We start from the raw sequence: 57,671 nt of genomic DNA on the forward strand, positions 1-57,671 counted from the left end.
CCAACGCTCCGAACCCCTCCACGAACTCCGCCTGGATGCGCAGCACCCGCCACGGATCCGTATGCAGCCAGTCCGAGTCGTCCGTGTTCGCCAGCAGTCGCTGGTCGGTGGTCGAGTTCTCATAGAACCGGTCACCCTGCAGCCGCACAGGCCCGCGGTAGCGACGCGCGCTGCGGGGCGACGATGACTGGCCGGCGCTGGGAGTGGTCATTCCGGGGAGCCTACTTCCCGCCGGCGGCACGTCGGCGCCCGGTTCACACCGACAGGTACCGCACCCCGGGCGGGTCACCGAGCCGCGCCGCCGCCGACCTGCCCGACCTCCACCGCGACCCGTTCGACCGGATCTTGATCGGGCAGGCGAAGGTCGAACGATTGACCCTGGTCACCCGTGACGCCGCAATCCACCGGTACGACGTGGACACCCTCGAGGTCTGACGGCGCCCCGCTGGCCGGACCTCAGCGTGTGAGGAGACTGCGCAGCGACCTCCGTGTCCGACCGATGGGGACGATGCATCACACCTGCTCGGAGTCCCGGACCGTCCGGGCACCGCGGCCCCATGCGAACCAGAGCACGGGGCCGAGGACGGGAAGCACGAGCACCACGATCACCCAGACCAACTTCTCCACCGGCTCGGCGAAGCGAGCTGCCAACACGGAGACGAGCGCGGCGACGAACACCCCGATTGCAGCGATGAACAACAAAGTGGTTGCGATCAGTAGAATCGACATCATATTGCTCCTCCTCGGTATTCAGACGCCGGAGAACAGGTTCACTGGGCCGCCGCGGGTGTTGAGCGCGATGTTCGCGGAGTCCGTCGACCCCACGAACGTCGCGAACGACCGTGCCTTCACCGCTCCACCGCACTGGTCCACGACCACCTCGACCGAGTCGTACTGGATCACCGCGCTCGCCGACCTCTCGGCATTGAGGAGTCGCTGACTGAAGACAAGCTTGGTCACCTGCCCTGCCTTGAGGACGAACTTGAACGAGGACGTGATCCCGGCGTTCACGTCGGGTGAGACGGATCCGTCCACTCTCCCGGTGCCCGTGACGCCGCCCCTCGCATTCGCCGACGGAGTCTGGCCGCTGACCCCGCCGCTGCCCTCGATCGATGGCGTGACCGACAACCCGGCTCCCAGATTGCCGGCGACACCACCGTCCACACTCGGGTTCAACGTGACGTCCAGTCCGCTCGACAGATCGGCCTGGCAGCCGACGAGCAGACCTGCCTGAAGGATCCCGTCGGGCGGCCCATACGCACCCTTGGGGACTGCGACCGTCACCGTCGAGATTCCACTGAAGTACCCCATGTGCGACAACTGGTTCGGCGCGACGGAGACGATCCTGTTGACCACCTGGCGCGTCGTCTTCAGGGTGACCGTGACCTTCTCGGGTGTCACATACCTCCGGGTGTTGTCGGGCACCTTCTGCCAGGTGTCGGCCTGCGCGGTGGGAGCCCACCCAACAATCACCGCCGCCCCAGCGACCATGATCACCCAGAGCCTCCTGCCACGGCCCGTCATAGGCATTGCTCTCTTCATCGAAGTGTTCCTCGTCCCTTTCCGCTCACTCGCCACGCGCGGTGCGCGGCGGTCGTATCGCCCTATCGGGCCTGTCCTGCGATGGTCGGTCGGCCCCCCTCGGGCGCCGACGGTGGCGACGAGGTCGGCTGCGTCCTCGTCGCCGTCGTGCTGGCAGGCGTAGTGGTCGGCGGCTGCTGTGACGTAGTCACCTGGAGTGGCGTAGTCGTGGTGGTCGCTGGACTACGTGCGCTCCGAGTCGCCCATGGCGGCAAGACTGATTCCGTGTCGCTTCGCGGCGGCGCACCACGCGCCGGGGGCGCAACGGTCACCACGTCGGTGGTGGACGTACCTCGGACCGTCGCCGTCTCGGTGCGCACCACGGTCTCGCCGGGCTCCCGCATCGGTGCGGCCCCGCTATCGCCCTGTACCTCGGGGATCCACGTGGCTACGCGACCCGTCTCCTCTACGACTTTTCCGACGTCGAACGCCTGGCAGGCACTGAGCAGGCAGCTGCCTGCCACAAGTGCGAGACAACCGCTTCGAAAGTCGATTCCCTTTCTTGTCATATCATTCCGCCCTTCTCCCCATCTCGAATACCTTGGATGGACTCCCGATGAGCACATGAGTCACGATCAACGACAGGGCGAGCAGGCCACCCGCCACCAGCGCCAGGTCCACGACCCCGACCCGTGCGTCACGCATGTCCATGCGCGCGCCGACCATGGTCGCGGTCAACGCGCTGGGCACGGCGATGGCACACAGCACGTACAACTCGCAGAGAAAGATGCTGGAGACGCCGACCCGTGAAGCGCCGGAGACGAAATACGCTGTAACAGTGCCCTTCCGAAGCGCGAGGAAGAGCGTGAGCACAACGCAGAACGCCGCACAACACAAGCCGGCGAGAGGGAGGCCCGACCTGGTCGCGAGGACGTCGGCGGCTCGGTAACCCGAATAGTCCGAGAATTTGCTGACCTGCCAGTCACGAGGGCCGGCGAGCGCCTGCACCACCTCGTCCACATAGTCGACGTCCTTCTGCCCGGCTTCTAGGATGCACTTTCCGCGAATCGTCTGCGGCAGCGCCGGGACGAGCACGGTACGGGCGAAATAGTCTGTGCGACCGGCGATATCCGGCAGCATGGCGACCCGACTCCGGTAACCGTCGACCGTCATCGTGTCTCCACGGCGAAGCCCCAGCTCCCGCGACGCGACGGTGCCCACTGCCGAGTACCCCTCGGTCGCACCCGTGGACAGCATCTCGAATATGCCCGGCGTAGCGGCGAGGGCTTCGATCCCACCGTCGGGATGCGCTCCTATGCGCGCGTTCTCCAGCGCAGCGATCGTGCCCGCGTGCGTGAACGCCGCCAACTGCGCGAGCTGTTCGCACTCGGCCCCGAGGATGCCGAGCCGACCGCCCCCGGGCGCCGCATCGCGTGACTCCACAATGTAGATGTAGGCGCCGTGCCGAACTGCGGACTCCTCGTTCCGCCAGGCGTTGGAACTGAATCGGGCGGCCACGTAGCCCGGGGCCGACAGGCAGGCCACGATCGTGACGAGCAACAGAAGGGCGCGAATCGGCGTCGCCCGCAGATTACTCAGCGCCTCGACCACCACAGATCGGAACGTCACGGCACCCCTCCCGAGCGGTCGATCCGGCCGTCCTCGAGCCAAACTGTCCGGGTGCACCGGGCGGCGACGCGTGGGTCATGAGTCGCGACCACAAGCGTCCGGATGCCGCGCGCCGACACCAGAGCATCGATCACCTGCTCCGTGCTGGCCGAGTCGAGTGACGCAGTCGGCTCGTCCGCCAGCAGTACCCGTCTGGACGCAATCAGCGCGCGGGCGATGGACAGCCGCTGCTGCTCGCCTCCCGACAGGACAGAAGCGCTCGATCGAAGAGAACGCCCCAACCCGAGACCGACCAGGACGTCGCGGCATTCCGATAGTGGGGCACCGGGTGCCCTCCGAGCGCCGTCGACCCGCAGTGGCACCGCGACATTGTCGAGAACCGACCGGCCGGGCAGGAACGACGGCGTCTGTCCCACCCATCCGAAGCCGAGCTGCCTCCGTGCGCGATTGCGATGCCGCGACGCCTTCGCCACCTCGACGCCGCCGATCCGTACCGAGCCCGACGACCACGCGGTGAACATCCCGAGAATCGCCATCAGAGTGGACTTTCCGCTCCCCGATGGCCCCATCAGCGCCAACGCCTCGCCCTGGTGCACCTGCAGGGACACGTCCGACAGGATCGTCGTCCTGCCCGCGACCTTGCCGACCGCGTCCAGCGCGATCACCGGCGGCGCGCCCTCCGACGGCTCAGCAGGCCGGCTCATTGCCGCTGTCCGATGGATTGGCCACCACGATTGTCCCCGGGCTCAGACCGTCGACCGTCGCCTGCCCCGACGCGGCGTTACTCGCGACGACGGTGACCGATCGACCGAGATATCGCTGCCCGCTCTTCACCGCGACGCATTGATCCGCGCGCGGGCTGTCGTAGACCGCCGTCACGGGTACCGAGACGCTGGTGGCGCTCACGTGCGACTTGATCGTGCCGTCGACTGCCACGGGCCTCTTGGGGTCGGGCTCCACCGCTAGTGCCGCGTCGATAAGTGCGTCGGCGTTGCTCGCGTCGACCTGCACTCGATCGCCTGTGATGGGCACGCTCATGCCGTTCAGCTCGAAGGTGCGTCGGACCGGCACGTCCGGCTTCGACGCCGAGCCGTCCGCATCCAGCGTCACCCGTCCGAGCGAACGGGCCGAGACGAACATGGGTGTGCCCACTGCCGGTAGACCTATCCCGACACGCACATTCGAGCGCGCGATCGAGACCGAGGGCCACGGCAGCCACACCGTCCACTGGGGATCGAAAACAGGTCCCACCGACTTGACGGCGCCCGCTTCCGTCGGCGCCGCGGTCGTTGTCGTAGCGCCGGTGGTCGTGGCGGCAGCCGTCTGCGTTGTCGACGGCGAACCGTTGTTCTGGATCGGTGTCGCTGTCGGGCCCAGTATTCCGGTGGTCACCGGTGCGGCCGCCAGGCCCAGCGTCCTGGTCCACTTCGTCACGGCGGCGGCGACCATGTAGTCGAAGGTGTTCCTGCGTACCGAGACGGGTCCCATTCCGGCGTCGTTCAACAACCTGCGCAACTGGACCACGTCGTCACCCGAATCCCCTTCTTTGAGAACGCGATAGAAGGGCCGAGCGTCGTGGTAGGCGTATCTGTCGATACCGTCGATCGCGAACAGCCGAGCTCCGCTGGACACGGTCGCTCCTCGCGAGACGTACAGGGCAGTCACCGTTCCCGCGTATCCGGGCGATGGGGTGACGACCCCAGGCAACACCTGGATATTGATCTTGCCCTTGACGTCCGACGGCGCCGACGGCCGCCCTACCGTGACTTCGATCACCTCCACCCGGCCGGCCGCACCTGCCGCGTGTGGGCGTTCCGACCGCCAGAACCAGAACAGGGCCGCGATCTGCACCGCGATAACCACGATCAGCGCGGTACCACCGATCCACGTACCGCGTGGCGCGGGCAGCCCCTCAACACGATTCGACTCTCTCGCCATCCGCTACTTCAACGCCTTCAACGCATCAGCCAAACCCTCCATCGCGGACGGCCCCATCGTGTCTACATAGTTTGTGGCGCAGCCGCTTCCTGAGTCACTCCCCGATTCCCCGCCGGCCTTCTTCTCGTGGGAGTCGCGATAGACCCGCTCCACCTCATCCTGTCCGGCACCAGCCGGAACGGCGATGCCCACGCGGCGAAGGCACGCGGCGAAGGTGTCGACCGCACGACGACGCTCGTCCGCCGTCGGGGCATTCTGCATCGTCCACACTGCGTCCACCGCATCCACATCGGTCCGACACGTCTGGACCTTCTTCTCCGACGCGTCATATGTACTCATGTCCGACCCGTAGTCGACCTGCAGACGATCGAGCGAGAGCTGACGACCGCCCGAATCGACCACAGCCAGTCCAGCGGCCTCGACGCACTGGGTGAACTTCTGCAGAGCCTTCTGCATCTCGGCGCGACTCACCTTCTTGTCTGCCAGCGCATCCCGCTCGTAGGCAGACAACGTCGCCAGCAACCTGGATCCGGCCGACTCCTTCTGCTCTGCGGGTGGACCTCCACATCCAGCGAGCACGCCCAGACAGAACGCCACTCCCACGACGACGACGGCCATGGCGCGCACGCACCGGCCAAGTCCGGGCGGTGCTGTATCGACAGGCATCATCTCTACTCCTTCGGTGACAACAGCAGGCCAACAGCTTTGGTGGAACTCGTCATGAGCGTTGACGCCAGTGCGACCAGCCCGCATACGAGCGGGATGAGCAACAGGCCCAGGACCGACGGCAGCACGGTCGGCAAGATCAAATCGCCGGCCTCGAGGAAGGAACCCGAAACGAATCCGCGAACGACCGCATACGCGACCGCGATGGAACCGAGCACGCCGAGAGCGAAACCCACGAGTGCCGCCACCGCGCATTCGAGGCCGATCATCAGCCCAACCCGTGGGACCGACCAGCCCGCGGCACAACGGATGCCGATCTCGTAGCCACGCGCGCGCAGCATCTGCCGGACGAAGAGCCACAGCACCAATAGGCCCACGGCGATCATCACGGTGCGGAACACCGCCGCAAGCGCTACGAACGACTGCAGCGATTCAGGAACCTCCGCGCTCATCTGAATCTGCAGGTTGGCACGGTATCCCGCGGCCTGGAGCTCGCGCAGCGTCCGGTCCGCCTCCTGCTGCGTGGCGAACACGGCGGAGATCGAAGCGTAGCCGTCCGGCAGTCCGTCCGGCGAACCGCTGCCCGCGACATCTCGCAGCCACTCGCGCGCGGTGGCGCCCGCGATATACGACGCGTTGGTGGAATCGACCTGCCACCGCTCGTCGTAGAGCGCAGCCACCGTCACGACGTGTCGCACCGATTCGGTGTGTCCCGGGGACAGCGATCTGTTCGTCAACACCACCACTCGGGTTCCGAGGTACGGTCGCATGTCCCGGCCGTGCAGCCGCGCGGGCACCACGATCGCTCCACCGAGATCCTGTGGAAGCGCGCCGGCGACGATAGGGGGCGGCATCTCCGTGCGGAACGAGTACAGCGCAGTCGTCTCGGTCGACGCGAGACGCGCCAGCTGGAGTTCGCCGCTGAGGAAGACATTCCCCGTAGCGTCGGCACTGTGCCCTCTCACAGCTGCTACGTCGGCATCGGTCAGCTTCGGATGAGCAGCGGACGCATCAACGATCACGGTCCTACTCGCGACGGCGGCATCCAGGCGATTGAGGTAGATGCCCTCCGAGCGATCGGCGACGGTGATACCCGCGAGGGCGACGGCGACACATACTGCCACCAGCAACACCAGGCCTATATATCGGGAACGCAGGCCGGCGAGGTTGGCCACCACATTCCGAAGCAGTCGTCCCGCCCGCCTCATCGATCGCTCCCCAATTCGATCACGCGGTCCGCTATCTCCCGCGCGTGCCGGTCGTGGGTGGCCAACAACACCGCGGCCCCGCTGTCAGCGACTTTGCGCAGCATCCGCGTGATGGTGTGGGCGCTATCCGCATCCACGCTCGCCGTCGGCTCGTCCGCAAATACGACCCGGGGATGCTTGCCGAGGGCGCGAGCGACACCCACCCGTTGGCGTTGTCCACGAGAAAGCCGGCCGGGCAGCTTGTCCCGCTGCGACGCCACACCGAGCTCGTCGAGCATGAGTTCCACCGTCTCCGGGTCCACCGAATCGTCGACCAGTGTCAAGTTGCCCCCAACCGACAGATGGTTCACCAGATTCACCTCTTGGAAGATCATGCCCACCGATCGCGCGATGAGTCTCCGTCGTTCCCCGGCTGTGCTGCCACTCCAACCAGTACCCAGGAGATCCACCTCACCGCTCGTAGGCGGCACCAGCAGGCTGGCCAAGGCGATAGCCGTCGACTTCCCGCTGCCGGACGCACCGCACAGTGCGACGATCTCGCCTGACGCGACCTCGAAACTCGACTCCGCAAGGGCCGTATAGCGCCCGTAGACCTTGGTCACCGCATCGAGCCGGATGCTCGCATTCCGTTGGTGATCGGTCACTGCCTTCCCCCCTTCACTCTGCTGCGGTCCGCGGCGAGAGGACGGATACGTCGCGATGCACAATGGACCGGGCGATGGTGGCCGTAAGGGTCGCGCGGAGGTCGCACGTTCCGTCCGCGGAACTGGACCGCACCATCCACCGCGGATACCCACAGATCCCCAAGGTGCGATCCAATAGGCGCAGTAGCCGAAGGAGCTCGCTCTGCTCCACATCGGCCGCCGTCGCGAGGGCACCCAATGCCAGATATCGATCGTCCGCGAATGCCATCACGTTCTCCACCAGATCGGTCAGGGCGGCGATCCGCCCCGCGTCGAGATCCGTCCCCGGCGAACCCCGGCTCAGCATCCAGCGCACGACCCTCTCCCGAGCGAACTCGCGCCCGGGCGGCGCGGCATTCGGAGACTCGGGCGGGAGGCGCATCTCGCTTCCTGCCTGCACCGCCGCCAGCGCCATGAGCACAGCGTCGCGACTCGCAATCAACTCACCCGGCGGAATGGCCACTAGCGGGGCGGAACCCGGTCGGATCCGGCGTCCGGACACATACGACGAGGTGAGTTCCTTGATGGTCGGGCCGAACCGATCGGGGGCCAGCGTCTCCTCGGATCTCACTGCGGTAGCGATGGTCTCGTCTCGGACGGGCATCCCGGCAATGCTCGCGGACGCTGCAGCGACATAGGTCGCCACGAGGCTGCCACGGATCTCGGTCGCGTCGTAGATCCACCCGTCAGAGGACGTGCCACCCCGGGCGAATGCCTCCACGGCGCGACGAAGGGCGATACGCGAGTGATCGGTCCTCGCGGTCGGCTGAGCGTCGATCATCACAGCCGACATCAGCAGGTCCATCGGGTCGATGTCAGTGCGATCGAACCGGGCCATGTAGTCGAGTGCAGATGCGGCCCAGTCGCTCTCGTCCACACCACCGAGCGCACGGTAATAGGCGTCGCCGACGTTCTGAGGACGGCCGACCCGCCCGCGGGGTGAGCTGTTCGCAATATCGAGGACTCGGATCAATGCCACGCCGATCGGGTCGCCCTGGGGCATGCGCACGTATAGCTCGCTTCCGAGCTTGCGCAGTGATTCGACGGCACCGGGCGCGACGTCCGCCGCCAGTCTCGCGAGGTCGATGACCTCGGCCGCTATCCTGCCGGCACCGCGTGCATCTATCGCCGGATCGCCGGCACGCTTTCGAATATCGTCCTGTCGGGTCTGGACGAACCGTTCCGCCTCCCCCGCACGCGCACGAAATCCCATCCTATGTAGAGCCTCCCAGGCGATCGTCTGATCCCACGCACTTCGCGTCGGCTGATCCAATAGCGCTCTTCCCGCGGTCTGAGGATCGACCAGATCGGCGTCAGGACGCCAGGAATCGCCGACGACGGCCGAGGCGTATAAGACGACGGAAGTGTTCAGCGGCGATATCACTGGAATCAGACTGGCGGGCGTGGCTACCAAATGGTTGCTACCCAGCATTCCCGCAAGCACCGAGACTTCTTCTGCGCGGTCCGGACCATTCGGATCTCGTCGGAGGACCAAGACAACCAGTATGACTCCGATAAGAACAGCAGCGAGCGCTGTCGTGAACCGCCGACGCCCCTTCCACATCGACTACTGGACCTTTCAACCGCGTCTATACGGCCCCGACCTCGACGCACTTCTCCGATACAGGTCCCTGCTCACCCGGACCGTCTCCCGAGCCACAGCTGCGGACATTCACATTGATATCGGTCTTGATGTCCTTGAACTGGCCGAAATTGGCGACATTGTTCGACACCCGCTTGGTCCACTCCACCTTGCCCTGGTCGATGCTCGGGAAGACCAAAGTAGCCTCGGGGTTCTTCTCGATATGGACCTCTTTCAGAGTGAAGCCCCTAGTGGACAATATGGCGACATTAGTTACTTCGTCCATCATCGACGTGCCGTCCGTCGGTTCCACGATGGTTTCGGAGCGCCAATCGCACGCGGTCACGTACAACGTGCAATGCCACGCCTTGACACTCATTAGGCCGTAGTGCAGGTTCACGTCGGTCTGACTACCTGTCGCGTTGGCGGGCGCTGCGCCGCCGGCCACCATCGCGGCGGCCATGAGCGCGAATCCGACTCTTCGTGGCATGACTCCCCCATCTGACCGACCCGACACAGGTGTGACGAAAAACGTGAAACGCACTATATGTTGTGCGTACAACACTGTCAACAGTTCGCGATCGACACATAAGGGATCCGCGACGACGATGTAGCTCTACGCGGGGTGAACAGCCGGCTTCACGACGGCTTCCCGAGCGGACCCGGCCGACACATACTCGGGACGACGCCCCGACACACCCGATGCCCCGCTCACCCTGGTGAGCGCGAGAAGCGTTGGGCTGCTGGCCTACTCACATCATCGTGAACCCGCCCCAGCGCCAGAGCCCAAGCGAGTACCTTGCCCGTCACGGCGCCCCTGTCCACCACCTGACCGGCCACGCCTGTCGCCATGGAAGGGTCGACAGCGCCGGTTCCACCTGGCGGACCGTCAGTGTGAGAGGAACCTGCGCAACGTTTCAGTCACCTCGGTGATCTGGCCGACGGGGACATGTTCGTCGCGCTTATGCGCGAGGTTCGGGTCGCCGGGGCCGTAGTTGACAGCCGGGATGCCGAGCGCCGCGAAGCGGGAGACGTCGGTCCAGCCGTACTTGGCACGGAACCGTCCGCCCGCGGCGTCGACGAGGCCGGCCGCGGCAGGCGCGGACAAGCCCGGCAGGGCTCCCGCGGCCGAGTCGGTGAGTTCGATGGCGAGGAGGGGGTCGCCATCGGTGGCGGGCGCGAGCACGTCGCGCACGTGCGCGAGCGCCTGCTCCGGGCTGCGGTCGGGCGCGAAGCGGAAGTTGATGTCGACGGAGGCCTCGTCGGGCACGACGTTGCCGGCCACACCGCCGTCGACGCGGACCGCGGACAGCCCCTCCCGGTACTCGCAGCCGTCGATGTCGACGGTGCGGGCATCATACTGCGCGAGGATACCGAGCACCTTACCGAGTCGGTGGATCGCGTTGTCCCCCAGCCACGATCGCGCGCTGTGCGAGCGAGTCCCCCCCGCGGTGACGCGGACGCGCAACGTTCCCTGGCAGCCCGCCTCGATGAGACCCCCAGACGGCTCGCCGAGGATCGCGACGTCCGCTACGAGCCACTCGGGCAGCTCGCGCTCGATGGTGCCGAGCCCGTTGTAGCGGGCCTCGATCTCCTCGCAGTCGTAGAACACGAGCGTGAGGTCGTAGGCCGGGTCCGCAAGGGTGGCGGCGAGGTGCAGGAAGACCGCGTCACCGGACTTCATGTCGACGGTCCCGCACCCGTGCAGTACCTCGCCCTTCCGCCGCGACGGCACATTGTCCGCGATCGGGACGGTATCGAGGTGCCCGGCCAGCAGGACCCGCTGGGGCAGGCCGCGATCCGTTCTCGCAAGCACGCAGTTCCCGCGCCGGAGGACTTCGAAAGCCTTTGCCTGCGAGCGTAATGCCGCCTCCACAGCGTCGGCGATGGCTGCCTCGTCGCGACTCACACTGGGGATGTCGACGAGTGCGGCGGTCAGGGCGATCGGGTCTGCGGCGAGGTCGAGCGGTGCGTACGCGGTCACCCGCCCAGGCTATCCGGCATCGAACATGCTCGGTGAGCACCACCATCGAGCATGTCACCACCATCGAGCATGTTCAGTTGCGCGCCGCCGCATCCACCAGCATCCGCGCCGCCGCCTTGGCGTCACGCCCGGCCGCACCGTCGGGTTCGATGGTGGCCACAACACTCGCGCCCTCGATGAGGAGCAGCAGGCGCCGCGCCAACGCGTCCGCGTCGACCCCGGGACCGAGGGTGTCGAGCGACTCCGTGAGCAAGCCCCGGTAGCGGGCGAGGTGGCGGCGCGCCACAGCTGCCACGGCTGGGTCCGCGCGCGTGTCGGTCACGGTGTTGACGACGGCGCAACCTCGGTAGCCGGGCTGTGCGAACCACTCGATAAGCGCATCGAACAGCGCCTCGACGCGGTCCGGCGGCGATCCCTGTCCCGCCCTTCGCCGAAGCCATCCGTGGATCCGGTCACTGTGTTCGGCCAACATCTGCTCGACCAGGTTCGCCTTGGACGGAAAGTAGCGGTACAGACTCAGCTTGGAGGCGTGCGCCCGAGCGGCGATCTCGTTGACACCGACCGCATGGACGCCGCGTTCGTAGAACAGCTCCACCGCGGTGTCCAGGATCTTCGCGCGGGTCTCGCGCTGCGACGCGGTGAGGGCTTGTTCCACGTAGTCAGAAGGTACGCGACGTGGCCACTCAGTACCAGTCTGTACTCATGCAGTACAGACTGGTATCGTCCCGGCCCGTGGCATCCACGAGCACCGTCATCGCACGCCTGTGGCTCGCCGTGTTCTGCGGCTACACCACTCTCGGCGCCACGATCCAGTTGCTGCCCGGCTATCTGACCTCGCGCTTTCACGCGGGGCCGCTGGCCGTCGGGATCTGCGTCGGGGTCGCGTTCGCGGCGAGCGCGGTGTTCCGACCGATCGCGGGGCGCCGGGGGGACTTGGGCCTGTCACAGCGGACCGCGACCGCGGGCGCGGTGCTGACGGCGGTGGGCGCGCTCGGCCACCTGGTGGCTCCCGGCCTGTGGGCGATCGTCGTCGCCCGGCTCGCGATGGGCGTCGGCGAGGCGGCCTTGTTCTCGGGCACCCTGCCGTGGGTGCTGCGGCTGTCGACCGGAAGCGGAGCCGCGCGCCAAGCCGGGTGGTTCGGCTTGTCGATGTGGTCCGGACTCTCGTGCGGCCCACTGCTGGCGACCGTACTGTCATCGACAGGCGGCTCGGACCGCGCAGCCTGGCTGACCGTGGCGGCACTGCCCGTGGCATCGATCGTGCTCGTCACCGGGCTGCGCGACACGACCGAGGCGACCGCGCCCGAGCGGTCGTCGATCCTGCCCAGCGGATGGCACACACCGGGCGCCATCCTGGGCCTCGCCGCATACGGCTACGGAACCATCGCGTCGATCCTGGTCCTGTACCTTGCGGGCCGGCGCAGCAATGTCGAGGGCCTCGCGCTCGCGGTGTTCTCGCTGGCATTCCTTGTGATCCGTGCCGCGGGCAGCCCAGCGGTCGATCGGATCGGCGGTGCCCGCGTGGCGGTGGCGACGATGCTGGTCTCCGCGCTCGGTCTGGCCGTGCTGCCGTTGCTGGGCGACCCGACGGTGCTGGCCGCGATCGCACTCGCCGGCGCGGGCGTTGCACTGATCTACCCGGCGACCTCGCGGATGACGCTCCGCTCCGCCGCCCAGCACAACGCGGGCGCTGCGATGGGCGCGATGACGTCACTGTGGGATCTCGGAATCCTGGTGGCGGGACCGGTCAGTGGGACGCTGGTGAGCCACGCCGGCTACACGGTCGCATTCGAAGTCGCGGCAGCCGCGGCGGCGGTCGGCGCAGGCATCGCCGCCGCCTCGGCTGGTCCGGGACGCCGGTTCACGGCCGGCGCGCGGCTCTCTCGTGCCACGCGGCGATCCCGACGGTGAGCAATAGGACGACTGCAACCGCGCCGGCCAGAACCTGGACCGCGAGCCCCGCGGCGGCCGCGACCGCGCCGAGCGCCACGAAGAGCGCGACGGTCCATGCAGCGACGACCGTCTCGATCCGGTCGAGCCCCGCGGTCGACGCGACGAACAGCGATATGCCCACGAAGAACAGCGCGGGCCCGCCCGCGACCACGAGGGCCTGTGCAGGCCCCGTGTGCTCGTCCGGGTGACCGAGCAACACCTCCGCGCCCACGGCGGTGACGATGATGCCGGCGACGAGCACCGCGTGTGCATAGGCGTACCCGCCACGTGCCAGCGACGTCGGATCCTCGGCCTCCTCGAGGCCGCGCTCCGCGTGATCGGCGTGCCGCGCGAAGTACAACCACCAGAACGACACAGTCGTCGCGAAGGCGATCACCAGCAACAGGATCGACGCGGCGGACGTGTCCATGTGCATGAACTCGCGGCCGATCGAGAGCACCGATTCGCCCAGCGCGATGATCACGATCAGCCGATTGCGCTCCACCAGGTGCCCGGGCGACAGTCGCCACTGCGTCATCGGGATTCCGCCGAGTCCGGGGACGTAGGTGTTCACCAGCGGTGCGGCGACGTCGATCGTGAGGGCTGCGATCCAGACGTAGAGCCGCACATGTGGTTCGCAGAACGCACCCGCGATCCAGACCGCGGCCGCAACCGCCGACCACAGCCCGAGCTGGAGGTAGTTGCGCGCGATCTGGTGTCCCCACATGGTCACGATCACGAACAGCGGCCGCACGACCTGCATCAGGGCCAGGGCGATCGCGAACTGCGGCCCGCGCTCGCCGAACGACTCGGCTATGCCGTCCGCCATGACCAGGGACAGCAGCATCAACGTGACCATCAACAGCCGTACCGGCAGGCGGTCGGGGTCGATGAAGTTGGTCGCCCACGTCGTGTAGTTCCACACCCACCAGACGCCGCCGAACAGCACGAGCGCCTCGATCGAACCGCGACCTGTGAGGTGCTCGTACAGGAAGCCGGCCAACTGGCTGACCGCGAAGACGTAGACCAGGTCGAAGAACAGCTCCATCGTCCTCACCTCGACGACTGCGCCCTTCGAACGACCGACCACGTTGGCGCCCATGCACATCCCCTTCCCGGTAGACCCCTTGCGGTGGATAAGGATGGGCCCGACCCTATCGGCCGACGCGGCGGCCGGGCCGACGGCTTTAGTAGCCTCTATACGTGACGAACCACGGAGCGCATGCATTCGGACTGGCCACCATCGCCGAGGACGGGTCGGTCCTCGACACCTGGTACCCGGCCCCCGAGCTGACCGACGGCGCCGGCGAGACGGGCAGCATCGTCGTCGACGGGACCACCGGCGCCGGCAGCGGATCGCCCGTCGCCGCGCTCGCCGCGCTGGCCGGCAACGACGAGGCGCGCAGAGTCGAGACGGTGCTCGTCGAGACCACGATCGCGGATCTCGCGGCTGCGCCCGTCGACGCGCACGACGTCTACCTGCGGCTGCACCTGCTGTCGCACCGCCTGGTACAGCCGCACGGCCTGAGCCTCGAGGGACAGTTCGGGCTGCTCGCCAACGTGGTGTGGACCAATCACGGACCGTGCGCAGTGACCGGTTTCGAGTCCGTGCGCGCCGCACTGCGTGCCCGGGGCCCCGTCACCGTCTACTCGGTCGACAAGTTCCCGCGCATGGTCGACTACGTCCTGCCGTCCGGCGTACGGATCGGCGACGCCGACCGGGTACGCCTCGGTGCGCATCTCGCCGACGGCACCACGGTGATGCACGAGGGGTTCGTCAACTTCAACGCCGGTTCCCTCGGTAACGCGATGATCGAGGGGCGCGTCTCCGCGGGCGTCGTCATCGGCGACCACTCCGACGTGGGCGGTGGCGCATCCACGATGGGCACACTGTCAGGCGGCGGCAAGGAGGTCATCTCGCTCGGCGAGCGCTGCCTCCTAGGCGCCAACTCGGGCCTCGGAATCCCGCTCGGCGACGACTGCGTTCTAGAGGCCGGCCTCTACTTGACTGCCGGCACCAAGGTCACCGGCCCCGACGGAACACAGGTGAAGGCGCGTGAGCTGGCCGGGCGGTCGAACCTGCTGTTCCGCCGAAACTCCGTGACCGGAGCCGTCGAGGTCGTGCCCTGGAAGAGCGAGGGCGTCGAGCTCAACGCGGCGCTGCACAAGAACTAGCCGCCGGCTCCGCTGGGGAGCAGCGCCGCGAGGGAATCGGCGACGAGTGCGTCGCCTGACCCGACGTCACCGCACCAGTGCCCACACGACGCCGATCATGTCGTCGGCGAAGCTCTCGTCGATAGGCCCACTCGCCGCGAGCAGGCGGTACCAGAGCGTCCCGAATACGACCTCCGACACGAGCGCGACGTCGACATCGCCGCGGATCTCGCCGCGGTCCCGCGCGGCAGCGAGCATGGCTGCCAACATGTTCCGGCGGTGCGCCAGGAACCCCTCGCGCAGAGTAGATGCGAAGACGGGGTCGCGCTGCGCCTCCGCCATCACCGCGGCGAGCAGCCGCGCCACCTTGCCCCGCACCCCGAGCACAGTCCGGCGTACGAATGCGGGCATGTCGTGCTCGAGATCGCCCGATTCCTCCGGGGGCGCTATCACCGCCGCGCCGTCGACAAGCGCCTCGAGCACGATCGCGCCGGGCGACGGCCACCAGCGGTAGACCGTCTGCTTGCTCGCACCGGCTCGACGCGCGATCGCCTGCATCGTCGCGGCGCCGTAGCCGCCCTCGATCACCAGAGCGGTGGCGGCGGCCAGGATGGTCCGGCGGACCTCGTCGCTGCGCGGCCTGCCCGGTGAGCGTTGCGGCATGCCCACAATTTAACGTACGCTTCGTCTCGTAATAATTACGAGACGGACCGACCATTAATTGGAGTCGCCATGCCCGAGCCGGCCACCCTCTCCTCCGCGCTCATCGACCTGCTCGACGGCGACCAGGTGATCGCACTGGCCCAGGTGACGCCGCTCCGGGGCGTAGTCGTGACTCCCGTCAACAACTTCGGCTGGGACGCGTCCACGCAGACTGCGACGTTCACGAGCGCACTAGCGGCGTTCACGAAACTGCGCCGCCTGGAACGCAATCCGTCGGTGGCCCTGTACTTTCATGCGCGCGAGCACGGCACGGGCGGGAGCCGCACGCGCATCCTCGTTCAGGGCGATGCGCGGTTCGACTGGGCACCGGATCGCGCCGTGCTGACACGCCTCCTGGCCCGGCCGGGGGTACGGCTCGGGCCGGGCGACCTCGGTGGTGGGCCGTGGAATCGCGTTCTGGCACCGTTCTGGTGGAACCGAGTGATCGTGCGGGTGGACGCGCGCCGGGTCACGGTGTCCGACGGGGACACGCCGCCGACGGTCGTGGCGGGCACACCCGAGCCCGGCGATCAGCCGCCTTCGCAGCAACCCCCGGCGAACGGCACCGATCCCCGCGTCGACGCCGGACGCGCGGCCCGCCGCCTCGGCCGTCGGCCGCACAGGTTGCTGGGATGGGTCGGGACGGACGGCTATCCGGTCGTCTCGACGGCGGACATCGTCTCGGCGGACCGGGACGGGATCACCCTGCGCACCGCGATTCCTGCCCCTCCCGGCTCTCGCCGCGCCGGGCTGACGGGCCACTGGTTCTCCGATGGCGCCCTCGGACAGCGGCTGCTCGCCCTCACCGGCTGGCTCACCACCGGCGACGGCGGCACGGTGCGGTACGCGCCGCACACGCGGCTCGCCTACGCGCTCCCACCCTCGCGACTGTTGTTCCGGGTCGTCCTGGGCGCGGTCACGAGGGTGGGCGACGAACGCGCCCGCCGCGCCGGCGTGCCGGTTCCCGGCCGCGGCGCCTCCGACGCGTGGAGGCGAGCGGTGTGGGGGTTCCAGCGCCACGTGGCGAACCCTGTCGCCCGGCGACTGGCTCCGCACGTCCCCGGCGAGGCGGTTCTCGAGACCATCGGCAGGACGAGCGGGCTGCCGCGTCAGACGCCGGTCGGAGGGCGCCTCGACGGCGAGACGTTCTGGCTCGTCAGCGAATTCGGTCGCCGCTCGCAGTACGTCCGCAACCTGGAGGCAGACCCGCGGGTGCGCGTGCGGATCGGCTCACGGTGGCACGAGGGCATCGCGACGCCCGTCGACGACGACGATCCACGGGCCCGCCTGCGCACCCTGCCCTTCCTCAACAGCCTGGCCGTCAGGCTCGTCGGCACGGACCTGCTCACGGTCCGAGTCGACCTCCGCTAGAGCTCCGCGAGTTTCGGGACCACCGGCGCGACGCCGTCGATCCACGCGGACGGCGAACCGCCCACCGGCGTCACGATGGCCTGCGAGACACCCAGCGCCGCATACGGTTCCATCGAAGAGGCGAACTCATCCACGGTCTCCGGTGTGAGACCGTGAGCCAGTACGGTGACACGGATATCGGCAAAGTCACGCCCCACCGCGTCGCAGTGCCCGCGCAGCACATCGAGCTTGTGCGCGACGTCGTCGGGGGTCGTGGCGAACAGGTTGCAGCGGTCCGCGTACTGCGCGACCAGCCGCAGCGTCTTCTTCTCCCCTCCCCCGCCGATGAGCACCGGGATCGGGTGCAGCGGGGCCGGATGGCACAGAGTCTCGGCGAGCTGGAAATGCTTGCTGGTGAACTCGCCGTCGTTGGACTGGTCCCACATCTGCCTGCAGATCTGCAGTGTCTCTTCGAGCAGTTCGAAACGCTCGGCGACGGGCGGATAGGCGATGCCCAGCCCGCGATGCTCCCGCTCGAACCACGCCGCGCCGATGCCCAGCACCGCCCGACCACCCGAAAGCACGTCGAGAGTGGTCACGATCTTCGCAAGCAGCCCCGGGTGCCGGTAGGTGACGCCGGTGACGAGCAGTCCCAGTTCGATCGACTTAGTCTGCGCTGCAAGGAATCCAAGCGCGGTATAACCCTCCAACATGTTGGCCTCCGCAGGGAGGCCGGTGGGTTCGATCTGGAAGTAGTGGTCCATGAACGACAGCCAGGTGGCGCCTGCCGATTCCGCGGCCGCACCGACGCGGACGAGTTCAGGGGCGATGGCGGCGTCTCCACCGTCGATGTCGAATACTGGTACGTGGATTCCGAGTTCCATGCCTACCAGCCTGCCCCTGCACGGCCCGTCCGTCCACCCGCACCAGGCGCCGGCGAGTCCGCCCCGCCCCCGCGGATCTCAGCGGACGGTCCAGCGATCCAGTCGGCTCAACTGCCGAAGGGCCCGCGGAAATCCCTATCGGGCCCACCATTGCCCCGGCGTCCGCTGCCGAACCATCGGCTTCCGCTCTCGCTCGACATCCGCGAGGCGACGTACACGGGTACACCGATCACCGCCGCGATCACCAGAATTCCTATCAGCAGTTCGATCATCCAGTCCTCGCTCTCTTCTGATCTCTTCTGACCGTCAGCTGCCGCCGCAGCCGCCTCCACCGCAGCCGGAACCGCCACCGCAGGACGAACCGCCGCAGGAGTGGCCTCCACCGCACGAATGATGTCCTCCGCCATGGTGGCCGCCGGTCTCTCCCCAACTGGAGCCACCGTCGCCCAGGAACCAGGCACCGCCTCCGGTGGAACCGCCGGCGATCCCTCGACGCACCCGCCGTTTGCGGGCGACGCTCCGGTAGTCGGGGCGGTGCTCGGGCGCGGACTCGCTGCCCAGCCGCCACAGCCCCACCACCAGCACAACGAAGATCGCGAGGACGATCAGACCGATGACCACGTCCACCACCTCCTGCCCGAACGGATTCCTACCCTCTGCTCCTCCGCGCGAATCCATCGGCGCTGGTCTCGGGCGGCATGGCAGCGCAGCCATGCGATGAACTCCCGCGCGTCCTCAGCGGAACAGCCGCGCTTCGGTCCCTCACCCGCATAGGCGAAGAAGACCTCGGGCCAGCCGGGCAGCCGGCGCAGCGGCGGAAATGCACGGGCCGCGGAAGACGCCCGCTTCCCGTGCAGGATGCGGATGCTGCGATGCACACCCCGCGGATCGAAACCATCGGGGACGCGGCCCGCGAGCATCGCGTCCAACACCTCGGTCTGACGAGCCGCGAGGCGGCATCGAGACTGGAGATCGGTTGTCGCAGTGGGCATATCACCCTCCTCTCAGGCCGGCCGAGCAATCGCCTTCGTGACCCTCAGCATGTCCGACGCCACGTACTCGTGGGTAACGTTCTCGTCTCGTTCCAACAACACTCCGGGCAGATGAGGCCCCGTGCGCCGCATCTGCACCATCCGCCACTCGCGCAGGAGGTCCAGAACCTCATCGACCACGGGATCCGAATGCGAGTCGAGATAGAGTCCGTCGGCAGCGAACCGCCCGCCACCGACGTGCACATACGCAATCCGCTCGAGCGGGTACCGCTCGATCTCCGCGACCGGGTCGATACCCCGTGCGAGCGCCGCGGCGTACAGGTTCGCGACATCGAAGACCAGCGATACGGGTGTCCGGGAGCACAGCTCCGTGAGATAGGCGGGCTCGTCGAATTCGTCCTCGGGCCACGTGAACAAGGCTGCGATGTTCTCGACGGCGAGTGGAACCGGCAAGGCGTCCAACGCATATCGAACGTTATCGACGAGCACGTCCAGGGACTCCCGAGTCCGCGGCGCGGGCATCAGATGCCCGGCCTCGAGGACCCTCGCGTGCGGGGAGTCACCGCCCGGCGCGCCTGCCCGCACGAAGGCGAGGTGTTCCGAGACCAGCGACGCCCCGAATCCCTCGGCCAGGGCGGCGAGCCGGGCGAGCCGCGCACCGTCGGGCTCGGATGCGCCGGCCAGCGATAACGTGACACCGTGCGGGATGACCTCCACGCCCGCCGTGACGAGTGCAGACAACTCCGCCGGGACCCTGTCGGGATCGATGTTCTCCGCGACCACCTCGGTGAAACAGGGCTGCAGCTCGGCGAGCAGGCCCGCGATCTCGGGACGCCACGCCGTCGAGACCCCGGTGAGCATCAGGCCGCCGGTCGGCCCGCGGCGGTAGTCGCGAGCGTCGCTCCGCGGCGATTCACGAGAGCCGCTCCGCAGCGGCCGAGATGCGCTCGTCGGTCGCCGTCATCGCGATCCGCACGTGCCGCGCACCGGCGGGGCCGTAGAACTCGCCCGGCGCGACGAGGATCCCCCGCTCGGCCAGCCAGGCCACGGTATCGCGGCACGGCTCGTCTCGGGTGGACCACAGGTACAGGCCGGCCTCCGAATGGTCGACGCGGAAGCCCGCGCCCTCCACCGCCTTCTTCAGGTCGCCGCGGCGCCGGGCGTAGCGCTCGCGCTGCTCCGCCTCGTGCTCGTCGACCGACAGCGCATACGTCATGGCCGCCTGCACGGGGAACGGGACGATGAGCCCGGCGTGCTTCCGCACCGCGGCGAGCTCACCGATCAGGGCCGAGTCGCCCGCCAGGAACCCCGCCCGATACGACGCCAGGTTGGATGTCTTGGACAGCGAGTGAATGGCGATGAGACCGGTGACGTCACCGTCGTTGACCCGGGGGTCCAGAACCGAGACGGGCTCGGCGTCCCACGCGAGGCCGAGGTAGCACTCGTCGGAGGCGACGATGACGCCGCGCTCCCGCGCCCAGGCCACCACCTTCCGCAGGTGTGAGGTCGGCAGGACCTTGCCGGTCGGGTTCGACGGTGAGTTCAGGAACAGCAGCTTCGGACGCGCGGGGCCGAGCTGAGCAGTGCCGTCGGCACGTACCGGAGTCGCCCCCGCGAGCAGGGCGCCCACCTCGTACGTCGGGTACGCCACCTCCGGGATGACGACGGTGTCCCCCGCCCCCAGCCCCAGAGTGGACGGCAGCCAGGCGATGGCCTCCTTGGTCCCGATCACCGGCAGGATCCCGCTCTCGGGCAGCTCGACAGCTGCGTATCGCCTGTTCAGCGCCGCCGCAGCAGCCTCACGCAGCGCGCCGGTCCCGATGGTCGCCGGGTAGCCGGGAAACTCCGAACCCTCGTACAGGGCCCTCCGGATCGGCTCGGCCACCGGATCGACGGGCGTGCCCACCGAGAGGTCGACGATGCCCCCGGGGTGCGCGGCCGCGGTCGCCTTGGCATCCGCCAGTGTGTCCCACGGAAAGTCGGGAAGGCGCGACGCAGGACTCACACGCACGAGTGACTACTCCTGGTTCATCGGGGGCAAGTTCTTGATGAACTCGTGATCGTGGTCGATCTTACCGACCTTCGCCGCACCGCCCGGCGACCCGATGTCGTTGAAGAAATCGATGTTGGCATTGATGTAGTCGGTCCACTCGTCGGGCACGTCGTCCTCGTAGAAGATCGCCTCGACGGGGCACACCGGCTCGCAGGCTCCGCAGTCCACGCATTCGTCCGGGTGGATGTAGAGGGACCGGTTACCCTCATAGATACAGTCGACGGGGCACTCCTCGATGCAGGCCTTGTCCATGACATCCACGCAGGGTTCTGCGATGGTGTACGTCACCTCATCACTCCTTCGGTGCTCCGAAAACGTCTCGCCCAGTATCGCGCGGCCCCCGGAAGGCCAACAAAGAAGTGTGCCCTAACCCGCGGCCGCCGCCCAGGTTTGCGCTCACGCTTTCGCGTGTTGTCCGGCGCCGAGCGCAGACCGACGCTCTAATTACCCTGTGCACATACTCATCGGGATCGTGGGCCTCGTCGTCTTCCTGGCGCTCGCATTCGCTCCGGCGCGCGACGTACGACTGCTGCGAAAGAAAGCCCCATACATCGTAGGGATGCTGGTCATACAGGTCCTCCTCGGTCTGCTGATGCTCAAGACCGGCGTCGGCAAGGCCGTGATCGACGCCTTCGCCAATCTCTTCGAGCACCTCCTCGGCTATGCCGGGGAGGGCGCGCACTTCGTGTTCGGTGGCCTCGTCGACGTCAAGAAGGACGGCTCCGGGCCGTTCATGCTCACGGTACTGATCCCGATCATCTTCATCGCATCCCTGATCGGCATCCTGCAGTACATCCGGGTGTTGCCGCTGGTCATCAAGTACCTGGGTCTCGCGCTGTCGTACGTGACGGGCATGGGGCGGCTGGAGTCGTTCAATGCGGTCTCGTCGGCCATCATCGGCCAGTCCGAGAACTTCATCGCGATCAAGAGGATCCTTCCCGAGCTGCCATCGCACCGGGTCTACACCCTGTCGGCGTCGGCGATGTCCACGGTGTCGATGTCCATCGTCGGCTCCTACATGGTGATGATCGAGCCGCGGTACGTCGTGGCGGCGATCGTGCTGAACCTGTTCGGCGGCTTCATCGTGGTGTCGCTGATCAACCCGTACGAGCTCACCGAGGAGGAGAACCGGCTCGTCGCCGTGGAACGCAAGAAGCAGTCGTTCTTCGAGATGCTCGGCGAGTACATCCTGGACGGCGCGAAGGTAGCGCTCACCGTGGCCGCGATGCTGGTCGGCTTCGTGGCACTGATCGCGCTGATCAACGGCATCTTCGCAGCCGTCTTGGGCGGCACGACGTTCCAGGACGTCCTGGGTCACGCATTCGCCCCACTGGCCTTCCTCACCGGTGTGCCCTGGCACGAGAGCGTCACCGCCGGTGAGATCATGGCGACGAAGCTCGTGTCCAACGAGTTCGTCGCGATGCTGTCGTTCACCCCCAGCGCACCCGGCGGCCAGGTGCACCTGTCGGAGCGCTCGACCGCCATCGTGCAGACGTTCCTGGTCTCCTTCGCGAATTTCAGCTCCATCGGCATCATCGCAGGCGCCGCGAAGTCGCTCGCCCCCGAACAGGGCGATCAGATCGCGCGATTCGGTCTCAAGCTGCTCTACGGAGCGACGCTGGTCTCCTTCATCAGCGCCACCATCGTGGGCCTGATCTCGTAATCCCCCGATCACGCGAACCGACCGTTCCTACCGCTCCCCCGGGGCACGCCCGAGCAGCACCAGTACCGCCCGGGTAGCAGGTTCGGCGATCGCTTCGATGTCGCGGGCGTCCGCCTGCGCCAGCGCGATTCGGGAGAGATGTGTCACAGCGCCGACGGCCGCGTGCGCCCACGGCACAGGGATCGGCGGACCTGGTACACCCTCTGCCAGGCGGACCAGTTGCTCCGCCCACGCGTCCAGCGCCGCCATCCTGCGGAGCCGTGCCGCGGGGCATGCATCCGCTTCGAACAGGACCGCCTGAGCGAGCACCCTGTTCGTCTCCAGCACGGTGCAGTACGCCTCGATCCCCCTCGCCAGCCGCACTTCGAACGAGCCCTCACCCGACACGGCCTCGCCGATCGCGGTCGCCATCACATCGGCAGCCGCGTCATACGCCGCCTCGAAGCACGCTTCGCGACCGTCGAAGAACTGGTAGAAGGTCGCGCGCGACACGCTCGCACGCTCGGTCACATCTGACACGGTGACGTCGCCGTATCCCTTGGCGGCCACTGCACTCAGCATCGCCACCAGAAGCCGACCTCGTTGACTGTCCATCACCTCGTCACGGCTCAGATCCCTGCGCCCCCGAGGGAGCGGCACACCACCGGCCTCCGAGAAGTGAAGTACGCCCACGTACATCATCGTATACGGTTGCCCCGTGGACGTGAGCATGAGGTTCCTGGCCGCGCCGCTGCTCGAGCAACGCCGGATGTTGACGGAGCGCGATCTCTCGTCGGTTACCGCCACGCGCGCAGCCCTCGATCGGATCCACGAGGTGAATCCACGTCTCCGCGCATTCGTCGAGACGTTCGATGCAGAGGCGGTCGCTACCGCAGAGGCCGCCGATCGCGAGCGTGCCGACGGGATCGAACGCCCGCTGCTCGGGGTGCCGATCGCAGTGAAGGACGACATCGCCGTCCGCGGCCACGCCACCGGCCGTGGGCTCCGGGCCGGGCGAACGGCCTGTGCAGACGACCCGCCGGTCTCGGCGCTCCGCCGAGCAGGTGCGGTCATCGTTGGAAAGACAGCCCTGTCCGAAGGGGCACTGTGGGCGACCACTGCGTCCCGGGCCCACGGGACCACTCGGAACCCGCTCTACCCCGGGCTCACCGCAGGCGGATCGTCGGGAGGATCCGCGGCGGCGGTCGCGGGCCGCCTCGTCTCGGTTGCACTCGGTTCGGACATGGGCGGCTCGATCCGCATTCCGGCGGCGTGCTGCGGCGTCGTGGGCTACAAGCCGGCCCGCCCCGAAGAGGCCGCAGCGGAGGGCGATTGGGCCGGCTTGCGCTCGGTCGGGCCGATCGCTCGCACGGTGGGCGATTGCGAGACGGTAGCGGCTGTCATCGCCGAGGCCCGGCCACCGGTACACATCAGACCGACCCCTAGAGTCGCGATCGCACAGTGCCGAATCGCTCTGCCGCCATCCGAATTCGCTGCGCGCGCCACGGCGGGCGCAGCGCAGCAGTTGAGCGCGGCAGACTTCGATGTCTGCGAGATCGGTCCCCCACCAAGCACGTTCGCCGCCGCCGCACCTCAGCGCTTCGTGGTAGGCGCACGGTCTACGCTGCGTTCGATCGATCCGTCGACGGTGCAACGCCGCACCCGACAGCTCGCGCAGCTGATCCGCCTTCTCCCCGATCGTCTGCCGGGAGCCGCTGCGGCGGAGCGGAATGCACTCGAGGGCCTCGAAGCGTTCTTCGACGAGTTCGATGCGCTGATCACGCCCACCATCACCCATGCGCCGCCCACGGCCGATGCGTGGAACGAACTGTCCGCCCTCAGCGCGCTGATCCGGCAGATTCGCTGGGCTGGGCCGTCGCCGATCTGGAACGGCGCTGGATACGCGGCAATCAGCGTTCCGATCACCGCTGCGCACAACGGCTTTCGGCCGAGCGTCCAAGTGGTGGTCCCGCCCGGCCGAGAGGCCCTAATGTTCGAGATCGCCCAGGCCATCGAATCGGGCGCGCTCCCGTAGGCGCTAGCGGCACCTCATCAGGTACCGGACCGCCGCGCCGGCGTCAGTCACCCTCGCCCGCAGGCGATCCCGCGAACACCGCCTCCAGACCCAGGATGCGTGCACCGTCGGCAGCGCGGTCGCGGACCGGCCGCAGCGTGGCGCTCTCGCCCAGGTACCCGGCGACCGCGCCGACCACGGGGACGCGACCGAGGAGATCGAATACGGGTGCCGGCTGCGGCCGCGTGCCCAGCGCCCGCTGGGCGGCACGGACCCCACCGAGCACGCTGCGCGCGGCGCCGACAACACCGAAGAGTCCGGAACGCGCCTGCGCCACGACATCACCCACCGGGATAAGCGCTGAGACCGAGACCTCGGGAAGGAGCTCCGCGGCGTCGATCTGCCGCCGGGCGAGCACACGCGCGACCAGTTCGACCTGCTGGTGGTAGTCGGTGACCCCGTACTCTCCCGCCACGCCGACAGCGATCACCGTCTGGTTGGCGAAACCGAGGACCGTGCCGACGGGCAGCAGCCGCGCCAACGGCCCCAGTGCGGAGGGCCAGGCCACCAGCACCGTCGTCGCCGTCCCGACCGGCAGGATCCACCAGTCTGCGCGGCCGGCCGCGTCACGTCGGGGATAGGCGTTGACCACGGGGACCGGGGTCAGGCCGGCTAACAGCGAGGCGAGGCGCAGGCCGGCGACGGCGGGCCGCGCCACTGCCACGACGCAGCCGACCGTGCGGGCCAACTCACGGTCGGAAACGGCGGTGGCGGGCGCGGTACTCTCGCGCGGACTCAAGGCGTTCACCCCGCCCACCCTAGCGACCGCAGCCGAGCGCCCTACAGATCCAGCCGCTCGGCGAGCCGCAGGTACCAGGCCAGGACCGGGAACCCGACCCCGCAACCCAGCAGCACGGCGATCTTCCAATCGTTGTAGACGACGCTCTCGGACGGCCCGCCCATCAGGAACACGGCGACCGTCAACAGGAAAGCCAGCACGGGCAGCGCACCCGAGGAACCGCCCCCGAGCCGTTGCGAGAAGACCGAGTTCGCGGCGACGCCCAGGCCGGCCACCACAGCGGCGACCGGGATCGGCACCACGCCCAGGTAGAACGGCAGATAGAGGGTTCCCACGACCGCCCACACCGCGCCGGACAGGGCCAACACGGCGAGCTGCGCGGACCTCAACCGAGCCCCGCGAACAGGTCGCGCTCGTACCCGTCGTAACGCTCGCCGGGCTCGCCGCGTACCAGGACGTACGCCTCGGCGTCGAGGACGGGCTGCGCAACCCGGTTGGTGAGCGCGAACTCCGTGCCGGACGGTGCGACGTGCAGCTGCGTGGCGTGGGCGCGCAATGCCGCGATCTTGCGGTCGAGCACACCCGACACGTCGACGAGCGTGGTGAGCTCGTCGTCCGGGTGGGTGGGTAGTGTGCCGAGCCCGGGAGCGTGCCAACCGTCCGGCAGCTCGTACTCGTCCTCTTGCAGGCGAAGTACGCCGTCGGTCAGCTGGCCCTCGCCCGACACGGTCCAGTACGCCTTGGGAACGTCCCACGCCGCACCGCCCGGGTACGCGGGGTCGGCCGCCGCGGTCAGCGCCGCGAAGGTCGCACGGTGCGCAGCGATGTGGTCGGGATGCCCATAGCCGCCGACGGTGTCGTAGGTGATTACCACGTGCGGCCTCTGCTCGCGGATCAGAGCGGCGAGTTGCGCGACGGGCGTGCCCGGCTCAGACCCCTTCGGCGCGTTGACGAATGCACGCGGATGCGCGGCCGTCGGCATGTCGGCCATGCCCGAGTCGCGCCAGCGGCCGATGCCGCCCAGGAACAGCGGAGAGAGAGGGGCGCCGGCGGGGCTCAGGGCCGCCAGTGCCGCGCGCAGTTCACCCGCGCGCCACCCGCCCAACTGGTCGGCCTCGGTATAGGTGAGCAGCGCGTGCTCGTCGTCCATGGTCTCACCGACCTCACCCAATGTGCAGGTGACGACGGTGACCTCGGCACCCTCCGCGAGATATCTCGCGATCGTCCCGCCCGTGGTGATCGACTCGTCGTCGGGGTGCGCGTGCACCAGCATCAGCCGCCGGGCCGCGGCGGGATCGGCATCAGGCATGAGGTGGATCCTACTTCCGCCGTTCCCACTGTTCCGGGACGGTGAACACACCCGTGCTCAGCGGGCCGGCGAGGGTCACACCCAGTACAGTCGGCGCGACCGCGGCAACGGTGACGTCCTGGAAGATCGGCAACTCGACGGCGTCCTGCCAGAGCATCCGGTCGGCGGCCGCAAGGCTGTTCTCCGCGTCACGGCCCTCGAGCGCCTGATCGGCGACCTGCTGCAGGTCCGCATCGCACAGCCCAGAGATGTTGCCGCCGACGAGCTTGGCCGCCTCGTCCTCCGACAGGGTGGCGTCGCTCGCGCTGGTGCTCGAGCTCGACGCCGGCACCTCCGACGACGGCGCCGGCGTCGACGTCGCGGTGACCGGCCCCGGACCGGGTGTCGCGGAGGCCTCGGGCGAGGCGGACGCCGATGGCGCGACCGTCGTGCCCGCGGCGGGCGGCAGGCACGAGACACGCGACGCGAGCCGCACGGCCGGGTCACTCGTGACCGAATTCCATCCGACGACGGCGTCCACCGTTCCGTCGAGCAGCGCGGTGCTGGTGAGACTGTCCGGGTCCAACGTCACGACCGATGCGAAGACGCCCATCGACCGCAACTGATCGGTCGCGTTACTAGCGACGGAGAACGCCTGCTGGTTGCCGGCCACCACTCCGATCCGCAGGAACATCGGCACGCCGTCGCGCACGTACTGCGGCACGCTCTCCCCCGGAGAAGGAGACGGCGGCACGCTCAGCGCCGACTCGGACGCACCGGACGGCTCCGACGCCGACGGGGGCACGGTCACCGTCGCCTGCCCGCGCACCGACGCGGTGGTGGGCGGGGCGCTCTGCGTCGGAGGGATGGCCGCGGTCTGCAGCGTGTAACCGGCGGTCGCGAGCGCGTCGGCCAGCTGTTGCTTGGCCTCGGCCGGGTTCGCGGGGCGCGCGGGCGCCGTCGGCATGTAGCCCGCGTTCGACGGTGCCAGGACCTGCGCCCGTGCGGGACGCACCGTGTTGCCGCCCGAACCGACGGTGGTCAGCAGGTTCACGTCCAGCGAAGCGAGCAGTGCACGCCGCACCGCGACATCGGACAGGAACTTCGACCGGGTGTTGAGCGTGAGGCTCATCAGCCGGGGCGCCGCCGTCTCGGTGGCCTTGACCTCGTAGATCGAACCGAGCTGCGCGAGCAGGGACGCGCCGCCGCGCATCGCGACGACCTGCACGTCGCCGGTGCGTACCGAGTTGGCGACCTGGGTGTCGGTGCCGCCCCGCCGGATCACGATGCGATCGACCTTGGACGGGCTCATCCAGTAGCGATCGTTACGCTCGAGGGTGACCTCGTCGCGCTGCAGGTCGACCTTCTTCACCAGGAAGCCGGCGCCCGACGCTGGGATCTTGTCGCGCATAGCGCCCGTGAAACCTCCCGGCGCACCCTTCACGAGGTGGCTCGGGACGAGATCGGTGAACAACTGCCGCCATCCCGGCAGCGGCGCCTTGAGATGGACCGTGACGCGCTTGCCCCCTGCACCGGAGTCGATCGAAGCGATCTGCCGGTAGGGCGCGGAGCCGGCCGTGTCCGGCGCGGTGATCATCGACTGCCACAGATAGACGAAATCCTCGGCGCTGATCGGCGCGCCGTCGGACCACTGCGCGTCCTGCCGGATCGTGTACGTCACGGTCAGCGGGGTCGGCTGGGTCACGACCGGCACGAGGTCCGTGTCCTGCCGGTACTCGGTACGTCCGCCCTGCACCACAACGGGGCGGAACGGGCTGGGCAGCGTCATCGCCGCGAGGGCCTGCGTGGCGGGCGACGCATCCGACTGGAGGTGCGGGTTGAAGCCGAGTCCCAGGTCGTCGACGGCGACTACGACCTCCGTGCCCGTGGCGCCCGGCATCGGGGTGGGCGTAGACGTGTCGGACCCGTGCACGGCCGGCGGAGGGTCGGCGGCGCAGGCACCCAGCATCACCGGGATCAGGGCGAGGGCGACGAGGACGGCGGGGAGACTGCGCCTGCGCACCCGTCCGATCACCCGAGGCCCTCCTGCTCGTCTTCTCGCCCCACCCTCGTCAGGCGTCCCATCCTGCCAGCCGCGTGTGATCTACGAGACGGCCTGGTCCCGGGACTTGGCGCGCGAGCGCTCACGGGCACGCTCGGAGGCACCGAGATGCAGTTTGCGGACGCGGACGACCTCGGGGGTGACCTCGACGCACTCGTCGGCGGCGCAGAACTCCATGGCCGCCTCGAGCTCCAGTTTGATCGGCTTGGCGAGGGTCTCCATGACGTCGGCGGAGGACTGACGCATGTTGGTCAGCTTCTTCTCCTTTGTGACGTTGATGTCGAGGTCCTCGGCGCGCGGGTTGATGCCGACGACCATGCCCTCGTACGTGTCGGCGCCGGGCTCCACGAAGAACGTTCCGCGGTCGGCGAGCTGGATCATCGCGAACGGCGTGACGCTGCCCTGCCGGTCCGACACGAGCGAACCGGTGTGCCGGGCGCGGATCTCACCCGCCCACGGGGCGTATTCGTGGAAGACCGCGTTGGCGATGCCGGTACCGCGGGTCTCCGTGAGGAAGTCGGTCCGGAAGCCGATGAGGCCGCGCGACGGCACGATGAACTCCATGCGGACCCAGCCGGTGCCCTGGTTGGCCATGGAGTCCATGCGGCCCTTGCGATTGGCGAGCAGCTGCGTCACCGAGCCCAGGTACTCCTCGGGCACGTCCACGGTGAGGTGCTCGAACGGCTCGTGTACCTTGCCGTCGACCTTGCGGGTGACGACCTGGGGCTTGCCGACGGTGAGTTCGAAACCCTCACGCCGCATCTGCTCGACGAGGATCGCGAGGGCCAACTCTCCGCGGCCCTGCACCTCCCACTGGTCGGGCTTGCCGATGTCGAGGACCTTGAGCGATACGTTGCCGATCAGCTCCGCGTCGAGCCGCGACTTGACCATCCGTGCCGTGAGCTTGTGACCCGAGACCTTGCCCACGAGCGGGGACGTGTTGGTGCCGATGGTGATCGAGATGGCCGGCTGGTCGACGGTGATCCGCGGCAGCGCGACCGGATTCTCCAGGTCGGCGAGGGTGTCGCCGATCATGATGTCGGGGAACCCCGCGACGGCGACGATGTCGCCCGCGACGGCCGCCTCAGCGGGCTTACGCTCGACCCCCTCGGTGGCGAGCAACTCGGTGACCTTGGCATTGGTGACGACCGGCTCACCGTCGACCTCGCGCATCCACGCCACCGTCTGGCCCTTGCGCAGGGTGCCGTTGTGGACGCGGACCAGCGCGATGCGGCCGAGGAACGACGACGCGTCGAGGTTGGTGACGTGCGCCTGCAACGGGGCGTCCCGATCGCCCTTGGGCGCGGGGATGTGGTCGTGCAGGATCTGGAACAGCTCGTCGAGATTGTCCGCGGCCGGGACCTCGCCGTTGGCGGGGGCGGTGGTCGAGGCCTTGCCCTCGCGACCCGACGCGTAGACGACGGGGAGTTCGAGCGCGAGTTCCGCGGCCTGCGCGGCCTCGTCGGACAGATCCGATGCGAGGTCCAGGAGCAGGTCCTGCGACTCGGATACGACCTCGTCGATCCGGGCGTCGGGGCGGTCGGTCTTGTTCACCACGAGGATGACGGGCAGCGACGCGGCCAACGCCTTGCGCATGACGAACCGGGTCTGCGGCAGCGGGCCCTCTGACGCGTCGACCAGCAACACGACGCCGTCGACCATGGACAGACCGCGCTCGACCTCGCCGCCGAAGTCGGCGTGGCCGGGCGTGTCGATCACGTTGATGACGGTGACGGAGCCGTCCTCGTTCACACGGTGCACGGCCGTGTTCTTCGCGAGGATGGTGATGCCCTTCTCCTTCTCCAGGTCACCGGAGTCCATAACGCGGTCCACCAGCTCGGCACGCTCTCCGAACGCGCCGGACTGCCGCAGCATGGCGTCGACGAGGGTCGTCTTCCCGTGGTCGACGTGCGCGACGATGGCGACGTTGCGGAAACTGGGCTGGGTGGTCACTCACTGCTCCTGACGTGGGTGTCGCGCGGGCCGATGAAGCGCACGACGGAGGTGGCGGTTCGCGCACGCGCGCCGCCGGGTCGGGGTCAAGGCTACTGCCCGGTGGCCGAATTCCTCGATTCGCTGCGCGTTTGCGCAGGTAGAGCAGGGACGCGCTACCCTTTTTCAGTGGGTAAGACGAAGGCGCACAAGCTCGTGGGCAGCAAGCCCAAGAAGAAGTGCTGCCGCAAACGGGTCCGCTGCGAGAGGTGCCCCGTCGTGATCCACAAACTCGATCGGATGGCCGCACACGGCGCCTCCAAGAAGCAGCTCCAGAGCTCGCTCGAGCACATCCGCTCCAACCCCGGCCGTGTGGGCGCGAAGAACTGATCCGTCGCCGGCGAGCCAGCACGGCCGGATCAGCAGCTGAGCGGGTCGTCCGTCGTGTCTCCGCAGCCGCGACGGTCGCCGTCGCCTGCGGCCGAGGCGATCGCGTCGAACGGGAGGCAGGGACACCAGCCGCCCCTGGTGACGGGCGGGCGCAGCCCACGCCCGGCGATGCTGCCGTGCAACGTCCCGTCGGGGCCCCAGTGCAGGACGTCGTGAGTCCACGGCTCGAGCAGGATGTCCCGCCGTTCGATGAGTTCGAGCTGCGTGCGACGGAACTCGCCGAACCTGCGCAGCGCCCGCGTGACGAGGCGCGGGACGATACGGGAGTGGGAGCGTTCGTGCTGCATGGCGGGTTCACCTCGATCTGGCGTCGGTTGGTCGCCTTCGAGTCAACTCGCGCAAGGTGACCGACACCAGCGAATATTTCTACCGCCCCGTGTAGCGCAGCTTAACGATCGCGTCAGCCCCGGTAGCCGAACATCTCCTTGCCGTACCAGTCGCCGATCTTCTTCAGGCCGGGCGGAACGGCGAAGAGAGAGCTCGAGATCGGGGTGATGTACTCGTTCAGCCCGTCCTCGGCGAGGCTGTTCTGGATCCGCGCGAACTGCTTGTGCGCGTCCTTCTGATACGCGATGAAGAACAATCCGGCCGCGAGAGTGCCTGTGCGCGTGTCCATCCCGTCGGTGTAGTTGTATCCACGCCGGAGGATCTGCGCGCCACCGTTGTTGTCCGGATGCGCGAGTTTCACATGCGACCGGCGGTTGATGAGAGTCGCACCGTCGGAGCCCTTCTTCGCGAAGTCCAGAGCCGTGAACTCACTACCACCGGACAGCGGGGCACCCGAATCCTTGACCCGTCCGAAGATGCGCTCCTGATCCGTGATGTCGTCGGAGTCCCATGCCTCGACGTGCATTCGGATCTTCCGCGCCACCAGATAGCTGCCGCCCTTCATCCAGGGCTGGTCGGTCTCGTCGCCCACCCACACCTGAGAATCGGCGACGCCGGGGTCCTCCGCCTTGATGTTCGCGGTTCCGTCCTTGAAACCCAGAAGATTCCGCGGAGTGACCTGCGAGGTGGACGTCGCTGAGGCACGGCCGAAACCCTCCTGCAGCCAACGGATGGTGACCACGCCACGGCCGATCCTGGCCATGTTGCGCACGGCGTGGAAGGCGACCTGCGGGTCCTCCGCACATGCCTGTACGCACAGATCCCCGCCGCTGATCGCAGGGTCGATCGAGGTGTCGACGGCCAACTGTCCCAGCGGCTTCAGTGCCGCGGGCATCTTGTCCGCGAGGCCGAATCTGGAGTCGAACAGCGTCGTCCCGAATCCGACGGTGATCGTGAGCCTGTGGGCCCCGAGGTCGTATGCCTCCCCCGTGTCCGCGGGTGGCGAACCCGCCCGCGTCTCCACGGGTCCGACGGTCTTGCCCTCGGTCATCAGGCTCGCCGCCGCAGCCCACCGCGCGAGGGTGGCCTGGAGCCGGGTGACGTCCACGCCGTCGTTCACATCGAAGGCCGCGAAGACCAACGAGTTCTGTTGCGGTGTGACCACTCCCGCCTGGTGGTCGCCGTAGAAGGGCACTGTCTCGGTGCCGGGGTCCGAGCGATCTGTCGACACGGCGTACGCGACGCCTCCGCCGGCGACCGCGCCGGCCACGACACCGGCGCCGGTCAGGCCGGCCGCGGACAGGAATCCGCGGCGCCCGAACCGGCGCCCCGCCGGGGCCGGCGCGTCCGGAGCACCCGAGCCGTCATCAGCCGGGCTGTCCGGAGGAGTATCGCTGCGACTCAACTCAGCTCGCCGCCGCGATCTTGCCGCCCGCGGTCGCCAGCGGGTCCTTGACCGCGATGACGGCCGCGGCCATGTTCTTCTTGTCGGCGTCGGACACCTGCGTGAACAACTTGAAGCCGCCGACCTGCGCGCCGTCACGGAAGGTGTCGATGTACGAGTCGACCTTCGCGAACGCATCGGTGATCGTCTGCGTCAGCTGGGGGTCGATCGTCTTCAGTGCCGGCTTGACCATCGCGAACGCCTGCTCGGAGCCCTCGATGTTCGCCTGCATGTCCAGGATGTCGATGTGCGAGTACGCCTCCTCCTCGCCGGTCAGCTTGGTCGTGGAGACCTCGTCGAGCAGGTCGCCTGCGCCGTTGACGATGTCGGCGGGCGCGAAACCGAACTTGGGCTCGTTCACGACCTTCTGCAGCAGTTGCACGTTCTTGAGCAGGTCGTCGGCGACCGGCTTCATCCCGTCCAGGTTGTCGGCCTGGAAGATCTGCTTCTCCAGCACGTGGAAGCCCGTCCACTTGTCGGTCGGCCCGACTGCGGCCGGCCGTGCGTCTACCGCGAAGTCCAGGCTCACCGAGTTCTTGTCGGAGCAGTCCGTGGAACCGTCGGTGCAGAACGCACCGGCCACGGGCTCGATGCGCTCGTAGAACGGGCGAGCCTTGGGGTACGCGGCCTTCGCCCCGGCGAGGTCACCGTTGTCGACCGCCGTCGTCAGGGCCTTCGTCGAGTCGACCAGCGACCCGACCTGCGTCGCCACGTACGTCTTGTAGTCCGCCGCAGCCTGCTTGAGCTGGTCGGCTACGGTGCCGGTGGCCTGCGCGGCCTTGCCGGTCACGGTGAACTTCGTCTTCTCGTTGGTGGCGCCCGGGCAGTACAGCTCGTAAGTCCCACCATCGAGCTTGTGCGAGAAGGACACCGCCGCCAGGCCGGGAGCGATGTTCTCGCGCTCGCCGAGGATCCGGTTGTCGAGGATGAGCTCGACCTCGGTGACCGCGGCCGCGTTCGTGTTGGTGATCTCGAAGGTCACGGGGCCGGCGGAGACGCTGTCCGGCGTCGCCTTGCACCCGTCCGCCGTCATCTCCACCTTGACCGTCTTCGGCTTGCCGGCGTCGCCGCCGCCCTTGTCGTCACCGCCGCTGCTCGAACAGCCCGCGAGCACCCCACCGCCCAGTACGGCGACGGACAGCACAGCGGTGCCCGCCGTCAGGAATCGAGAACCCCTCATCGGCGAATCTCCTTCTTCTCTTGCGTCTCTCCGCTCCCGGCCGGATGCCGGTCGTCCGGAGAGGTTCCTTGCCGGCGGCGCAGCGCCCCGGCGAGCTCGGGCCGCAGCAACAGCGCTGCGGAGATGAGTGCGATCAGGCCCACGACCGCGAGTGAGGCGGGCACGGGCCCCGTCCGCGAATCGTGCGCGGCCCGGCGGTCCGAGTCGGCCGCGAGTGCGCCCGCCTCCGCAGGCGAGAGAGCATGCGCCGCAGCGAATGTCGCAACCTTACCGAGGACGGTCGCCGCCCCGCGGGCAGGCGTCGCCGTTGCGGTCACCGCGTACGACACCGTGGCCGCGACCGGCCGGTGGTGCACGGAGTCGAGCGTGATCACCACGTCGGCGGATGCCGTGTAGACGACGGGTGCGGAGTCACCGAACGTCGACGTGTTGAGCCCTACGGGCGTGCGCCCACCGTTCGCCGCGATGATCTGCGCGAGTGTCACGGTCCTGGGCGCGTCCGCCACCAGCGATTCCACGTCCAGGTCCGGGCTGACGACCTGCTGATAGCGCGTGCCGCCCGGCGCATCGTCTACCTCGGTGAGCGAGGTCAGGGGGGTCGCGACCGTTCCCGTGCGCAGCGTCTGCGCGGTCACCGACACCTCGCGGGGCGCCGTGACCGCATGCCCGGCCAGGATCCCCGTCGCCGCCCCTGGACCGTCGGGCTCGAGCGCGAGCGACGCCGCGGGCCCTGCCGGCACCGACGGCGCGGTGGCCGCGACGACACCCGCGGCCACCAGCAGCGCCACCGCGGCGGCGCCGACCACGGCGCCTGCGGCGCGCCGCGGCAGCGCCCGCTCGGCGGGCCACAGCACGATGCCGCCGATCACGACCACGTAGACGATCCATCCGAGCACCTCGATGAGCACCGGCCTGGGCTGGAGTCCGAGCACGCCCGTCAGCAGTGAGGACTGCAGCGACCCCGGCCGCACCAGCCATGTGAGGTCGACGACCTGCTGCTGTCCGGCGTCGAGCCAGCCCGCCTCGTGCGCGGTGTGGAACGCGGTCATCACCAGGCCCGCGGCCACCAGGACCAGCATCAGTCCGGTGGCCTTGAAGAAGCGGGCGAGATTGATACGGACGCCGCCGCGGTAGATGCCGTAGCCCAGCACGACCGCGATCGCGATACCCAGCACCGCACCAAGGCCGGCCGGCACCGCATTGCTGCTCGCATTGAAGGCGGCGACCAGGAACACCGATGTCTCTAGACCCTCACGCAGGACCGCGAGCCCGGCCATCGACGCGAACGCGATCGCCGAGCCGTTCGCGACGGCGCCGGATGCGGCCGCCTCGATCTCCTTCTTGAGGTTCCGAGCGTGGCCCCGCATCCACACGATCATGTACGTGACCATCACGATGGCCACCACACCGATCACCGTCTCGAGCTGCTCCTGCTGCCGCTGCGGCAGGTCGGCGGCGAGCACCTCGAGCCCCACGGCGACGGCCACGCACACCGCGGCCGCCGCGGCGACGCCGATCCACATCCACGCGAGTACCCGCTTCTGGCCCTGCTGCTTGAGGAACGCAGCGATGATCCCGACGATCAGCGCGGCCTCGAGCCCTTCGCGCAGGCCGATTACGAGCGTCGCGAACATCGCACTCCCCACTGGAGATCGAACAGGTACCGGACCTGCGGTGACGCTCCGCCGGGCCCGATGATGAGTGAAGGCTACGCTGACCCGCTCCAGGGTGCGCGCGTGAAGTCGCGCGAACGTCCGATGTGTACGGTTCCCAGGCCCGGCGGATCAGCCGATCAGAGCGACCCGCCGCGGGTCGAGCGCCACACGCACCGTCGACCCGTCGGCGGGCGCGGCGTCACCGAGCGCGTCCACGTCGATGGCCGCGTCCCCGGCCCCGACGCGGACGCGGACGCGGACGCGGACACCGTCGGCGGATGGCGCACTGTGGACCACCCGCGCGGGCACGCCGCGAGCCTGGAGCACGACGGAGCCCGGCCGCAGGCCCAGCGCGAAGTCCCCGTCCGGCCCGTCGACCAGGACGCTACCCAGCGCAGACGACGCCTCCCCGTCGTGCACGTGGGCGTCGACCACCACCCCGTAGCCGAGGAACTCGGCTACGCGCGCGGTGCGCGGCCGTCTCCAGAGCCGTCCGGGACGGTCGGTCTGCACTATGCGCGCATCGTCCATGACCGCGACGGCGTCCGCGAGCTCGACCGCCTCGTCGTGATCGTGCGTGACGATGAGCGCGGGCACGCCCTCGTCGCGGAGGATCCGTCCCAGATCGTCGACCAGGCGATCGCGCAGCTGCCGATCCAACGCCGACAGAGGCTCGTCCAGAAGCAGTAGCCGCGGGCGCGGGGCCAGCGCGCGGGCCAGGGCCACGCGCTGCTGCTGACCGCCGGACAGGCGCGTCACCGCCCGCTTCCCCATGCCCTCCAGATCGACCAGCGCGAGGAGCTCCTCGACCCGCTCGGCCGCCGCCGAACGGTCCCAGCCCTGACGCGTGAGCCCGTACGCGATGTTCCCGGCGACGTTCCGGTGTCCGAAGAGCTGCCCGTCCTGGAAGACCACGCCGAAGCCGCGTCGATGGGTCGGGACACCGGCGAGGTCCCGGCCGTCGAGAGTCACGCGTCCACCGGCGAGCGGCTCGAGTCCCGCGACCGCACGCAGCAGCGTCGACTTCCCGCACCCGGACGGCCCGAGCAGTGCGAGCACCTGTGCATCGCCGCCCACGCGCAGCGACGCACAGTCCACCGCGACGCGCCGCCCGTACGTGACGGTGATCGAATCCAGCTCCAACACCTAGAACTCCGCCTGTGCCGGGTCGTCGCGGCGCACCGCCTCCATGACTGCGACGATAGCCACCGTCGCCATGACGAGGAGCACCGAACAGGCGGCTGCAAGGGCCGCGTTCCCCCAGCCCGGTCGGCTCATCACCTGCGCTACCAGCACCGGCAGGGTCATGGATTCGGGACGGACCAGGAATCCCGCCGCACCGAACTCGCCGAGCGTGATGACGAGCGCGAAGCACGCGGCGACGCCGAGGGGCCGCAACACAGTGGGGACGTCGACCGTCAGGAAGACCCGCGCCGGCGACGCGCCCAGTACCGCGGCGGCCTGCCGCAGGCGCGGGTCGACCGCACCCAGCGCGGGCGCCACGACCCGAACCACGATCGGCAGCGCGACGAGCCCCTGCACGATCGGGAGCCATACCCCCGACGACCGCCACGACAGCGGCAGCGCCGCCGTCGCCACGAGGTAGCCGAAGCCCAGCGTCACGGCGCTCACGCCCAGCGGCAGCATCAGCACGGCGTCCGCGAACCGCCCCAACGGCCCGCGCAGGCGGGTCACCGCCACGGCCGCGAGTACGCCGAGCACGAGCGCCAGGGCGCCCGCTTGGAGGGCAGTGACCAGTGACATCTGCAAGGCCTTGAGCGGTACCACGCCGCCGCTTGCCGCCGTCAGCGCCCGGTACGCGTCCAAACCCGCTGCTCCCGACGGGTCGGGGTGCAGCGACCGCCACACGAGCGAGAGGATCGGGAGGATCAGAAGCCCGACGGTGATCGCCGCACCCGCCGTGATCGCGAGCCATGTTCGCGGCCCGTTCCGAATTCGTCGGTGCTGCAACCACTTCGCCGGTGGCGCCGCCACCCGCGCGCGCAGCACCTGACTGAGCACGACCACCGCGATCACGATCAGGACCTGTACCAGCGCCAGCACCGACGCGGTCGGCAGGTCGAAGGCACCCACCACCTGTTGGTAGATCTCGGTCTCGACGGTGGAGAAGCGGGTGCCACCCACGATGAGGACGATGCCGAAGCTGGTGGCGCAGAACAGGAAGACGACGACCGCCGACGATGCGATCGCGGGCGCGAGCACGGGCAGGCTCGCGGTGAGGAACGCCCGCACGGGCCCCGCGCCGAGGGTGCGGGCCGCCTCCTCGGTGCGCGGATCCATTCCGGCCCACACGCCACCGACCAGGCGCGCAACGACCGCGACGTTGAAGTACGCGTGCGCGAGCAGGATCACCCACACGGTCTCGGACAGCCCCAGGAATCCGAGCGGCCCATCGGCCGCGAAGACCTCGCGGAAGGCGACCCCCACCACGACCGTCGGGAGAACGAACGGAACGGTGACGAGGACCCGCATCGCGCGCTGGCCTCGGTATCGCGCCCGCGCCGAGAGCCAGGCGAGGGGCAACCCGAGCGCCACGGTCAGTGCCGTCGATGCGGCGGCCTGCCAGAGCGTGAACCACACGAGGTGACCCGCGCGCACCCCGGTCAGCGCGTCACCGAGCGTCGGACCGGGTGTGACCAGGCCCCGAACGATGATCGCCGCGACCGGCCACAGGAAGAAGACCCCGACGACGGCGAGCGCCGGGAGGAGCGCCAGGGCCGGGCCGGAGTTCCTGCGAACTCGACTCACCTACCCAGCGCCTGCCGCCAGGCGCGTAACCACCCGTCACGGCCGTCGGCGATCTGCTGCGGCGTCAGGGACGCCGGCTTGTCCGGAACGGGCGCGTACTTCGCCCATGCCGACGGGAGCTGCACCCCGCGCGTGACGGGGTACACGTACATCGAATCGGGCATGGCGGCCTGCGCCTGCCGAGAGAGCAGGAAGTCGATGAACTTCTGCGCTCCCGCAACGTTCTTCGCTCCGCGCAGCACCCCCGCGTACTCGACCTGACGGAAGCACGTGTCCAGGAGCGCCTTGGTGGCCGGGGCGCTGCCGTCCTTGCCCACCTCCGCGGCGGGCGACGAGGCATACGAGACCACGATCGGGCGCGGCCCCTTCCCACTCGAGCCCGAGAACTCGGAGCTGTACGCCGTATTCCAGTCCGAGGTGACGGACACGTCGTTCGCGGCGAGTCTGCGCCACCAGTTCTGCCAACCGTTCGGATCGGTGGCGATCGTCCCGAGCAGGAACGCCAGCCCCGGCGAAGCCGTGCTCGGGTCCTCCACCACCGTGAGGCCCCTGTACTTCGGGTCGACCAGGTCGTCGTACGACCTGGGCTCGGGGAGCTTCTTCTCGGAGAAGTAGCGGGTGTCGATGTTGAGGCACACGTCGCCGTAGTCGACGGCCGTGAGCCGCTTCTCCCCCGGTAGCCCGAACGTGGAGGCGCCGTTCGCCGCCGCCGGCGACGCGTACGCCTGGAACACGCCGGCCTGCAGGGTCCGCGACGCGAACGTGTTGTCCACGCCGAAGGAGACGTCGCCGGGCGGGGAACCGGCCGTGAGGCTGAGCTTCGTCGCGAGCGTGCCCGCATCCCCGAACTCCACCGTATCGACCTTCAGTCCGGTCTGCTTCGTGAACGCGGCGAGCACGTCGTCGGGCAGGTGGAACGAATCGTGCGTGACGAGGGTGACGGTGCCCGTTACCGGAGCCCCACCCGAAGCGGAGGGCGACGACGGTGCGGTACTCGTCGAGCAGCCCGCGAGGAGCGCTCCCGCGGCGAGAACGGCCGGGACGGCGATGGCCGCGCGGCGGGCGAATGCCGTGATCATGCGGGAGACACTACCCAGATCGGCTCACACCGCAGGACGAGCGGTTCCACCCGCCACGGGCGTCGGCGCAGCCGTTCCCTCGAGCGTCCGCCGGCCGCTGCCGACCACGACGACGAGGCCGATCGTGACGAGCAGGCCTGGGCAGAGACACAGCGCCCACCCGAGGCCGGCGTGCACACCTACAACCGCCAGCAGGCCGTTCATGCCGTGCACGCCCAGCAGGCAATAGGCGAACGTCACCACCACGAGCGCGCGGGCGGGGCGGGACTGCGCAGGCGGCGCATTCCAGAGCGGCCCATGCACCAGCCATATCAGCATGGGTACCACCCAGACGAAATGGTGGATCCACGAGATCGGCGAGGCGCACAGCCCGAACATCTGCACCAACACCAGGGCTATGAGCGCGTCGCAACGGCGGCACACCCACCAGGCGCCGGCCAGCAGCACCCCGGCCACTGCGATAGCTGCGAGCACCACGGGCCCGGTTGCGAGGTCGTGCCCCGCGAACCGGGACAGCGCGCCGCGCAGCGCCTGGTTGTCGATCTTCGCCGGGTCGCCGATCGGCCCCGTCTGCCCGATGAGGACGGTGAAGTAGCGGCGCGTCTCCTTCGGCATCGCCAGACACGCCACCCCGATGGTGCCGGCGAACACCACGCCCGAGAAGACCGCGCCGAGCCACCGCCGCCGGGCCAGCAGGAACAACCCGCCCACCGCGGGCGTCAGCTTGATCCCGGCGGCGAGACCGATGAAGAAGCCGGGCAGGAGGTCGCCGCGCCGGCCCGCGCACCGGACCGTCAGGTACGCGGCTCCGACACCGAGCGCCATCAGCACCACGTTGATCTGGCCGTAGTCCAGGTTGGTGCGCACGGGATCGAGCCATAACACCGCCGCGGTCCAGGCGAACGAATGCGTGCGCGGGACATCCGCGAGCAGGGGCGATTCGCCGCGGTGCGCGCGGAGCAGGGCCAGACACATCGTTATGACGAGGAACAGCAGCGCGAACGTGACGACGAGCCACACCGCGGCGGCCACGCCGAATGGCAGCCAGCCGAGCGGCCAGAAGAACAGCGCCGCGAACGGTGGGTAGGTGAAGGGCAGCGGTTGCGTCGGCGTGTACTCCGACAGCGCGAAGTCGTACAGCCCGCCGAGGCCCACGGTCCGCGCGGCGACGAGATACACCCGGAGGTCGACGAAGGTGCGGGTGTGCGCGCCCGCCAGGACCCACACGATCCGCGACAGCAGGGAGAGCGCCAGCACCGCCACGGCCCAACGGGAAGCCGCGGCGCCGCCCTGCGCTGCTCGGTTCGCCGCGGTCACGACCCCAACACTACGGTGAGATGCACATCACATCTCCTCGGGCGTGAGTTTGCGTAACGGGTCCGCCCTACGGGACGATCGTCATGCGAGTGCCACAGATCGCGCGCCCCTCGGCGCCGCGACGAGGCACGCCGCGCTCATAGAAGGACGTACGACGCACATGAACCCCCGCACCCTGACCCGTCGGATCGCGACGACCACCGTCGCCCTCACGGCAGCGGTCGGGATGGCCACGATCGGGACCGCCTCGGCCGCTCCGCTCCCGCCCAACATCCCCGCCCCCGCGACCAAGGCCGATCCGTCCGTCGTAGCCGGCATGCAGGCCTATATCCCCGCGCTCATGGGCACGCTCACGCAGTCCGGGCCCGACGGCAAGGGCGTCGATCCCGCGACCCTCGCGCAGGCGACCACCGCACTGAAGACCATGCCGAACCTCCCGCCGCAGGTCCGCTCCATGGGCGGCAGCGTCATCGGCTTCGTGGACGGTTCCGGCAAGAACGCCGTCGACCCGAACGGTCCCACTGCGCCCGTCACCCGCGACACTCCGCGCGTCCAGCAGTTCCTGTACCCGACCATCGCCTCGAAGTGCGTCGCGCCGTCGAAGAGCAACTCCAGCGGGAACGCGATCGGCACCGCCGTCGTCGTCGCAGGCCCGCAGGAGGTCCCTGCGCCCGGCCCAGGCAAGGGGCAGACCGGATACGTCTTCACCGTGCCGGGCACCGGCGTGGCCGTCGACGGCGATTCCGGTAAACCGCTCACCGTGTCGTGGGTCAACCTCGACACGCACAAGCAGGGCACGGCAGACCTCGAGCCCAACGACAAGATCAACCACGAGTCGGGCCCGGCGACGTACACGGCGATCGTCGACGCCGGCGAGGGTCGCGTTCTGTCGTCGGTATACGGCACCATGGTGTGGAAGGACGCCGCCGGCAAGACCACCAGCTGCGACGTCGCTCCGACGATGGGAATGGTGTACGTGTGACCCCTGCGACCGACGGAACCGCTGATCAGAGCGCTCATCCGAGTACTCCCTCGATCGCTCCTGCGTCCGCCGGTCGTGTGTCGGTCGGCCATGTGTACGTCGCACAGGCGGCGCACGCGGCATCGGAGGCGACAGCGCACGGGGCCCACTCCGCCCTGCGCGCTGCGCGCGACCTCCGCATGTGGCTCGACGTGGGTGTGGTCGTCGCGGTGCTGGTGGCCACCAACCTCGTCGCACACTTCACGACGTCACTGGCATCCCTGATCTCGGTTCCGATCGCCGCCGTCGCGCTCATCGGAATCGCGCGGCACCGCGGCCTCGGGTGGCACGAACTCGGACTGGGCCGCGAGCATTGGCGGTCGGGTGCGAAGTACGCCGCGGCCGCCGTAGTGCTGGTCGTGGCCGTGATCGCGATCGGCGCCGCACTGCCCGTCACCCGATCGCTGTTCCTCAACGACCGCTACGCCACTCTCTCCACCGCCGTCGTGTCGTCGATGGTGATCATCCCCCTACAGACCGTCATTCCAGAGGAACTCGCGTTCCGCGGCGCATTGCACGGCACGCTTTCGCGCGCTCTGCGCTTCCGCTGGGTCGCAGTCTCGGGATCCCTGCTGTTCGGACTGTGGCATGTCGCGTCATCGTTGGGGCTGACCAGCGGTAACGCGGGGTTGACCAAGATCCTCGGCGCCGGCCCGTGGGCCCAGATCGCCGGCATCCTCGGCGCTGTCGCCGCCACCGGCGCGGCGGGTTTCGTATTCACCTGGCTGCGCAAGCGCAGTGGTTCGCTGATCGCGCCGATCGCACTGCACTGGTCACTCAACGGCGTCGGGGCGCTCGCGGCTGCGCTCGCCTGGCAGATGTTCGTGCGCTGACTCTTCCACCGGTTCGCCGGTTCACCGGTCGCGGATGCGGGGCCGTGCGTCGTTGTGCATCGTGATCGCAGTCGGGTGCACCTCCAGGGATTGGGTGCACATCTCCACTGCAGATCCCCGGCCGGTGCGTGGATACGTGCACCCAAGTTGTGGAGATCTGCACTCGAGTCCCCCGTGACCGGTGCAGCGCCGCCCCGAGTACAGCGCCTCGAACGAAGCCCACGGAGGGTGCCGGACGGAGACGGCGGCGAAGACCCGACACTTCAGTGGATGACGGCACCCTCGCGAGCGGCGGGGGCCGCGGCGGTGGAGACCAGGATCGCGACCAGCACCACTACCAGGCCACCGAGGATGGTGAAGTACTCGCCTAGCGCGCCGATGACGGGCGGACCGGCGAGGAAAGCGATGTAGCCGATCGTCGACACCACCGACACGCGAGCGGGGGCCAGTCGCGGATCGTCGGCGGCGGCGGACATGCCGACCGGGAAGCCGAGGGAGGCGCCCACTCCCCACAGCACCACGCCGATATACGCGCACCATGTCGGCCCGAATATGACCAGCGCCAGCCCGGAGAACGCCAGGCCACCGCAGGCCCGCAGCACCACGACGCGACCGAACCGCGCCAGCACCGGAGTACCGATCACTCGCCCGAGCGTCATCGCCGCCACGAACAGGCCGAAGGTGAACGTGCCCACCGGCTTCGACACGTGGTGGTCATCGACCATGGCGAGCGCCAGCCAGTCGTTGGCACTGCCCTCGGCCAGCGCCATGCCCAGCATCACGACACCGATCGCGAGGGTCCTGGGGTCGCGCCACACGGCCCATCGCTCGGTGGCCGATACCGGCTCGTGGTCGTCCGCATCGTGGGCGAAGTACGGGAGCGGCCGTACTACGGGCACGCCCGCGATCACCGCGAGCCCACCGGCTACGGCGAGGTGGATCAGGACGCCGATGTGTGAGGCCTGGATAACGGCCGCGGCGATCGCACCGACGACGGTTCCGAGCGAGAACGCGGCGTGGAACAGTGGCATCACCGGCCGCCCCAGGCCGCGCTCGTTGTCGGCGCCGGAGAGGTTCATGGCCACGTCCGTGATGCTGTTCGCGGCCCCCAGCAGCACCAGCGGCGCCAAGGTCAGCACGTATACGCCCGACTCCGCGCCCGCCGCCGCACCGATCGCGGTCAATCCCAACGCGGGCAGCGCCCACGCGATGGCTCGTCGCGGGCCGACACGCGCAACGAGCGTGGTCGACACGACCAGCCCCACTACGGCCCCCACCGCGAGCCCGAACGTCAGGAGGCTGACCTGGAGCGTCGATGCCCGGAGGTCATCGCGGATCTGCGGGAGTCGACCAAGGTAACTCGCAAGCACCACACCGTTGAGCGCGAAGATCGCCAGTACCGAGTTGCGCCAGCTGCGGACCGCGGCCCGGTCCAGCGTCTCCACCTGGTCGGCCACCGGACTCCTCTCCACACGATCGAAGGTATTCGACCGTTCCGATTCTTAGTCTTCTCTGTCTTCCGTCCGCCATTCGAAACGTTTCGAAGCGGTGAGGTCTACGCTATGGGGCCATGCCGCGCGAGTCAACCCGGGTGACGCTCGTCCATGTCGCCGACAAGGCCGGGGTCTCCCTGTCCACCGCATCCCTCGCGTTCTCCGAGGGCAAGCCCATCACCCCCGCAACCCGCGAACGCGTCCTCACGGCTGCGAAGGCGCTCGGCTACGCGGGGCCTGATCCGCGCGGGCGGTCACTGCGCAGCGGGCGCACCGGTATCGTCGGCGTTCAGATCGACGACTCGGTGCGCCGCGCCTTCCGCGACCCCGTCGTCATCGGAATCCTCGAGGGCGTGACGGCCGCGCTCACGGCGACGTCGACCTCGGTCCTTCTCATCCCCGACACCCTCGACGACGACCGCCTGCGCACCTCGCCGGTCGACGGCGTGGTCGCCGCCGGCTGCTCCGACCAACTCCCGCGCCTGCGCGCGGCGATGGCGCACCGCGGCGTACCCGTGATCACCGCCGGGAATCAGGTCGACGACGAGGGCTGCGTCGGAGTCGAGAACCGTGCCGCAACGGCGCGATTGGCCCGGCACCTGTACGGGCTCGGGCATCGCCGTATCGCCGTCGTGCGGCTGCCCCGCGGCCGCGTCGAGGAGGCGCGCACCGCCGGTGCCCGCGACGTCTTCCCCGACGCCGTGCTGGTCGACGCCGCCGACAGCACTATCGACGCCGGCCGCAGTGCCGAGATCCCGGTCGACGTCACGGCCGTCATCGCACAGTCGGACCTGCTCGCCGTCGGGGTGGTTCAGGCCGCGGAAGAGTCGGGACTGGTTGTGCCGCGGGACCTCTCGGTTGCGGGATTCGACGATGTGCGGATCGACGGATTCACCGGCCGCCGGCTCACCACTGTCCGCCAACACATCGTCGAACAGGGGCGCCTGGCGGCCCAGGCCCTCCTAGCAGCCATCGACGGTGCACCCCTGCCCACCGTCGCTCTCCCCACCGAACTCGTGGTGGGCGACACGACCGACGCTCCACCTCGCGAATCCGCCGTCGACCGACGCCGTCACGGCTGAGCCGGCGAACCGTGCCCGTCGGCGACACAGAACTCGTTGCCTTCGGGATCCTGGAGCACCGTCCACACGAAGCCGTATTCCGCGTAGTCGCGAACCCGCTCGGCGCCCAGGGATTCGAGACGCGCGACCTCGGCGATCCGATCTTCCGACACGAGGTCGAGGTGCATGCGGTTCTTGACCGTCTTACTCTCGGGGACCGCGAGGAACATCAGCCGGGGCAGCGATTCGCCCGCGGCGTTGATGGTGCGCATGAACGCGTTGCCGTCGCTCGGGTCGACGGGCAGGTCCAGCGCCGCGGACCAGAACGCCGACTGCGCGGCGACATCGGCGCAGTCCAGATTGATCTGTTGCAGTCTCAGTGCCATCGATTCTCCTTCATCTCGGCCGTCCAGCCCGGATCGGCCACCAGATCTCGGTGCGGAGCTCATCGGGATCGCTGACCTCACCCGGTGCGACGACGTACCTCTCGAGGACCGGCAGTCCGGCGCTCTCCGCGTGTGTTGCGACCCAGATACCCAGCGGCCCGTAGGTGTCCGCCATCGTCGTGAAGCTCCCGGCGTGTACGGCCACCGCGCACAGAGCTGGTTCGAGCCGACCGCGCCGCACCCGCCCCTCGCCCGGGCCTATGCGGGCCGCGTCGTCACTCCCGATCATGAGGATCGCGGCGACCTCCTCGACATCGGTGACCTCGGCCGGATACGTCGCCCAGCCCGGTTCGTCGACCGTCACACCGTTGGTGGCCGCGAACCGCTCGAGCTCGTCGAACGCCGGCCCCATGAAGTCGCCGAAGGCGTCCGGGGCGACGCGCCCCGTGATCTGCAGCGTGTGACCGCCCGCGAATGCGCGAAGGTGTGTGGGAGTGTGCCCCGCCGGGGCGCCGAGCGCCTGCTGCAACGCCACGATCGCCGCCTCCAGCTCATCTCGTCGCGCCCGCAGCACACGGTCGTGCTCCGCGAGCACCTCCCTGGTCACCTCCGGGTCACGCGCCGCGAGCACCCGGGCGACGTCGGCCATCGGCAGGTCGAGCGCGCGTAGCCTGGTCAGCACCGCAGCGTCGTAGACCTGCGACGCGTCGTACATCCGGTAGCCGGTCAGCGGGTCCACGAACGCCGGCACCAGGATTCCGTTCTCGTGGTAGCGCCTGAGCTGCTTCACCGACAGCAGGCTCGCGCGGGAGAACATCCCGATCGGCATGCGGCGCGGTCCAGCGGGCTCCATGCCGCCCAGTATGCGGTCTCCTCCCGAGGGGAGAGTCAAGCATCGCGGACCTCGTCGAGGGCCGCGCCGAGCAGTTCGGCGTAGCGGTCCGGGTCGGCGACGGCCTCCGGCGCGCTGGTGACCGTCACTGTCACGGTGCCGCCACCAGCACCGGAAACAGGGCCCGCGGCCCCGGCCGCTGCGGCGCCGGTCAGGCCGTGGATGCCGTGGGTGACACCCATGACCGGGGAGAGTGCGGGGAAGCCGGCCGTGAATGCGACCGGCGCGCCGCACAGTTCCAGATCGGCGGGACCGCGGCTCACCGACGACACCACCGTGGCACCCCCGACGGTGTCCGGCCGCACGCCGGGGTCGAAACCGCGGATACCCATGAGCGCCAATGCTGCGGGGACTGCGCGGTCGGGCTCCCCGAGCGCGTCCCAAGCCGGGTCGCCCGCCCGCTCGCGCGCCGCAGCGAGCGACCGCGCGATGAGCCGCAACCGCAGGGCCGGAGGAGTGCCCGGGTGCAGCGGCACCGACACGTTGCGGAACGAGTTCCGCTCGGCACCGCGGGATGGGCGCGCGACCGTGACCTCCGCCGCCAGCGCGCGCGGGACATCGTCACCATTCACGCGCAGGTAACGTTCCAGTGCAAGGGATACCGCCGTCGTACCTGCCACTGTGACGCTCACGCCCCGCGGTGCGAACCCGGCGGCGTCCCGCACCAGCGGCCGCACATCGCGACGCTCACCCGGGCGCACATTGAGCGCGGTCGGCGGACACGGCACAGCGGGCGGGGGAAGCTCACCGGCCTCGGTCCGTCGGTCCAGATCGGCACGAATGTCTGCGACCTCGAGCCCGGACCGCACAGTGCGTATCACCTGCAGCGGAAGGCGCACGGCACCGAACAGTGCAGAGCCGAACCCGGAACGCACAGGAAACGGCTGCGGCGCAACGGTATCGGCCGAGAGTAGCGCTCGCGCCAGATCCGCCGCGCGGCGCCCGTCCGCGAGCGCATGCGACACCTGGAGAACCGCGACCGTGGCCGGCCCGGAACACCGCGGCGCGCCGTCCACGGGTCCGAACAGGTGCATCCGCCACGGCAGCACGTACGGATCCACGGGGTCGGAGAAGAGGTCGGCTACGGCATCGCGTACCACTTCCCACGAGCCGCCCGGCCGGACCAGCACGTCAGCGGAATCTGCTGCCGCCCAATGCGGGTAGTCCAGATCGAAAGGAACCCTGGCCACCCGTGCACGCAGGGCCGGCTCCCGCCGCGCGCGCGAGCGCACCTGCCCGGCGGCCGTCCCCATCGGCACCGCGCCGTCGAAGCAGTACAGTAGGAACTGGTCGCTCGGGATGATGGACGACATCCACAGCGCCCGAGCATCTCCCGGCGCCAGCCTCACGACGACCCCACCCGCGGCAGCAGCGAAGACCTGTACACCAGTGCCGCAGCACCCACCAGCGGCGCATCCGCACCCAGCCCCGCAGGCAAGACCGGCGTCGCAGCCACATACGGCAGCGGATGTGCGGCCACAACCTCACCGATGCGGGAAACGAGATCGTCTGCCACACGGGAGAACCCGCCGCCGACCGATACCACGTCCACCGGAACGAGCGCGAGTGCGCTGCCGATCGCCTGCCCGACGGCCTCGGCGCAGCGTGCCACGGCGCTCGCCGCCAGCGGATCGCCCGCGGCGTATGCGATGGCCAGCTCTTCACCCGACGTCCCGCTGAAGCCCTGCGCCCGTGCCCATTCCACGATGTGCGGGCCGGACGCAACCGACTCGAGCATCGTCGTCCTACCCAGGCAATCCCCTCCCGTGAGCCCCGAGACCTCGATCTGGCCGATATGCCCGGCGTTACCGCCCAAGGCCCGACCGCCGATCAGGACACCGCCGCCGATCCCCGTAGAGACCGTGACGGCCAGCAGAGCGGACACGCCCCGCCCGGCTCCCAGCCAATGCTCACCCAGCGCCAGCGCGACGCCGTCGCGCCGGAACTCCACGTGTTCCTCCCCCGCGACCTCGGCGATCAGCGAACGCAGAGGGAACCCGTGCAGCACCGGGAGATTGATCGGTGAGGTCACCCCGGTGGCCTCGTCGACGGGCCCGGGCACCGCGACGCCTACGCCGATGACCGCCCGGCCGCCGAGTGCCTCGCGGACCACCGACGAGACCACCGAGGAGAGCTCATGGATCGACGCCGCGGAACCGGTAGCCGCCCGGCACCGCGTATCAGGCAGTACCCGCCCGGACGGATCCACCAGCGCCGCTTCGACCTTCGTGCCGCCGAGGTCTACGGCCAGAACGAGCTCATCCTGCGTAGCGCACCAACCCCAGCTCTGCCGGTCCGGTCAGCAATGGATGCGTGGGCAGGACACGCACCGCGAAGCCGAAGTGTCCCACGCGCGCCGGGATCGTCGCCTGGTACCGGCGGACGCCCGCCTCATCGACGCCGTCGGCCCCGAGCGCCACGGTGACCGTGTCCCGCAACTCGCCCGCCTCGTCGGCTGTGCCGACCACGGCCTCGACCCGAACATCCTCCGGCGCAAGAGATCCGAGTGATATGTCGGCAGCGATACGCACACCGTCTGCGGACACCTCCGCATCGGACGCACCGACCTGCAGGTAGGGCCACCCGGCTCGGACCCGCTCGGCGTAGGCGGCGAGCTCTCGGATCCTGGGCGCGGTGGCACGCGAGGACTGCGCGGCGGGACGGTAGTAGTCCGTCGCGTACTCGCGGACCATGCGGTCGGCGGAGACCTCCGGCGAGGTGACCGCTAGCGTGTGTCGCACCCGCGCCAACCACCGTGCGGGCACTCCCGCGGCATCCCGGTCGCCGTAGAACGTCGGCACCACCTCGTTCTCCAGCAGTTCATACAACGCCGCGGCCTCGATGTCGTCACGCCGCCCCGGGTCGAGCCCGACCGCCGACGGGATGGCCCAGCCGTTGTGCCCGTCGTACAGCTCGTCCCACCAACCGTCCAACACGGACAGGTTCAGGCCGCCGTTCATGGCGCTCTTCATGCCCGAGGTACCGCATGCCTCGAGGGGCCGCAGCGGGTTGTTCAGCCACACGTCGCAGCCGTGGTACAGGTAACCGGCCATGCCGATGGAGTAGTTGGGCAGGAATGCGATCCGGTGCCTGATGCCGTGGTCGTCGATGAACCCGATCAGCTGCTGCAACAGGTGCTTACCGCCGTCGTCGGCCGGATGCGACTTCCCGGCTATGACCACCTGCAGGGGGCGATCGGGATCGAGCAGCAGGCGCCGCAGGCGCTCCGGGTCACGCAGCATGAGCGTGAGCCGCTTGTACGTCGAGACCCTCCGCGCGAACCCGATCGTGAGGACGTCAGGATCGAACATCCGCTCCGTCCAACGGAGTTCGGCATCGACGGCGCCCCGCTCCAGCCAGGCCGCCCGGGTGCGGGTGCGCACCTCGTCGACCAGCGCGGTGCGCGCCCGGTTGCGCACGCCCCACAGCACGTCCGCCGGGACGGCAAGGGGGTCGGCGAGCTGGTCCCGCACCGCCCGGTCGGCCCACGTTCCGTAGTGCACGCCGTTGGTGACGGAGCCGATGGGTACCTCGGAGACCGCGAGCTGCGGCCACAGACCCGCGAACATCTCGCGGCTCACTGCACCGTGCAGCTTCGACACTCCGTTGGCGCGCTGCGCGAGCCGGAAACCCATGTGCGCCATGTTGAAGACGCCGGGGTCCGCCTCCGCGCCCAGCGCGATCACCTCGTCGAGCGGTACCGTCGGCAGCAGCGAGCACATCTGCCCGTCCCCGAAATAGCGCCGCACCAGGTCGGCGGGGAACCGGTCGATCCCCGCCGGCACGGGCGTATGTGTGGTGAACACCGTCGACGTGCGCGCGAGCGTCCTCGCCTCCCCGAACGACAGCTCCGATCCGTCACCCGCCCCGACCGCCATCAGCTCGCGGATACGCTCGAGCCCGAGGAAGCCGGCGTGCCCCTCGTTGGCATGGAAGACCTCGATGCCGGGGTGGCCCGTCAGATCGCAGTATGCGCGGGCCGCGCGGACGCCGCCGATGCCCAGCAGGATCTCCTGTCGCAGCCGGTGCTCGGCGTCGCCGCCGTACAGCCGGTCGGTGACGGAGCGCAGATCGTCGTCGTTACCGTCGACATCGGTATCCATGAGCAGCAACGGAATCCGTCCGACGTCGGCCTTCCACACGGCGGCTTGCAGTACCCGGCCACCATCGAGGGCAACCGACACCCGTAGCTGCTGGCCGTCCGATAACCGCACCGGTGAGAGCGGCAGCCGTTGCGCGTCGAGCTGCGGATACTGCTCCTGCTGCCATCCGTCCGCGGACAGCGACTGTCGGAAGTAGCCCGCACCGTACAACAGCCCCAGCGCGACCAGCGGAAGGCCGAGGTCGGACGCGGCTTTGAGGTGGTCGCCGGCCAGGACGCCCAGGCCGCCGGAGTAGTTCGGCAGCGTCTGGCTGACGCCGAACTCCATTGAGAAATAGGCGATCCCCCGCGCGCCGCCATTCAGCGTCGATGCCCACCGCGGCTCCGTGAGGTACTGGTGAAGCTCGTGGTGGACCGCCTCGACGCGCTCGACGAACTCCCCGTCGCCGGCGAGCTCGTCGACCCGCTCCTGCGGCGCGGTACGCAGTGTCTCGAGTGGGTCACGCGTGGCCGCCCACTGATCGGGCGCCAGCTCGGCGAACAGGTCCTGGGTGGGGCCATGCCAGACCCAGCGCAGGTTGTGCGCGAGTTCGGCCAGTGGCGCGAGAGAGCCGGGATACGTGGGCTCTACGGTGAAGGTTCCGGTGACATGCACCCGAACAGGTTATTGGGTCGTACCCGCCGGTGCGAGCTACCGGCGGGTACGCCGCCATCTATCCCTCGACGCTCGGCCCGCTCGCTCCGTTCGCCGCGCCGGCGAACGCCTGGATGACCTCGATGACCCGCGGGCGCAGGCGCGCCACGGAGACGACCTCGTCCACGGACCCGACCCGCACCGCACGGTGGATGTCGTGCACGGAGTCGAACTCGGCCGCCAACTCACTGATCTTCTCGGCCTGCACCGAGGTGCGCACGTCGTCGAGCTCCTTGACGAGCGCAGCCCGCTCGGCGCCGCCCACCGCGGCCACGCGGGCCTCGACGTCGGCGATGCGCGGGTCGGCGTCCACGCGCGCGTTGACGTCGCCCGCGAAGACGACCGCCGCGGCGGGCGCGCCACCCAGTACCGAGGCGTACGAGCCCTCCAGCGCGAGCACGGTCATGTTGGGGTTCAACGTCTTCGAGAAGACGACGAAGGCTCCGCCGTGGTACCGGGAGATCACACAGAACACGATCGGGCCATCGAAGTTGACGATTGCACGACCGATCTCGGCGCCGTACTCCAGCTGGACTTTTCGCATCGATTCGGGCGAACCATCGAAGCCGGACAGATTGGCCAACACCACCAGCGGCCGGTTGCCACTGGCCGCGTTGATCGCGCGGGCCGCCTTCTTCGACGACTGCGGGAACAGTGTGCCGGCGGTGTAGCTGTCCGGTCCGTCGGTGGGCGGGAAGCCCTTGCGCTGCACGGCCTTGGACTCGATACCCAGCAGGCATACGGGCTGGCCACCGAGATGCGCGTCGGCCGCTACAACGGTGTCCGCGTCGGCCATCCCGGCCCACCGCTCGAGCACAGCGTGGTCCTGGTCGGACAGCGCGCGCATCACGGAACGGATGTCGAAAGGCTTCTTACGATCCGGGTTCGCCGACGAGAAGATCTCACCGACGGTCGCGAACTCGCTGCCCACCATCTCGTGCGGGTACGAGGACATGTCCCGATCCGACGGGTCCGTCGTCTCGACCGAGCGCGGCCCCTTCTCGCCCGGCACGACGTACGTGTGCTCATAATGCGACATCAGGACGTCCCGCGCGCCGGTCAGCGACGGCGCCCAGTACTGTGCCTGGCCGTTGGGACCCATCACGCGGTCGTAGCCGCCGATGCCGAAGTTGTCCTCGGCGGACACGCCGCCGGAGAAGTCGAGCGCGTTCTTGCCCGTCAGCACCATCGCCGAGTCCGGCGTCATGACCAGGATGCCCTTGGTATGCATGAGCATCGTCGCCTCGGCGTTCCAGTACGGCTGCGCACCGACGTTGATGCCCGCGACCACCACATTGATCTCGCCGCCCGCCTGCGTGAACTCGACGATGCGCTTGAGCGCGGCCGCAACCCAGTCCATGTTCTCGGTACCGGACTCCATCGAGATCCGCGCGCCGGCGGACAACGCGTACCACTCGAGGGGCACGCCGAGCTTCTCGGCGAGATCGATGGCCCCGATGACACGGGAGCATTCGGGCTCGGACAGCGCGCCGAGGGACTTCGTCGGGTCGCCCAGCAGGATCGCGCGGGTGATGCCCTCCGGGTGCCGGTCGGTCTTCGTCGTCACGGTGCCGACCACGATAGCCGCCTTGTTCAGGCCCTTCGGCCGATCCACGGGGACCAGCTCGCGAGCACCGGCCTCCTCCGATTCCACGAGGTCGTACTCGCGGAACTCGCCCAGCAGGTCGGTGAGCTCGTACGGGTAGACCATGCCGCGCTTGCGGGCGACGAGCACCTTCTGGCGGTAGGCGTCGAGCGGCACGACCGGCTCGACCTTCGGGCCCCCGAGGGACAGTCCGACGGCGCCCGTCGCATCGTCGAACGTGACCCGGAGCACGACCTTGTCCAGCTCGCCCGACTCGGGGTTGCGCTGACGTGCGATGAGGACGATCTCCTCGAGCCCGACACCCTCGGTCGAGTCGACGACACGGCGCGCGATGGTGCGCAGGTCGTCGGGCCCGAACTCGCTAGGCGGCCAGATGTAGAGCACGATGCGGTTCGTGTTGAGCTGCCCGCGCTTGCCCCGCGAGGCCTGGTTCCGCCGGATCGAGTCGAGGCACGCCGCGATGGTGTTCTCCGCGGTCGGGAGAGCGACCAGGTGGCCGTCGTCGTCGCGCAGCTCGGTCAGGTCGCGCACCTGGGCGAACGCCACGAGCCGCTTGTCGGCGGGATTCTCGCGCGCGACGGCGCTGAACAGTGCCACCTCCTCGTCGACGGACGGCATACGGGTCAGGTCGAACGCACCCAGCTGCGTCATCTGCATGCGGTGGGCGATGTACGGATGCAGGCCGCGGATGAGCCGCTCCTCCGCGACACCCGTCGTGGACGGCCGGTAGGTGAAGTAGTGGTGGCTCGTGGACTCGGCGCTGCCGGCGACGGTGATCGTCACGCGCCGGGTGGCACGCGGCAGCGGGTTCGCGGCCACGACCTCGTAGAGCGCGGCCGCCATGGCCTCAGGGTCCCTCGGGCGGTCCGCCCACGCGACGTACACGTCGACGTCGGTGGTGCGCGACACCACGCCACCCAGCGCGCCGAGCACCCGGGGCAGGCCCTCGAACCGCGTCGCAGCGGAGACCAGCAGGGACTCGGGCCGGTCCGCCACAACGAATGCCTGCCCGTCGACGTCCTTCGCCTCGAAGCCCGTGACGTGCTTGTTTCCGTAGTAACGGCGGATGAGCACCTCGAGCATGACGGAGTTGTCCACGTCCTTGTCGGCCAGACGATCGCCCAGCAGGCGGATCAGCGGCTCCGTGCTGCGCACCATCGCCGCGATCCGCTCGCTGCGATCCGCGGCGTCCGGGTTCGCGTCGAGGTACTCGAGGTGGTCGCCGACGGTGGCGAACACCTCGGCGCGGTTGGCGAGGAGCAGCGGCTGCCCGAACCAGGCGAACTGCAGCCCGCGCGCCAGGTCGTGCAGACCGGTGAATCGGCCGGCGGTGACTGCGACGACGCGCTCCAATGCCTCGGAGACGGCGTCCGCCGACGCCGGGTCCGGCGGCGTCTCGCGCAGCCACGCGCTCAGCAGAGCCGAGAGCGCCTTGGCGCCCGCCGGGAAGCGCTGCTGCGCGAGGTAGATGCGGAACACCGCGGACTCGAGCTCAGGTGTGCGGTCCAGTTCGGTCACACCGTAGTGACGCAGCGCGGCCGACAGTTTCGCCTGGAACGACTCCGGGACGCCCGCGCGCTCGACGTCGAGGCTACGCAGGTGGGTGCGGAAGTACTCCCATGCGCTGGGCTCATGGCCCTCGCCGCCGGCGGTACGTGTCGCGGTGAGCTCGGCGAGGTCACAGAACGCCTCGACCAGCGCGAGCTCGTCGGCGACGGGGCTCTGTCCACCCTCGGCGCGGACGGCGACATAGTCGTCGAGCAGACGCTTCTCGTCGAGCGGGTCGTAGTCGTAGCCGAGCAGGAGGTCCAGCAGCTCGCGGCGATCGGTCGCGGCGCGTATGGAGGCCGTCTGCCCCGGCGCGGCCGGCAGATCCAGCGGGACGGCGGTGGCGGGCGCCGCATCCGCTACCTCGGACTCGTCGGCGAGGGGCTCGAGGCGCAGCAGGCGCGCCCCGGCCTCGACCTGGCTTCCGACGGATATGTCGCGCTCCTTCAGGCGGGCCTTGAACGGCGCGCGCAGCACGGTCTCCATCTTCATGGACTCCAGCACGAGCACTGGATCCCCGGCCTCGACCTCCTCGCCCACCTCGAGCGGGCAGGCGACGACGAGCGCGGGTGCGGGCGAGCGGACGACGCCGCCCTCGTCCAGGCTGACCCGGTGTGCGACACCGTCGACCTCGATCATCTGGACGGGGCCGGGGGCGCCGGTCGCGAGGCGGAAGCGCTCGCCGTTGACCTCGATCTGGCCGAAGTGCCGGTCGAACCGATCCACCTCGACGACCGCGACGCCCGTTGTCGTGCCCGCCTCGATAGCGACCCGGAAGCGCTGGGCTCCCACGCGGGCGACCCGTACGCGGTAGTTCGAGCCGCGCAGCTTGAGGTCGACCGGTCGGCCCGATTCGTGCTGGACCTGCGGCCGGCCGCCGGCGGCGGTGGTGAGCAGGCGCTGCAGCTCGAGGTGCTCGTCGACCTCGTACGCGGCGATCGCGGCCGCCGCGACGGCGACGGCGGAGTGCTTATGCGACACGAGGCGGCCCTCGGCGCGGACTCGATCGATCCAACCGGTGTCCGCGCTGCCGTCGATGACCTCGGGCTGGTCCAACAGGTCGAGTACGAAGCTCTTGTTGGTCGCCCCGCCTTCGACGATCACCGTCGTCTCACCCATCGCGCGACGCAGGCGGCCGAGCGCCTGGTCGCGGTCACGGCCGTACGCGATGATCTTCGCGATCATCGAGTCGAAGTCGGCGGGAATGGTATCGCCCTCGCTGACGCCGGTGTCGACGCGGATGCCGGGGCCGGCCGGCAGCTGCAGGCGGTCGATTCGGCCGGGCGACGGTGCGAAGTCGCGGTCGGGGTCCTCGGCGTTGAGGCGGGCCTCGATGGCGTGGCCACGCTCGACAGGCTTCTCCCCCTCGAGCCTGCCGCCTCCCGCGACGAACAGCTGTGCGCGCACGAGGTCGTAGTTGACCGCGGTCTCGGTGATGGGATGCTCGACCTGCAGGCGCGTGTTGACCTCCAGGAAGGCGAACAGCTTCTCGACCGGCTGGTAGAGGAATTCGACCGTTGCCGCGCCGCAGTAGCCGACGCGCACGGCGAGCCGCTCGGCGGCCGTCTTGAGCTCCTCGACCTGCTCGGGCGACAGGACGGGCGAAGCGGACTCCTCGATGATCTTCTGGTTACGACGCTGGACCGAACAGTCTCGGACGCCGAGCGCCCACGCGTTGCCGTGACTGTCGGCGATGACCTGGACCTCGACGTGGCGGGCGCCCGTCACCGTGCGCTCGAGGAATACGACGCCGCTGCCGAAGGCCCGGAGGGCCTCGTCGCTGGTGCGCTGGTACGCGTCCTCGAGCTCTTCGTCCGAGGTGACCAGGCGGATGCCGCGACCGCCGCCGCCGGCGGTCGCCTTGAGCATCATCGGATAGCCGATCTCTGCGGCCGCGACCTTGGCGGCGTCGAGGGTCTCGACTGCGCCGCGGCTCCAGGCGGCGACCGGGACCCCGACCTCCTCGGCGATCAGCTTGGCACCGATCTTGTCGCCGAGCTTGCGCATCGCATCGGCGGACGGACCGACGAACGTGACGCCGATCTTCTCGCACAGCTCCGCGAAGGCGGGGTCCTCGGCCACGAAGCCCCAGCCGACCCACGCCGCGTCCGCGCCCGTCTCCTGCAGGGCCTGAGCCAGCAGGTCCATGTTCAGGTACGGCCGAGCCGCGGCGGGACCGAGGTCGTACGCGATGTCGGCCTCGCGCACGAAGGTGGCACTGCGGTCCACATCCGTGTGCAGCGCGACGGTCTCGATCCGCTCACCCGTCTGCGCGGCGAGGTCGCGGACGGCGTGGATGAGGCGCATCGCGGCCTCGCCACGATTCACAATTGCGATTCGTCTGAACACTCGAGTCCACTTTCGTTACGTGTGCCGACGCCACCGAATCCGACGGGCCGGATCTACCAGTCCGGGTACTTCCTATCGCAGCAGAGCGCTACCGACCAGTCCGCAACGCGCGCGTTCCCGCGACCAGTGTCGATACATACGTGCACTGACGCTATCCTGTCGCCTCTCGCCCGTCTGCATGCGTATCAGAAGTCCCCGTTGGCGCGCCGAAGCACGCGCAGGGAGTCTACGAGCGCACCGCCGCCCGTGGACCCGAGCTCCGAGCCGAACTCCGCGAACACGTCGTTGACGGCGAGCGTGGCCTCCTCCACGACGTGGCGCCCGTCGGCGGTGAGGGCCACGAGGGTGGTCCGCCCGTCGGTGGGGTGCGGCAGGCGTTCGACGAGGCCCGCGTCCTCCAGCCGATCGATCGCGTGCGTCACCGAGGACACGTGCACCTGCAGGCGCGCG

The 57,671-nt window shown here is 69.1% G+C and carries 51 protein-coding genes and 1 pseudogene (1 of these 52 running past the window's edge); 9 read left to right on the forward strand and 43 right to left on the reverse strand.

Features of this window, described 5'->3' with window-relative positions:
* The 13 genes and pseudogenes from P0W64_RS06220 to P0W64_RS06280 form a co-directional block, all read right to left on the reverse strand.
* A pseudogene (locus tag P0W64_RS06220) lies at positions 1–211 on the reverse strand (TIGR00730 family Rossman fold protein); the annotation flags it as partial.
* 302 nt (positions 212–513) lie between these two features.
* Positions 514–729 (reverse strand): PLDc N-terminal domain-containing protein, encoded by a 216-nt coding sequence (locus P0W64_RS06225; protein WP_275479213.1) that lies wholly within the window; start codon positions 727–729, stop codon positions 514–516.
* A gap of 21 nt (positions 730–750) precedes the next feature.
* Positions 751–1,542 (reverse strand): MspA family porin, encoded by a 792-nt coding sequence (locus P0W64_RS06230; protein ID WP_275479214.1) that lies wholly within the window; start codon positions 1,540–1,542, stop codon positions 751–753.
* Positions 1,543–2,091: 549 nt separating this feature from the next.
* Complete coding sequence (locus P0W64_RS06235) at positions 2,092–3,150, reverse strand: hypothetical protein (RefSeq protein ID WP_275479215.1); 1,059 nt, start codon at positions 3,148–3,150, stop codon at positions 2,092–2,094.
* Positions 3,147–3,854, reverse strand: coding sequence for an ATP-binding cassette domain-containing protein (locus P0W64_RS06240; RefSeq protein WP_275479216.1), 708 nt, complete (start codon positions 3,852–3,854; stop codon positions 3,147–3,149). Before P0W64_RS06240 ends, P0W64_RS06235 begins: the two co-directional genes overlap by 4 nt.
* Positions 3,838–5,088, reverse strand: a complete 1,251-nt coding sequence (locus P0W64_RS06245; protein WP_275479217.1) for a hypothetical protein — start codon at positions 5,086–5,088, stop codon at positions 3,838–3,840. The genes P0W64_RS06240 and P0W64_RS06245 overlap by 17 nt, the downstream gene beginning before the upstream one ends.
* Before the next feature lie 3 nt (positions 5,089–5,091).
* Positions 5,092–5,706, reverse strand: coding sequence for a hypothetical protein (locus P0W64_RS06250; RefSeq protein WP_275479218.1), 615 nt, complete (start codon positions 5,704–5,706; stop codon positions 5,092–5,094).
* Between the two features lie 53 nt (positions 5,707–5,759).
* The gene (locus tag P0W64_RS06255; RefSeq protein WP_275479219.1) at positions 5,760–6,962 is read right to left on the reverse strand and encodes an ABC transporter permease; all 1,203 of its coding nucleotides are present in this window, start codon (positions 6,960–6,962) and stop codon (positions 5,760–5,762) included.
* Complete coding sequence (locus P0W64_RS06260; protein WP_275479220.1) at positions 6,959–7,606, reverse strand: ATP-binding cassette domain-containing protein; 648 nt, start codon at positions 7,604–7,606, stop codon at positions 6,959–6,961. Before P0W64_RS06260 ends, P0W64_RS06255 begins: the two co-directional genes overlap by 4 nt.
* 13 nt (positions 7,607–7,619) lie before the next feature.
* Positions 7,620–8,858, reverse strand: a complete 1,239-nt coding sequence (locus P0W64_RS06265) for a hypothetical protein (protein ID WP_275479221.1) — start codon at positions 8,856–8,858, stop codon at positions 7,620–7,622.
* Between the two features lie 376 nt (positions 8,859–9,234).
* Positions 9,235–9,690, reverse strand: coding sequence for a hypothetical protein (locus tag P0W64_RS06270; RefSeq protein WP_275479222.1), 456 nt, complete (start codon positions 9,688–9,690; stop codon positions 9,235–9,237).
* Positions 9,691–10,116: 426 nt separating this feature from the next.
* Positions 10,117–11,211 (reverse strand): succinyl-diaminopimelate desuccinylase, encoded by a 1,095-nt coding sequence (dapE, locus tag P0W64_RS06275; RefSeq protein ID WP_275479223.1) that lies wholly within the window; start codon positions 11,209–11,211, stop codon positions 10,117–10,119.
* Positions 11,212–11,284: 73 nt separating this feature from the next.
* Positions 11,285–11,866, reverse strand: a complete 582-nt coding sequence (locus tag P0W64_RS06280) for a TetR/AcrR family transcriptional regulator (RefSeq protein ID WP_275479224.1) — start codon at positions 11,864–11,866, stop codon at positions 11,285–11,287.
* A gap of 77 nt (positions 11,867–11,943) precedes the next feature.
* Here P0W64_RS06280 and P0W64_RS06285 point away from each other — a divergent pair, with 77 nt between their 5' ends.
* Positions 11,944–13,122 (forward strand): MFS transporter, encoded by a 1,179-nt coding sequence (locus tag P0W64_RS06285; protein ID WP_275479225.1) that lies wholly within the window; start codon positions 11,944–11,946, stop codon positions 13,120–13,122.
* On the opposite strand, the gene P0W64_RS06290 is transcribed toward P0W64_RS06285, so the two are convergent.
* Entirely contained in the window at positions 13,073–14,245 is a 1,173-nt protein-coding gene (locus tag P0W64_RS06290) for a low temperature requirement protein A (RefSeq protein ID WP_275479226.1), read from the reverse strand. The two genes, P0W64_RS06285 and P0W64_RS06290, sit on opposite strands and share 50 nt — an antisense overlap.
* A gap of 101 nt (positions 14,246–14,346) precedes the next feature.
* On the opposite strand from P0W64_RS06290, the gene dapD reads away from it, so the two are divergent.
* Positions 14,347–15,318, forward strand: coding sequence for a 2,3,4,5-tetrahydropyridine-2,6-dicarboxylate N-succinyltransferase (dapD, locus tag P0W64_RS06295; RefSeq protein WP_275479227.1), 972 nt, complete (start codon positions 14,347–14,349; stop codon positions 15,316–15,318).
* 66 nt (positions 15,319–15,384) lie between these two features.
* On the opposite strand, the gene P0W64_RS06300 is transcribed toward dapD, so the two are convergent.
* Complete coding sequence (locus tag P0W64_RS06300) at positions 15,385–15,960, reverse strand: TetR/AcrR family transcriptional regulator (RefSeq protein WP_275479228.1); 576 nt, start codon at positions 15,958–15,960, stop codon at positions 15,385–15,387.
* 993 nt (positions 15,961–16,953) lie between these two features.
* On the opposite strand from P0W64_RS06300, the gene P0W64_RS06310 reads away from it, so the two are divergent.
* A complete protein-coding gene (locus P0W64_RS06310) occupies positions 16,954–17,370 on the forward strand; it encodes a nitroreductase/quinone reductase family protein (protein ID WP_275479412.1) in 417 nt (138 codons plus the stop codon).
* Here P0W64_RS06310 and P0W64_RS06315 read toward each other — a convergent pair.
* The 6 genes from P0W64_RS06315 to fdxA all read right to left on the reverse strand — a co-directional run bounded on the left by P0W64_RS06315 (position 17,367) and on the right by fdxA (position 21,566).
* Positions 17,367–18,233 (reverse strand): LLM class F420-dependent oxidoreductase, encoded by an 867-nt coding sequence (locus tag P0W64_RS06315; RefSeq protein WP_275479229.1) that lies wholly within the window; start codon positions 18,231–18,233, stop codon positions 17,367–17,369. The two genes, P0W64_RS06310 and P0W64_RS06315, sit on opposite strands and share 4 nt — an antisense overlap.
* Before the next feature lie 107 nt (positions 18,234–18,340).
* Positions 18,341–18,640 (reverse strand): hypothetical protein, encoded by a 300-nt coding sequence (locus tag P0W64_RS06320; protein ID WP_275479230.1) that lies wholly within the window; start codon positions 18,638–18,640, stop codon positions 18,341–18,343.
* Between the two features lie 198 nt (positions 18,641–18,838).
* The gene (locus tag P0W64_RS06325) at positions 18,839–19,225 is read right to left on the reverse strand and encodes a hypothetical protein (RefSeq protein WP_275479231.1); all 387 of its coding nucleotides are present in this window, start codon (positions 19,223–19,225) and stop codon (positions 18,839–18,841) included.
* 12 nt (positions 19,226–19,237) lie between these two features.
* The gene (locus P0W64_RS06330) at positions 19,238–20,086 is read right to left on the reverse strand and encodes a DUF692 family multinuclear iron-containing protein (protein ID WP_275479232.1); all 849 of its coding nucleotides are present in this window, start codon (positions 20,084–20,086) and stop codon (positions 19,238–19,240) included.
* 52 nt (positions 20,087–20,138) lie between these two features.
* The gene (gene dapC, locus P0W64_RS06335) at positions 20,139–21,236 is read right to left on the reverse strand and encodes a succinyldiaminopimelate transaminase (protein ID WP_275479233.1); all 1,098 of its coding nucleotides are present in this window, start codon (positions 21,234–21,236) and stop codon (positions 20,139–20,141) included.
* A gap of 6 nt (positions 21,237–21,242) precedes the next feature.
* Positions 21,243–21,566 (reverse strand): ferredoxin, encoded by a 324-nt coding sequence (gene fdxA, locus P0W64_RS06340; protein WP_275479234.1) that lies wholly within the window; start codon positions 21,564–21,566, stop codon positions 21,243–21,245.
* Between the two features lie 163 nt (positions 21,567–21,729).
* Here fdxA and P0W64_RS06345 point away from each other — a divergent pair, with 163 nt between their 5' ends.
* Positions 21,730–22,941, forward strand: coding sequence for a nucleoside transporter C-terminal domain-containing protein (locus P0W64_RS06345; RefSeq protein ID WP_275479235.1), 1,212 nt, complete (start codon positions 21,730–21,732; stop codon positions 22,939–22,941).
* A 27-nt stretch (positions 22,942–22,968) separates the two neighbouring features.
* On the opposite strand, the gene P0W64_RS06350 is transcribed toward P0W64_RS06345, so the two are convergent.
* Entirely contained in the window at positions 22,969–23,613 is a 645-nt protein-coding gene (locus tag P0W64_RS06350) for a TetR/AcrR family transcriptional regulator (protein WP_275479236.1), read from the reverse strand.
* 25 nt (positions 23,614–23,638) lie between these two features.
* On the opposite strand from P0W64_RS06350, the gene P0W64_RS06355 reads away from it, so the two are divergent.
* The gene (locus P0W64_RS06355; RefSeq protein WP_275479237.1) at positions 23,639–24,955 is read left to right on the forward strand and encodes an amidase; all 1,317 of its coding nucleotides are present in this window, start codon (positions 23,639–23,641) and stop codon (positions 24,953–24,955) included.
* A gap of 43 nt (positions 24,956–24,998) precedes the next feature.
* Here P0W64_RS06355 and P0W64_RS06360 read toward each other — a convergent pair whose 3' ends face one another.
* From P0W64_RS06360 to typA, 5 genes are all read right to left on the reverse strand, one after another.
* Positions 24,999–25,742 carry a hypothetical protein gene (locus tag P0W64_RS06360; protein ID WP_275479238.1) on the reverse strand — a complete coding sequence of 248 codons (744 nt, stop codon included), beginning with the start codon at positions 25,740–25,742 and terminating at the stop codon, positions 24,999–25,001.
* A gap of 32 nt (positions 25,743–25,774) precedes the next feature.
* A complete protein-coding gene (locus P0W64_RS06365; protein ID WP_275479239.1) occupies positions 25,775–26,122 on the reverse strand; it encodes a hypothetical protein in 348 nt (115 codons plus the stop codon).
* A complete protein-coding gene (gene mshB, locus P0W64_RS06370) occupies positions 26,119–27,042 on the reverse strand; it encodes an N-acetyl-1-D-myo-inositol-2-amino-2-deoxy-alpha-D-glucopyranoside deacetylase (protein ID WP_275479240.1) in 924 nt (307 codons plus the stop codon). Before mshB ends, P0W64_RS06365 begins: the two co-directional genes overlap by 4 nt.
* A gap of 10 nt (positions 27,043–27,052) precedes the next feature.
* Positions 27,053–29,056 carry an ABC transporter substrate-binding protein gene (locus P0W64_RS06375; protein ID WP_275479241.1) on the reverse strand — a complete coding sequence of 668 codons (2,004 nt, stop codon included), beginning with the start codon at positions 29,054–29,056 and terminating at the stop codon, positions 27,053–27,055.
* Between the two features lie 69 nt (positions 29,057–29,125).
* Positions 29,126–31,036: a translational GTPase TypA gene (gene typA / locus P0W64_RS06380; RefSeq protein ID WP_275479242.1), complete on the reverse strand. Its 1,911-nt coding sequence runs from the start codon at positions 31,034–31,036 to the stop codon at positions 29,126–29,128.
* A gap of 168 nt (positions 31,037–31,204) precedes the next feature.
* Here typA and P0W64_RS06385 point away from each other — a divergent pair, with 168 nt between their 5' ends.
* Positions 31,205–31,405 carry a hypothetical protein gene (locus tag P0W64_RS06385; protein ID WP_275479243.1) on the forward strand — a complete coding sequence of 67 codons (201 nt, stop codon included), beginning with the start codon at positions 31,205–31,207 and terminating at the stop codon, positions 31,403–31,405.
* Positions 31,406–31,434: 29 nt separating this feature from the next.
* On the opposite strand, the gene P0W64_RS06390 is transcribed toward P0W64_RS06385, so the two are convergent.
* The 8 genes from P0W64_RS06390 to P0W64_RS06425 all read right to left on the reverse strand — a co-directional run bounded on the left by P0W64_RS06390 (position 31,435) and on the right by P0W64_RS06425 (position 41,236).
* Positions 31,435–31,752 (reverse strand): hypothetical protein, encoded by a 318-nt coding sequence (locus P0W64_RS06390; RefSeq protein ID WP_275479244.1) that lies wholly within the window; start codon positions 31,750–31,752, stop codon positions 31,435–31,437.
* A gap of 113 nt (positions 31,753–31,865) precedes the next feature.
* Positions 31,866–33,197 (reverse strand): iron uptake transporter deferrochelatase/peroxidase subunit, encoded by a 1,332-nt coding sequence (gene efeB, locus P0W64_RS06395; protein WP_275479245.1) that lies wholly within the window; start codon positions 33,195–33,197, stop codon positions 31,866–31,868.
* 1 nt (position 33,198) lies between these two features.
* Positions 33,199–34,416: an iron uptake system protein EfeO gene (efeO, locus tag P0W64_RS06400; protein ID WP_275479246.1), complete on the reverse strand. Its 1,218-nt coding sequence runs from the start codon at positions 34,414–34,416 to the stop codon at positions 33,199–33,201.
* Entirely contained in the window at positions 34,413–36,050 is a 1,638-nt protein-coding gene (efeU, locus tag P0W64_RS06405; protein WP_275479247.1) for an iron uptake transporter permease EfeU, read from the reverse strand. The genes efeO and efeU overlap by 4 nt, the downstream gene beginning before the upstream one ends.
* Before the next feature lie 150 nt (positions 36,051–36,200).
* Positions 36,201–37,217 carry an ABC transporter ATP-binding protein gene (locus P0W64_RS06410; RefSeq protein ID WP_275479248.1) on the reverse strand — a complete coding sequence of 339 codons (1,017 nt, stop codon included), beginning with the start codon at positions 37,215–37,217 and terminating at the stop codon, positions 36,201–36,203.
* On the reverse strand, positions 37,218–38,840 hold the full coding sequence (locus P0W64_RS06415) for an iron ABC transporter permease (RefSeq protein WP_275479249.1): 1,623 nt from the start codon (positions 38,838–38,840) through the stop codon (positions 37,218–37,220).
* Positions 38,837–39,919: a thiamine ABC transporter substrate-binding protein gene (locus P0W64_RS06420; RefSeq protein ID WP_275479250.1), complete on the reverse strand. Its 1,083-nt coding sequence runs from the start codon at positions 39,917–39,919 to the stop codon at positions 38,837–38,839. Before P0W64_RS06420 ends, P0W64_RS06415 begins: the two co-directional genes overlap by 4 nt.
* Positions 39,920–39,943: 24 nt before the next feature.
* Complete coding sequence (locus P0W64_RS06425; protein WP_275479251.1) at positions 39,944–41,236, reverse strand: glycosyltransferase 87 family protein; 1,293 nt, start codon at positions 41,234–41,236, stop codon at positions 39,944–39,946.
* A gap of 160 nt (positions 41,237–41,396) precedes the next feature.
* Between P0W64_RS06425 and P0W64_RS06430 the strand changes: the two genes are divergently transcribed.
* Complete coding sequence (locus P0W64_RS06430) at positions 41,397–42,218, forward strand: hypothetical protein (RefSeq protein WP_275479252.1); 822 nt, start codon at positions 41,397–41,399, stop codon at positions 42,216–42,218.
* A 179-nt stretch (positions 42,219–42,397) separates the two neighbouring features.
* Entirely contained in the window at positions 42,398–43,090 is a 693-nt protein-coding gene (locus P0W64_RS06435; protein ID WP_275479413.1) for a CPBP family intramembrane glutamic endopeptidase, read from the forward strand.
* 263 nt (positions 43,091–43,353) lie between these two features.
* On the opposite strand, the gene P0W64_RS06440 is transcribed toward P0W64_RS06435, so the two are convergent.
* Positions 43,354–44,562, reverse strand: coding sequence for an MFS transporter (locus tag P0W64_RS06440; RefSeq protein WP_275479253.1), 1,209 nt, complete (start codon positions 44,560–44,562; stop codon positions 43,354–43,356).
* Between the two features lie 98 nt (positions 44,563–44,660).
* On the opposite strand from P0W64_RS06440, the gene P0W64_RS06445 reads away from it, so the two are divergent.
* Positions 44,661–45,665, forward strand: coding sequence for a LacI family DNA-binding transcriptional regulator (locus P0W64_RS06445; RefSeq protein WP_275479254.1), 1,005 nt, complete (start codon positions 44,661–44,663; stop codon positions 45,663–45,665).
* Here the strand turns inward: P0W64_RS06445 and P0W64_RS06450 are convergent.
* The 7 genes from P0W64_RS06450 to P0W64_RS06480 all read right to left on the reverse strand — a co-directional run.
* A complete protein-coding gene (locus P0W64_RS06450; protein WP_275479255.1) occupies positions 45,656–46,030 on the reverse strand; it encodes a VOC family protein in 375 nt (124 codons plus the stop codon). The two genes, P0W64_RS06445 and P0W64_RS06450, sit on opposite strands and share 10 nt — an antisense overlap.
* Before the next feature lie 10 nt (positions 46,031–46,040).
* A complete protein-coding gene (locus P0W64_RS06455) occupies positions 46,041–46,883 on the reverse strand; it encodes a GyrI-like domain-containing protein (RefSeq protein WP_275479256.1) in 843 nt (280 codons plus the stop codon).
* Positions 46,884–46,918: 35 nt separating this feature from the next.
* Positions 46,919–48,271, reverse strand: coding sequence for a wax ester/triacylglycerol synthase domain-containing protein (locus P0W64_RS06460; RefSeq protein ID WP_275479257.1), 1,353 nt, complete (start codon positions 48,269–48,271; stop codon positions 46,919–46,921).
* Positions 48,268–49,173, reverse strand: coding sequence for an ROK family protein (locus tag P0W64_RS06465; RefSeq protein WP_275479414.1), 906 nt, complete (start codon positions 49,171–49,173; stop codon positions 48,268–48,270). The genes P0W64_RS06460 and P0W64_RS06465 overlap by 4 nt, the downstream gene beginning before the upstream one ends.
* A 7-nt stretch (positions 49,174–49,180) precedes the next feature.
* Positions 49,181–51,679: an alpha-glucan family phosphorylase gene (gene glgP, locus P0W64_RS06470; RefSeq protein ID WP_275479258.1), complete on the reverse strand. Its 2,499-nt coding sequence runs from the start codon at positions 51,677–51,679 to the stop codon at positions 49,181–49,183.
* Between the two features lie 58 nt (positions 51,680–51,737).
* Positions 51,738–57,221: a carboxyl transferase domain-containing protein gene (locus P0W64_RS06475; protein ID WP_275479259.1), complete on the reverse strand. Its 5,484-nt coding sequence runs from the start codon at positions 57,219–57,221 to the stop codon at positions 51,738–51,740.
* Between the two features lie 185 nt (positions 57,222–57,406).
* Positions 57,407–57,671, reverse strand: the 3' portion of a protein-coding gene (locus P0W64_RS06480; protein WP_275479260.1) for a MarR family transcriptional regulator. It continues 245 nt past the right edge of the window; only the last 265 of its 510 coding nucleotides appear in the window; the start codon falls outside the window, past its right edge — the gene reads right to left on this strand; the stop codon is at positions 57,407–57,409.

It is taken from the genome of Tsukamurella sp. 8F, from assembly GCF_029167375.1.
Classification (GTDB): Bacteria; Actinomycetota; Actinomycetes; order Mycobacteriales; family Mycobacteriaceae; genus Tsukamurella.

Excerpts from the sequence above, each read along its gene's own strand:
- P0W64_RS06445 (WP_275479254.1), top strand. The coding sequence starts at position 44,661 with ATGCCGCGCGAGTCAACCCGGGTGACGCTCGTCCATGTCGCCGACAAG.
- P0W64_RS06315 (WP_275479229.1), bottom strand. The coding sequence starts at position 18,233 with ATGGAACTCGGAATCCACGTACCAGTATTCGACATCGACGGTGGAGAC.
- P0W64_RS06265 (WP_275479221.1), bottom strand. The coding sequence starts at position 8,858 with ATGGGATTTCGTGCGCGTGCGGGGGAGGCGGAACGGTTCGTCCAGACC.
- P0W64_RS06435 (WP_275479413.1), top strand. The coding sequence starts at position 42,398 with ATGTGGCTCGACGTGGGTGTGGTCGTCGCGGTGCTGGTGGCCACCAAC.
- P0W64_RS06325 (WP_275479231.1), bottom strand. The coding sequence starts at position 19,225 with ATGCCCACTGCGACAACCGATCTCCAGTCTCGATGCCGCCTCGCGGCT.
- efeU (WP_275479247.1), bottom strand. The coding sequence starts at position 36,050 with ATGTTCGCGACGCTCGTAATCGGCCTGCGCGAAGGGCTCGAGGCCGCG.
- P0W64_RS06300 (WP_275479228.1), bottom strand. The coding sequence starts at position 15,960 with ATGCCGCAACGCTCACCGGGCAGGCCGCGCAGCGACGAGGTCCGCCGG.
- P0W64_RS06245 (WP_275479217.1), bottom strand. The coding sequence starts at position 5,088 with ATGGCGAGAGAGTCGAATCGTGTTGAGGGGCTGCCCGCGCCACGCGGT.
- P0W64_RS06290 (WP_275479226.1), bottom strand. The coding sequence starts at position 14,245 with ATGGGCGCCAACGTGGTCGGTCGTTCGAAGGGCGCAGTCGTCGAGGTG.
- P0W64_RS06330 (WP_275479232.1), bottom strand. The coding sequence starts at position 20,086 with ATGCTCACCGGGGTCTCGACGGCGTGGCGTCCCGAGATCGCGGGCCTG.
- P0W64_RS06420 (WP_275479250.1), bottom strand. The coding sequence starts at position 39,919 with ATGATCACGGCATTCGCCCGCCGCGCGGCCATCGCCGTCCCGGCCGTT.
- efeO (WP_275479246.1), bottom strand. The coding sequence starts at position 34,416 with ATGAGGGGTTCTCGATTCCTGACGGCGGGCACCGCTGTGCTGTCCGTC.
- P0W64_RS06455 (WP_275479256.1), bottom strand. The coding sequence starts at position 46,883 with ATGGAGCCCGCTGGACCGCGCCGCATGCCGATCGGGATGTTCTCCCGC.
- P0W64_RS06230 (WP_275479214.1), bottom strand. The coding sequence starts at position 1,542 with ATGAAGAGAGCAATGCCTATGACGGGCCGTGGCAGGAGGCTCTGGGTG.
- P0W64_RS06390 (WP_275479244.1), bottom strand. The coding sequence starts at position 31,752 with ATGCAGCACGAACGCTCCCACTCCCGTATCGTCCCGCGCCTCGTCACG.
- P0W64_RS06270 (WP_275479222.1), bottom strand. The coding sequence starts at position 9,690 with ATGGCCGCCGCGATGGTGGCCGGCGGCGCAGCGCCCGCCAACGCGACA.
- P0W64_RS06225 (WP_275479213.1), bottom strand. The coding sequence starts at position 729 with ATGTCGATTCTACTGATCGCAACCACTTTGTTGTTCATCGCTGCAATC.
- mshB (WP_275479240.1), bottom strand. The coding sequence starts at position 27,042 with ATGCCTGATGCCGATCCCGCCGCGGCCCGGCGGCTGATGCTGGTGCAC.
- P0W64_RS06250 (WP_275479218.1), bottom strand. The coding sequence starts at position 5,706 with ATGGCCGTCGTCGTCGTGGGAGTGGCGTTCTGTCTGGGCGTGCTCGCT.
- P0W64_RS06320 (WP_275479230.1), bottom strand. The coding sequence starts at position 18,640 with ATGGCGGAGGACATCATTCGTGCGGTGGAGGCCACTCCTGCGGCGGTT.
- P0W64_RS06240 (WP_275479216.1), bottom strand. The coding sequence starts at position 3,854 with ATGAGCCGGCCTGCTGAGCCGTCGGAGGGCGCGCCGCCGGTGATCGCG.
- P0W64_RS06430 (WP_275479252.1), top strand. The coding sequence starts at position 41,397 with ATGAACCCCCGCACCCTGACCCGTCGGATCGCGACGACCACCGTCGCC.
- P0W64_RS06450 (WP_275479255.1), bottom strand. The coding sequence starts at position 46,030 with ATGGCACTGAGACTGCAACAGATCAATCTGGACTGCGCCGATGTCGCC.
- P0W64_RS06255 (WP_275479219.1), bottom strand. The coding sequence starts at position 6,962 with ATGAGGCGGGCGGGACGACTGCTTCGGAATGTGGTGGCCAACCTCGCC.